The following is a 52,412-nucleotide window of genomic DNA, read 5'->3' on the forward strand; positions in this document are numbered from 1 at the left end:
CCACCGGAGGGGGCGACCCACGGCTCAGCTGGTGATGTCCTTCGTGCGGAATCGGCGCGACGCCAGGAAGAAGAACACCGCCGCGTACGTGATCGCGGAGAACGCGCCCTTCGTCATGTTCGACCAGTCGATGTCGGTGGCGATCAGGTCGGACCAGGCGAAGGACCAGTGGGTCGGCAGGTAGTCCCGCAGGTCCCCGAGCGCGGTGATCTGGTCGAGGATCTGCGACAGGATCGACACCAGCACCGTGCCGCCGACCGCGCCCAGAGGCGCGTCCGTGCTGACCGACAGGAACAGGGCCAGCGCCGCCACCCACAGCAGGTTGACCGAGATGTACGCGATCGAGAACACCAGCGCCAGCATCGAGTCCTCGAACGACACCGCGTCGCCGGTCGGGCTGACCGCCTCACCGGTGCCGTAGAAGACGATCCCCACCGCCAGCGCCACCGCGGGCAGCAGGACGAGGCACAGCAGCGACAGCAGACCCGACGAGATCGCCTTCTGCCGCAGCAGCCGCTGCCGGGGGACCGGCATCGACAGCAGGTACTTCAGACTCGACCACGAAGCCTCCGACGCGATGGTGTCGCCGAAGAACAGGGCCACGATCATCGGCAGCAGGAAGCTCCCCGTGGCGAACAGGATGAACACCACGAAGTTCGGCGCACTGGCCGTGGCCAGGTCGACGAACCCGCCGGAGCGCCGGGCGTTGTCCGACGAGCCGAACTCGAACGCCGCCCACAGCAGGAACGGCAGCAGCACCAGGAACGACAGCAGGAACTGGGTGCGCCGCCGCCGCAGCTGGCGGACCAGCTCCACCCGCAGCGGCAGTGTCCGACCCTGCCGGAACCCCTCGACGGACCCATCCGGGCTGAATCCGGTGGACTCCTTGCCCGCCGCCAGCTCCATCTCGGCGATCGCCGCCGGGTCGGTGTGCACGGTTGACACGTTCGTGTGAACCACCACGGGAACGTCCTTGTGGCCGTTTTCGTTCATGATCCCTCTCCGACCAGCTCGAGGAAGACGTCCTCAAGGCGCCTGCGCGGCCCCGCCTGCTCGACCGCCACCCCCGCCTTGACCAGCACACTGAGCGCCTTCGAGCGCGGCAGGCCGTCGAGGTCCGCGTGCACCAGGGACCCCTCGACCGTCACCGCGTTGATCCCGGTGACCCCGCGCAGCGCCTCGGCCGCCGACTCCGGGTCGTCGACCCGGAACGTCGCCTCGCCGCCGCCCGCCACGATCTCGTCGACCGAGCCCGCCGCGACGAGCTTGCCGCGGTGCATCACCACGACGTGGTCGCAGGTCTGCTCCACCTCGGCGAGCAGGTGGCTCGACACCAGCACCGTGCGGCCGGTCGCCGCGTAGCGCCGCAGCACGTCGCGCATCTGGTGGATCTGCGGTGGGTCGAGCCCGTTGGTCGGCTCGTCCAACACCATCAGGTCCGGGAACCCGAGCATCGCCTGGGCGATCGCCAGCCGCTGCCGCATGCCCTGGCTGTATGTGCGGACCTTGCGCTCGACCGCGCTGCCCAGCCCGGCGATCTCCAGCGCCTCGGCGAAGTGCGCCCGCTCGACCGGTCGCCCGGTCGCCGCCCAGTACAGCTCCAGGTTCGCCCGGCCCGACAGGTGCGGCAGGAATCCCGCCCCCTCGACGAACGACCCGATCCGCGACAGCACCGGCGCACCGGAGTGGATCTTGTGGCCGAACACCCGGATCTGCCCGTCGCTGGGCGAGATCAGGCCCATGAGCATCCGCAGCGTGGTCGTCTTGCCCGCGCCGTTGGGTCCCAGCAGGCCGAGGACCTGCCCCCGTTCGACCCGGAACGACAGTGAGTCGACCGCGCGCAGACCGCCCGGGTACGACTTCGACAGGTTCTCGATCACCAGCGGCACATCGGTCAGCTCCGGGTCGACATCGTCCTCGCGGCGCCTGCGGATCACTCCGACGATGGCGGCGATCAGCCCGAGGCCGAGCACCACCCCGATGCCGATCAGCGGACCGGCCGGGGGAGCCGAACTCGACCGAGCGCCCGCGACGACGGGCACCTGCAGCGAGGTGTCCGACGCGAGTTCGACCTTGTAGGCGGCGGGCTGCGAGGGCGTCGCGTACGCCTGGTCGGTGGTGGTCACGACGAGCTCGACCCGGTGGTCGGTCTCGATCGGCCGCACGATCCCCGGCAGCGCCACCGTCACCTCGACCGGCGTGCCGTCCGCGGGCAGCCCGGGCACCCGGAACGCGGACACGGCCGAGCCGGGCAGCGTCCGCACGCCGTCCGGGCCGACGTCGTAGAGCTTGGCGAACAGCACCGCCCCATCCGGCGCGGGCAGGTTCGGCACCGTCGAGACCCGCAGCTTCACCGTCGAAGCGCCGGCGATCAGCAGCTGCTGGTCGAGTGGTGGGCTGGCGAACCGCGCGGACTGGCCGGGCAGGTCGATCGCCACCCGGCCGGCGAGCCGGGCCGAGCCGCTGATGACCGAGCCGAGCCCGGGCATGCTGCTGATCGACGCCGGGTTGCCGCCCGGCGGGTTCACGATCGTCTGCGCCACCCCGTCGACCCGCACGGACCTGCGCTCGGTGGCCGCGCCCCCGGTCAGACCGGGGTAGCCGCTCGCGGTGACGGTGCGCACCGACGGCGCGCCCTGGGCCCGCAGCGCGCCCTGGACCGCGTACTCGAAGGGGGTGCCGGGGTCGTCGCCGAGGCCGCGCAGGTGGAATTCGAACCAGTCCGCGATCTCGCCGCGCAGGCCCGGGCCGGGCTTGCCGCCGTCGTGGCCGCCGGTGTACCAGACGACCTTGACCTTGCCGCCCGCCGCGCTGATCTGGCGCGCGGTGGCGTCGGCCTGGTCGAGGCCGAACAGCGTGTCCTGCTCGCCCTGCACCAGCATCGTCGGCTGGGTGATGTTCTTGGTGACCGAGCTGGGCGACACCGACCGCATCAGGTCGATCGTGGCCTGGTCGGCCCGCCCGGTGGTGGCGACCTGCGCATAGGCGCGGCAGACCGACTCCACGAACCGCCCGCACGGGTTGCCGTCGTCGGGCGTGGGCATCCGCTCCGGCCTGCCCGTCTCGATCGGCGCCGCGGCCCCGCCCGAGTCGCGCGGCTCCTCGTCGCCCGCCTCGGTGGCCTCCGACGAGGGGTTCGCCAGGCCCGCGGCGCTCATGCCGGAGGCGAAGAAGATGCCCGCCCACGACCTCTTGAACACCCCGTCGTCGGCGAACGCGTTGGCCGACGGCGACCCGGCGACCTCGCCGACGGTGGCCGAGTTCGGCACGAGCGCCTGGCTCAGGTCGTTGTAGGTGATCACCGGGGCGAGCGCGTCGACCCGCTTGTCGGTCCCCGCGAGCAAGAGCGACAGCGCGCCGCCGTACGACCCGCCGGTGACTCCTACTTTCGGGTCATTCTCGCCGTCGAGGACGACCTCGGGCCGCTTCGCCAGCCAGTCGACGAGCCCGCGGGCGTCGGCGACCTCGTGGTCGGGGGAGTTCAGCGCGATCCGGCCGCCGCTGCGGCCGAAGCCGCGGGCCGACCACGTCAGCGCGACGAAGCCGCGCTGGGCGAGTTCGCGCGCGTCGGCGTCGACGCTCAGCTTGCTCCCGCCGAACCCGTGGGCGACCAGCACCGCGGGCGCCGGGGTGCGTTCGGGCAGGTAGAGGGTGGTGTCGAGGGACACCGGGGCGGTCTCGCCAGGCCCGCCGGGCAAGGTCAGGAGGGCTTCGCTGGTCTGCACCGGGGGCGGCTCGTCACCCCGGTTCAGCCAGACGATGCCTGCGGCGGCGACGGCGGCCACGAGCAGGGCGGTGGCCACCTGTCTCGGGCGGATTCGGGGAAAACGGGGCACGCTGACGAAGGTATTCGAGACTTGCTGAGAGCGTTCCCAGCAGGGCCGCTGTGACAAATCCCAACGTGCGGAACAGGGACCCCGGCTGGTGTGCTGGCACCTGACAAGGAACAATCGACAGCAGAATGTGCTCGGAGGGGAGTATTCCTTCGCGCCGGTGTCGTCAACACGGACCCCTCGGGGACCCGGCGCCGGCGGTCGGACGAGTTGTCCGGCGGAAGAGACCTCCGGTGCTCGGCGCTTGCCCGTACACCGGAGGTTAAATCAATGGCAGTACCTGCCTGGGCCTGGTTCGCCACGATCGGCGGCCTGCTCGTCCTGTTCGCGATCGACCTGTTGATCGTCGACCGCAAACCCCACGAGGTCACCATCGGCGAGGCGGGCCGGTGGGTCGCCTTCTACATCGGCTGCGCGGTCGCGTTCGGCGGCGCCATCTGGGCGTTCTCCGGACCGGTGTACGCGGGGGAGTTCTTCGCCGGCTACATCACGGAGTACTCGCTCTCGGTCGACAACCTCTTCATCTTCTTGATCATCATGTCGGCGTTCGCCGTCCCGAAGATCCACCAGCACAAGGTGCTGCTCGTCGGCATCGTGATCGCCCTGGTGATGCGCGGAATCTTCATTGCCGTCGGCGCGGTGGCCATCGCCAAGTTCAGCTGGGTTTTCTACCTTTTCGGCCTGTTCCTCATCTACACAGCCTGGAAGCTGTCGCGACAGGGCCTGGGCGAGGACGAGGAATACGAAGAGAACGCGATGACGCGATTCGTCCGCAGGCTCTTCCCGGTGACCGACACCTATCACGGCGCCAAGTCGTTCGTGAAGCTCGACGGCAAACGGTTCGTGACCCCGATGTTCATCGTCATGATCGCCATCGGCACCGCCGACCTGCTTTTCGCGGTCGACTCGATCCCGGCCATCTTCGGCCTCACCAAGGAACCGTTCCTGGTCTTCACCGCCAACGCGTTCGCCCTGATGGGTCTGCGCCAGCTGTACTTCCTGCTGGGCGGCCTGCTGCGCAAGCTGGTCTACCTGTCGGTGGGCCTGGCGGTCATCCTCGGCTTCATCGGCGTCAAGCTGGTGCTCGAGGCGCTGCACACGAACACCCTGCCGTTCATCAACGGCGGCGAGCCGCTGCACGTGCCGACCATCGGCATCGAGGTGTCGCTGTCGGTCATCGTGGGTGTCCTGGTCGTCACGACCGTCGCCAGCCTCATCAAATCGCGCAAGACCGAGGCGAATGACGCGGAGGACGATTCGGACATCGGTGAACCGGCCGCGCACAAGCACTGAGGACAGGCTTACCGGCTGCTCCCATATTTCTTGGCGGGTATGGGAATAATCAAACGTCCGTCGGTCAGGTGACTGTCCGGTACGGTCGGCTGGTGCGTCCAGAAGACATCGAACTGCTGGCGGCGCCAGGTGCGCCCGCGATGCGTGGCGACTTGCTGCTGGTGGGAGTTTCGACCCCGGATCTCGAGGCGAACACCTACCGCGGCGGTCTGCGCCGAATTCCGATCGACGGCGGGGAATCCCGGGAATTCACCCGGGGCTTCCGCGACGTCGCCCCGGCGGTCTCGCCGGACGGGAGTCGGGTCGCGTTTCTGCGCAGCGCCGGGCCCGGCGCCAAGCCGCAGGTCTATGTGATCCCGGTCGACGGCGGCGAGGCGCGGCAGGTCACCGATCTGCCGCTGGGCGCGGGCACCCCGGTGTGGGCGCCCGATTCCCGCCGGATCGCCTTCACCGCGCGCATCCCCGACCCCAGCCGCTACGGGGCCGAAGGGCCGGACGGCACCCCGGACCCGTCGTCCGAGGCGCCGCGGTGGATCAGCCGCCTGGACTACCGGTTCGACGACAGCGGCTACCTGGCCGACCGTCCGATCCAGCTGTTCGTCGTGGACAGTGCCGACCCGGATGCCAAGCCGGTCGTGCTGACCGAGGGGGCCGCGGAGCCCGCCGAGCCCACGTGGACGCCCTCCGGTGAGCACATCGTCGTCGGCGCCAAGCGGGACTGGGGCGTCGAGGACACAGTCAACGTCGACCTGTGGGCGGTACTCGCCGAGGGCGGAGGACCGATCCTGGTCGCCCGCAGCGCCGGTTCGGCGAACCACCCGGTGGTCACCGACGACGGCATGGTGGTCTACCTCGGCGAGGCGTTCGCCGGGACGGCCGCGGTCGCCAACAACACCGGCCTGTGGGCGCTTCCACTGCGCCTCGACGGCGTGCCGGGGGAGCCGCGCAGGCTCACCGACCCGGAGACCGTCGACTGCGAGGTCGCCGCGGGCAAGCCACTGGTGACCGCCGACGGCGTCCTGGTCGGGGTCCGCAACCAGGGCGCGGTGGAACTGCGCCGGGTCGCCACGGGTGCGGCGGAGGCGACGCTCTCGGAGCTGACCCTGGTCGCCGGACACCAAGCGCTGGTCAAGGGATTCGCCGCCGACGGCGACCGGATCGTCGTCACCGTGTCCACTTGGGACTCGGCGGGCGAGGTCGTGCTCGTGACCGGCGACGAGACCTGCGCCCTCACCGACTTCTCCGGCCCCCTGCGCGCGGCCGGGGTGCGCCCGCTTATCGAGGTCAAGGCCTCAGCGTCCGACGGGTACGCCACCCACGGCTGGCTCGTCCTGCCCGAGGGCGAAGGCCCCCACCCGGTTCTCCTCGCGGTGCACGGCGGCCCCTTCATGTACCACGGCTGGGGCATGTACGACGAAGCCCAGGTGTACGCCGCCGCGGGATACGCCGTGGTGCTGCCCAACCCACGCGGTTCAGCCGGATACGGCCAGTCCCACGGCCGCGCCATCGTCGGCGCCATGGGAACGGTCGATGTCGACGACGTGCTGTCGGTCCTCGACGCGGTTCTCGAACGCCCCGACCTGGACCCCAACCGGGTCGGCGTGATGGGCGGCTCCTACGGCGGCTGGATGACCAACTGGCTGGCAGCTCACCACGGATCGCGCTTCAAGGCCGCGTGGAGCGAGCGCGCGTTGAACTCGTGGGAATCCTTCGAGGGCACCTCGGACATCGGCTGGTGGTTCGCCGAGGCGTACTGCGGCACCGACCCCGACGCCCTCAAGGCGATGAGCCCGCTGACGCACGCGGCCAAGATCGACCTGCCGATCGTGTTGGTCCACGCCGAACACGACTACCGGTGCCCACTGGAACAGGCCCAACGCCTGTTCGTGCGACTGCGCCGCAACGGCGTTCCGGCGGAAATGCTGATCTTCCCCGGCGAGGGCCACGAACTGACCCGCTCCGGTCAGCCTCGCCACCGCAAACAACGCTTCGACGCAGTACTGGAGTGGTTCGGCAAGCATCTGTAATGTGGCGCCGGCTGTGATGGCGCCGCCTTCGGCGGCGCCCGAGCGTAGGTTCCCGCCCGCTAAAGGTAAGGGGCAGAACCGAACGGTCTGTTTGGGTGGAGTGGTTTCGTTGGGGGAGAAGGAAGGCATCTGACCTTGCCCCTTCGTTAGCTCCGGCCGTAGCGCTCGTAGATCCGCTTCAGCTCGGCGCCGAGCGCCGGGTGCAACTGCTGCGCTGCCTTCGCCTCGCCGTCGATCCGCTGAGGCGGCTCGGTGTCACCAGGCTCGATCACGCGGTCGAGCTCGGCGTGCGGGTGTTTCCACTCGGGACCGCATCCCGCGGGGCATGGGTGCTCCATTTCGCGCAGGAGGGTGCCGCCTTGGCCGTCCGGGGCGGCCTGCTGCCGGCGCAGCACGCCCGCGCCGCCGCAATGTGGGCAATCACTTGGGGATTTCGCCGATACCTCCACACCTCTGACAGTAGGGGTGTCGACGAGATGCGTCGAGACCGCTGCCAAGGCATGCGGGGCAGGTGACCATCTCGACGTCGGGCAGGTTGATAAGAGTGACTTAACCTCGCCGGTTCACAGGTTGTGAACGCTGTGCGTCGTTCATCCGGTCGGGGCAACACCAAGCCGCCAAGCAAGCCCGCGCAAGTCCCGACCACCCGCGTCGCGACGTGTCGCCGCAAGCAATCCGGCCACGGTCTCTCGGGCCCAGACGTTGTTCCTGATCTGCTGGGGCGCCAGTTTCTCCGCCCGCATAATCGCCGCGATGCCGCGGGCGCGCGTCTTCCGCTCGGCCACCAAACCACGCCCGTAGTCGAGCCAGAACGCGGCCTGGCGGGACACCCCGATTGTCTCAGGGCGGATGTCGGCCGCCAGCTCATCGACCCGCGCGCCCCAGCCCAACTCAACCGCGATCGACAGCCGCCAGATGCCGACGTTGGTGCGGCCGAAGTTCATCAGACCGGTCGGCCACGAACTCACATCGGGTTCAATCAGCTCGGCCAGTGCCGCCGCCTCGCGCAGATGCGTCTGCGCCAGGTCATCGTCACCACGTGCGCTGGAAGCGAGCGCCGCAGTGAGGTTGGCCATGCCGCGGGTCTCGGGCTGTTCGGCCGGGGCTTCGTCGGCGACCCTGACCGCGAGCTCGTACTGGCGCAGCCGGTTGGCACCCGACAGGAAATGAGCACGAGACCAAGCGGCAACGCCGATCCACACCGGGTCTCCCAGTTCGTTCGCCACATCACGTAGCCGATCTGCGGCGAGCGTCGGCATGCCGGGAATCCCAAGCCGCGCGGCCAAACTTCCGGCAGCGTGATAGGCGTACACCAGGCCGATCAGAGACTCACGCCGGTGCGGACCATCGACCGCCGATATGGTCAGCAACTCGCGGATCAACACGGGGGCAACACCTCAGCCTGTGATGCGTAGTCACTCGCCGGGCGGAGGACGTTGTTCAGGCGAACAAGGTCGTCGCAAATCTCGGGCCACTCACGAACTTCAGCGTCGGGCGTTTCACCCAGCCACCAACCCGAGATGACGTCCGCCAGTCCCGTGACCGCCGCGTGCGTGGCTGCCGATGTGGCGTCGGTGGGGGCGTAAGGGTGCCCGGTCAGCTCCGCGGGCGACACACGCAAGGCGCCCGCGAGGGATTCCAGCACAGACCTCTTGGTGATCGGGCGTTGGCCACGCTCGATCATGCTCAGGTAGGACTTCGCGAACCCGGCGAGGCCCGCAGTGGCCTCAAGTGACATCCCTCGCCATGACCGGATCTCACGAACCCTGCGCCCGATGAGCGCATCATCGATCTCCACAGCAACCCCTTCGCCGAGGTGCCTCCGCCGAGAACCTCCGGCCCGTCGGCCGGGGGGTGTACAACTTCGGCGAGAGGTTTCACGATCAGCATATCCAAGGATGAGCTGCGGAATAGGTACTGGTGTTTAGTGACCACGCTGCCCGGGATCGCGCCGAGGCTGCCTCCGCCGCCGAGGACGAAACCGATCGGGCGCGGCAGGTCCATGACGATCCCAACCTTTCAGAGGAGCGTGTAGTTCAGCTCCTCGCAGATGCGGGCCAATGGCAGGTCCAGGCCTGGATAGTCCAGCGGCAGCAGCAGATCCGGCGACGTCGGCAGCGTGCCGCGCGCCGGTGGGTCCCACAGGCAGATCGCGGGTTCGCCACTGTCCATGGACGATCTGTACCAGACCCCGTCCAGTTCCGGGTGCGCCGAGCGGATCGCCCGCGCCCACGCCTGGGTGACGGTCTTCTTGCCGCTGCTGATCTCCTGGGACGCGCCGGCGCGGGTCGGCCACAGTCCACACAGGTCCAGTAGGCGCAGGGTCCGCTGCGGCCGGAAGACCACCAGGTGCGGGCGGCGGGTCGACCGGTCGACGACCGAGGTCTGCTGGAACACCTCCGCGACGCTGGTGCGCACGGTCAGTCCGAAGTAGAGCGCGCCGTGGCCGGATTCCGTGGTGGGGCCGCCGTCGCGGTTGACCGGGTGGGGGTCGAACCGGGCGTGCGGCAGGGGCCCGGTGTAGCGGAAGGAGTTCCAGCGCTGCCGGTGGGCGCCGCCGGCCGCGAAGACGCGGACCAGGTGCGTTCCACTGTGGACGGCGACTACGTCCTCATCGACCCGCAGCAACGTTTTGAGGGCAGCAGGAACCGGCGGCTGGGGGAGCCGTGACATCGTGCGTTGGTCCAGTCTTCGCAGGGTCAGGCCGGTGTGCCGAGCATCGAGGCCAGCGCCGCGACCCGGGTGGGGTCGCCGCCGGCGAGCAGCCACTGTCTGGGCGTCGCGGGCTCGTCGTTGATCCGCAGGTCCGGCTGCGGGGTGGTCATGAACGCGGCCACCACCAGCGGCGGCTGGTCGGACGGGACCGAGCGCAGCACCACGTCGAGGCCCGGCAGCACGCCGGACGCCGCGAACTGCCAGGCGGGCAGCCGCCAGCCGCCCCGGTCCTTCCAGCCCGCGAGCCTGCCCGCGGAGAGCCGGTGGCGGATGCGGCTGGTGTCGACGCCGACCGCTTGGGCGGCGTCGCCGACGGTCAGCGCGGAATCGCGCAGCACTGTCTGGGCGGCCACGGCGCGCGCCCGCGAGTCGACCTCGTCGGGGCGGCGCGGGGTCAGGTCGAGCCCGACCTCGGTGAGGGTGTCCCGTTGCTCGGCGGAGAAGTAGTCCGCCGGGTCCGGGGTGGCCGGGGACAGCCTGCGGGTGGCTTCCTCGATCATCTCGGCGAACTCCACCGGGCTGATCCGCAGGCCTGCCTTGGCGAGTACGGTCTCCAACGCGACAGTCATGCGCCTAGAGTATCCCGAATGTGCGGGTTCGTGCGCATTTGTGGGGGAGTTCACCGGATTCCGGGAAAAAGTAACGTAGATCGCCACTTTCCGCTCAGGGTCAAACACTGACAGTTGTCCGGCTTCCATGCAACCTTGTTGCCCCACGGCTTCGTCCTTGGCACATGAGCAGCGACTTACGAAGACTCCCCCGGATCGGCGTGGCCACGGTGGCCATCGCCGTGGCGGGAGCGGGCGTCATCGGCACCGCGTACTGGGTGGGCGGGCAGAAGACCGCCGACAAGGGTGACCGGCCGGGGGTCGTCGAAGCCTCTGCCGTGCGCCTGGTGGCGTTCGACTCGTGCGACAAGGCACTGACCGAACTGAAGGCCGCCGCCGTGCAGAAGGTCGGACCGTACGGCTTCGAGTCGCCGATGCTGATGGAGCGCGGCGCCGCGCCCGCGGAAGGCTCACAGCAGAAGGACTCGGCGGCGCCGGGGAACTACTCGGGCACCAACAACCACGAGTCCGCCGCCGACGAACCGGACCTCGTCAAGACCGACGGCAAGCGGATCGTCAGCATCGTCGACGGCACGCTGCGCGTGGTGGACGCGGCCACCAAAACCGTGACGGCGACGCTGAAGATCCCCGATGGCCAGCCGACGGCGATGCTCCTCGACGGCGACCGCGCGCTGATCACGGCCTACCCCAACGAAAACGTCGTCTACGACACCCCGCACCCGCACATGTACGCCGGGCGGATCACCCTGGTGCAGGTCGACCTCGCGGGCGGGGCCCGGGTCTCCGGCTCGCTGACCGTCGACGGCTCCTACATCGACGCGCGCCAGGTCGGTTCCGTCGCCCGGGTCGTCGTGCGGTCCAAGCCCCGGCTGCCGTTCGTCATGCCCATACAGGTAATCGACCAGCAGGAGGCGACCCGGCGCAACAAGGAGGTCATCGAGAAGTCCAAGATCGGTGACTGGATCCCGCGCCACAGCCCCGGAACCCCGGCCGAAGGCCCGCTCTACGACTGCACCGCGCTCAGCAGGCCGGCGAACTACACCGGCACCTCCACGCTGTCGGTGCTGAGCTTCGACATGCGCAACGCACTCGGCACCGGCGACGGTGTGGGTCTCGCCGCCGACGGCGACACCGTCTACGGCACAGCGAACAGCCTCTATGTCGCCGACGACCGCCAGTCGCACGCGGGCATCCTGCCCGCCGACGGCCGTGGCAAGCCCGTTCCCGGACTCCCGCAGGCGTCGACCACCACCGTGCACCAGTTCGACATCGCCAAGCCCGGCAAGCCGGTCTACCAGGCGTCCGGCATGGTTCGCGGGACCCTGCTGAACCAGTACTCGCTCTCCGAGCACCGCGGCAACCTGCGGATCGCCACGACCATGGACGACCCGGGATGCTGCGACCCCGGCAAGGAATCCTCCAGTTCCGTCGCCGTGCTGACCAGGCGCGGCGCCGAACTCGCCGAGATCGGCAGGCTCGACGGGCTGGGCAAGACCGAGCGCATCCACTCGGTGCGGTTCATCGGCGACACCGGCTATGTGGTCACGTTCCGCCGCACCGACCCGCTCTACACCGTCGACCTGTCCGACCCGGCCAAGCCGAAGGTCACCGGCGAGCTGAAGATCACCGGATACTCGGCGTACCTCCATCCGGTCGGCGACGGACGGCTGCTCGGTGTAGGCCAAGAGGCGACCGACCAGGGCCGGGCGACCGGAACCCAGGTGTCATTGTTCGACACGAAGTCCGTCCAGGCGCGCAAAGTCACTGGTTTCCACGTGGCCGGGGCGTCCTCGGAGGTCGAGTTCGAGCCGCACGCCTTCCTCTTCTGGGCGGCTAAAGGGCTCGTCGTGCTGCCGTTGAACGAGGCGGGACCGGACCACCGGCCGGCGGCCGTGGTGTTGCGCCTTCAGGGTGATTCGCTGACCGAGGCGGCCCGGCTGACCCATCCGCGCGGCAGCGAGTACGGCGAAGTGCAGATCCGCCGGTCGCTGGTGGTCGGCGACACGCTGTGGACCGTGTCGGGCAGCGGGATGCTCGCCACGGACACCGGTGCCCTGACTCAGATCGCCTGGGTGCCGTTCACCTGATGTTGGCGCGGGAGCGGGGTGTGCAGGTAGGACCACGGGATCGGCCCATCGGTCGACTCGGGGAACACCGGCGGCACCCCGCTCAGCGCCGTCCGCGTCGCCGACTCGTCGGCGACGAACTCCGGGCGTAGGGCCTCGGTGTCGTAGTACCGGTGGAAGACCGGGGTGATCCCGCCCGACATCGGCGGCACGATCCAGCTCCAGTCGGCCGGGCAGCTGCGCCCGGCCTTCTCCTCACGCTCGACGTGCGTGAGGAACCGCGCGGACTCCGTGTGGTGGTCGGTGATCGCCACCCCCGCCTCGGCGAACGAGTGCAGCACCGCGACGTTGACCTCGACGAGCGCGCGGTCGCGCCACAGCGACGTCTCCCGGCTGGTGTCGAGCCCCAGCCGCTCGGCGACCGCGGGCAGCACGTCGAAGCGGTCGTGGTCGGCGAAGTTGCGCGCGCCGATCTCGGTGCCCATGTACCAGCCGTTGAACGGCGCCGCGGGGTAGTCGACGCCGCCGATCGAGAGCCGCATGGAGCTGATCGCGGGCACGGCGTGCCAGCGCAGGCCCAGCTCGGCGAACCACGGGTGGTCGGGGTGTGTCAGCTCGACCTCCCGGACCGTGTCGCGCGGCAGCGGGTGCACGACGGTGCCCTCGTCGCGCCCGGAGACGACCAGCGGCAGCACGTCGAACGCGCCCGGCTCTGCTTCCGGCTTCCAGCCCAGGTCGCGCACGGCTTGGGTGAACTCGGTGTAGCGCGGGTCGCCCAGGACGGTTCCGTCCGGGCGGCGGTGACCGGCGTAGCGGATCAGCTGCTCGTTCCAGATCCTCGGCGCGGGCGCGTCCGGGGCGTCCGGGGCGAAGATCGTGATGAGCGGGCGGACCTTGCCGCCGTTGGTGGCCAGCCTCAGATGCTCGACGCAGTGCTCGGCGACCTCGGCGGGTGCGCGCACTGCTCTGAGATCGCGCACACGCATGCTTCGCCAGTAGAGCCTGCCGATGCAGCGGGCGCTGTTGCGCCAGGCGACCCGGGCGCCGAACTCCAGTTCCGCGCTCGTGTGCCGGTAGGTGCCGGTGAGTTCGGACTCCGCCCGCACCCAGCGGACCCGTTCGGACAGCGGACCGGCGGCGGGGTTCTCCGCGTGGAAGAGCTCGAGGAACTCCTCGGCTTGGTCGAGATCGGCGACGCCGCCACCTGCCTGCGGTGGTGCCGCCCTGTCGCCTCCGCGAGGTAACGCCCAGATCTCACCAGTCACTCGCGAGAAACTACCTTCTACGCGACGCCGTGACTCCATCTCTCACTCGTTTGGACGTCACCCGTAGGACGCACGGCCAATCGAGTGAAATCTCCGCCGTTTGTTCGGTTGAACAACGTTCGGTACTGGCGTGCATGCGGATATGTGCACGCGGATTCGCTGTTGACGTCGCTCAGACGCAAGTTGACCCGTCAACTAGCGGCTGAAATATCGACTTGGACGTGGCGTTGATCACGTCCCTTTTACGCCACAACCAGTAACGCAGATTCTCTGCATTCGTTCGATCTGGTGGTATCAATGCGGTGAATGGGTGACTGGGTGTCAACGGAGTAACGATGTCGCCTGCCCGAACGCAAACAGACCGGCGGGCGTGGCCCACCGGTCTGTCACCATCCGATCAGGCACGGCACGACCTGGTCGGAACGATCTCTGCGAGTCAGACCGCGAACACCGGTCCGGTCGCCACCGCGAACTGGCACGAGTTGCCGTAGCTGGTGGCGAAGTCGACCTTCTTGCCGTGCCAGTGCCCGGTCGCCGTGACGTAGACCGGGTCGTACTGCAGCGTGCAGGCCCGGTCCGGGCCGACGTCGAGCTTGTCGAAGTCCCCGTTGACCAGTGACAACTCGCGACAGGCCGCCGCGGGCTTGCGGTGCAGGCCACCGGCTGGGCGGCACTGGAGCGTGCCGGTCATGGTCGGCGATTCCGACCCCGTCACGGTGAGGACGAGGGAGGCGGACTCCGGGATCACGTGATGCGCGCTCGCCACGGGTGTGCAGACCACCGCGACGGAGATGCCGAATGCGCCGATGAGCGTCTTACGGAACATGAATGAACACTCCTTCTCCGACGGAGCGGTTTCCGCTCGAATGGATGCGCCGGAAACCGTGTCCGAGCCGTCTCGACGGCCGGACGAATCCGAGCTTAGGCCGATCCGAATTTGCTTTTCCAACCGGGGGGTATCGCGCCGACGGGTCGATCAGTGCTATTCATGGCGCCGCAATCTCCGACACATCAGGTCGGATAGGGTACTTCCTTACACGTACATCGGGTGAAAGGTCCTATAAGTGGGTGGGATAACACGCGCGTCCAAAGCCTCGCGCGACCGTTTGTCCGACCGCATCGCCATCGGGATGCTGATCAAGGCGTTTCCCCCGGACGAGGTCGACGCCGCGATCGATGCGGCCGGGGTACGCGAGCAGCGCTCCAGAGCCCTGCCCGCGCGCACCATGGTCTATTTCAGTCTCGCCATGTGGCTCTTCGGCGGCTCCGGGTACGACGCCGTCCTCACCCGGCTCACCACGGGCATGCGGTGGGCCGGGGTCACCACGGGCAAGCGTGCGGAGCCGAGCACCGGGTCGATCACCAAGGCGCGCAAGCGTTTGGGGTCGGAAGTGATGCGCAGGCTGTTCCTGCGCCGGGCGGTCGCCGACCTCGACTCACCGGCCGTGTGGCGCGGTCTGCGGGTCTGCACGCTCGACGGCGGCACCATCGACGTGCCGGACACGGCGGCCAACCTCGCCGCGTTCGACACCGCCGAGGTGCGCATGGCGGTGCTCGCCGCGCACGGCGACGGAGCGCTGCTCGACGTCGCCGTCGGCAGCTCGGACGCCGAACTCGACGCCCGGCTCATCAGCACGATCTCGCCGGACACGCTCGTCGTCGCGCACCGCGCGGAGCCCGCGTACGACGTGTGGCGGTCGGCGGGGGAGCAGGGCGCGCACCTGCTCTGGCGGACGGGTGAGTCGGTCGAGCTACCCCGGTTGCGGGTGCTGTCGGACCACTCGTACCTCTCGCGGCTGCTGCCCGAGCACGACCCCATGGCGCGCTCGATCGCGGTGCGGGTGGTCCAGTCGTGCGACACGGCGCTGGTCACCACCCTGCTCGACCCGGAACGGGCGCCCGCGGCGGAGTTGACAGCGCTGCACCGGGACCGCTGGCGGTTCGCGTCGGTGTTCGACGCCCTGGAGACCGAGTCGGTGGCGCTGCGGTCGCAGGACCCGCACGGCGTCGCGCAGGAGCTCTGGGCGATGTTATGCGTCTACCAGGCGGTTCAGTCGTGGCGGTGGGACGGTAAGGAAGCGATGGCTGAAAGAATGTGAGGGTGGACGACCTTCGAGTAGCGATCATCGGTTACGGCCTCGCCGGCCGCGCCTTCCATGCCCCGTTCGTCGAGGCGGCCGACGGCCTGCGGGTCGCCGCCGTGGTGACCGGTTCCGCGGAACGGGCCGCGGAAGTCGGCCCGCGGTATCCGGACGCGGCCGTGTTGTCCACTGTGGACGATCTGTGGCGGCGGTCGGACATCGACGTCGTCGTGGTGGCCTCGCCCAACCGGTTCCACGTCGAGCAGGCGAGCGCCGCGCTGGACGCGGGGATGGCCGTGGTGGTCGACAAGCCGGTGGCCGCGACCGGCGCAGAGATCCGCGACCTGGTTCAGCGGTCCGAGCGGGCGGGCCGGATGCTCACGGTGTTCCAGAACCGGCGCTGGGACGGCGATTTCCGCACCGTCCGGCGGCTGATCGCCGACGGCGACCTCGGCGAGATCGGGCGCTTCGAATCGCGGTTCGAGCGCGTCTCCCGCAAGACCCGCACGTCGTGGAAGGTCAGCGCCGACCCGGCCGACCTGGCCGACATCCTCTACGACCTGGGCAGCCACCTGGTCGACCAGGCGATCGTGCTGTTCGGCAAGCCGGTGTCGGTGTTCGCCGAGACCCGGTCGCCGAACCCGGCGGTCTCCGTCGCGCAGGACGCCACGGTCCTGCTCACCCACGCGAACGGCGTGCGTTCGTACCTGCGGATGAGCAGCGTGACCATGCCGGTCGCGCCGCGGTTCGTCGTCGTGGGCGCGGACGCCGGGTACCGGAGTTGGGGACTCGACCCGCAGGAGAAGGCGTCGGTCGAGGCCAGGCTGCCCACCGACGAGGGCTTCGGCGAGTACCCGGAGTCGCAGTGGGGCGAAGTCCTTACCGACGACGGGGTGCGGAAGGTGCCCACCGAGCGGGGCGACTACCTGGCGTTCTACCAGGCGGTCGCCGCGTGCGTCCGAGGTGAGGGCCGGCCGCCGGTGCCGCCCGCCGAGTCGGTGATGGTCGTGGACACCATCGAGGCGGCGCTGCGATCGGCGGCCACGGGAACACCGGTTGAGCTCTGAGGGCCTGGTCGACGACGCGACGCTCGCGCGGTCGTCCGTGGTGGCCAACAACGCGATGAACCGCGGGCGCGGCTTGGACTCCTACCGGCGCGAACTCGGGGTGGATCCGATCGCGTCGGTGGGCGTGGGCGGGTGGCTGGACCTGTGCTGCGGCAGCGGTCGCGCCCTGATCGAGGCCGCGGGTCTGGTGGGCGACGTGCCGCTGGTCGGGGTCGACCTGGTGGACTGCTTCGCGCCGTCCCCGGGCCGGGTCGACCTTCGGGTGGCGTCGCTGTCGGAGTGGACGACCGACGGCCGGTTCGACCTGATCACCTGCGTGCGCGGGTTGCACTACGTCGGCGATCGGCTCGGCCTGCTGGCCAGGGCGGCCTCCTGGCTGGCCGAGGACGGGCTGCTCGTCGCCGACTTCGACGCCGCGGCCGTGCGTGACCCCTTCGGGAAACCGTGGGGGAGGCGCCTCACCGGCGCGCTGCGCGCGGCAGGGTTCGACTACGATGGCAGGCGTCGGCGCGTCTCGATTCGCGGCGGCCGGGAGGTGCGGCTGCCGTTCGCCTACCTGGGCGCCGACGCGGCCGCTGGCCCGAACTACACCGGCCAGGAAGCGGTCCACGCCCACTACGCGTTCGTCGCGACCCCCTGACTTCTGGCGAACGGTCGGGAAACTTCCGGTCGTCCTGGCCGTGGATGGATTCCGCCCGGTTACGCTCGATCTTGCTAGCCGCGCCACCGGACGTTCCCCTGTCGTCCCACCGCGTCCGTTGGGGCACAAGCGTTCCCGCCGCTGCCGCACACCCTCCGACACCCGGAGCGCCCCGGGTTGAAGAGGGCTGCCCACCGAAAGGACACTCCATGCGCACCACCCCGATCAAGGCCGCGATCGTCGCCGCGGTCGCCATTCTCGGTTCCTTATTCGCCACCGGGCAGGCTTCGGCCGCCGTGGAGGAGCGGGACCGGGTGTTCGCCCCGTCGGCGGCCACGCCGATGAGCGCGCTGGTCACCAAGCTCTCCCACAGCGAGGCCGCCGCCCGGTTCCGCGCCGCCGGGATCACCTGGTCCTCCAGCGGCAACTGCAGCAACCGCTACAACTCGACCTGCACGTCCTTCGAGCAGATCAACCTGACCACGGTCCAAGGCGCGGAGACCCTCAAGCGGGCCTCCGGCTGCGCGCTCAACATCACCGGCGGCACCGAGACCGGCCACGCCAGCGGCACCTACAGCCACTGGAACGGCTACAAGCTCGACTACTCGCTCTACACCTGCGTGGGCAACTACATCCGCAACAACTTCAGCTACATCGGCGGCAACAAGTGGCGTTCCGGCTCGGGGAACATCTACTACCTGGAGAGCAACCACTGGGACGTCACATACTACAACTGCGGCGGCTGCTGACCTGACCGGCGTGGCCACGGCCGTCACCAGGCGGTCGTGGTCACCGGCAGGCTCTTGATCCCGTTCTGGAAGTTCGACCGCAGCCGCACCGGCTCGCCCGCGAAATCGAGTCTGCACGGCAGGTCGAGGACCGCCCGGAACATCGCGCGCAGCTGCACACGGGCGACGTGGGCGCCGAGGCAGAAGTGCGGGCCGTGGCCGAAGCTGAGGTGTTCGCCCGCGGGCCGGGTGATGTCGAACCGGTCGGGGTCGGGGAAGACCCGCTCGTCCCGGTTCGCCGAGGAGAACCACACGACCACCTTCGCGCCCGCGGCGATCGGCGTCCCGGCCAGTTCGGTGTCCACTGTGGCCGTCCGGCGGAAATGCATCACCGGGGTCCACCACCGCAGCATTTCCTCCACGGCGTTCGGCAGAAGATCGGGCTCGGCTCTCAGTCGGCGATAAGAGTCCACATGGGACAGCAAAGCGATCATCCCACCGGGAATACCGTTGCGGAGCGTTTCATTGCCCGCCACCGAGAATAGCCAGAACAGATTCTCGAATTCCTCGATCGAGACCCGGCCGCCGTCGTCGTCCACATGCGACATCAGGGTGCTCATGACGTCCTCGCCCGGATGCAAGCGTTTGATCTCGCCGAGCCCGGTGGCGTAGGCGTAGAGGTCGGGCATCCCGTCGCGGGTTCGCGGGTCGGGCATGCGCCCGTCGGCCTCCGGTTTCGGTCGCAGCCGCAGCGCCCGGCGGGCCAGGTCGGTGAAGCCCGCGCCCTCGGTGTCGCTGACGGCGTACTCGGGGTCCTGGAAGCCGATCACCCGGTTGCTCCAGTCGAACATCAGCCACCGGTCCTCGGCGGGCACACCGAAGACCTCCGCCAGCGTGAGCAGCGGCAGGTCGGCGGCGACGTCCTTGGCGAAGTCGAACTCGCCGCGCTCCACCGCCTTGGCGACGAGGTCACGCGCCCAGCCGTCGATCCGGTCGGCGAGGCGGGCCAGCGCGCGCGGGGTGAACGCCCTGGTCAGCAGGCCGCGCAGGCGCGAGTGGTTCGGCGGGTCCTGGTTGAGCATCATCCGGCGCACGTAGTCCAGCGCTTCCGGCGCCGGGTCGCGGATCTGCGTCGCCCCGAGCCACGACGAGTAGACCTCCGGTGTGCGCAGGACGTGGCGCACCTCGGCGTGCCGCAGGATCGCCCAGAACCCGGGACCGTCGGGCTCGTCGACCCAGCGGACGGCGGCCTCCCCGCGAAGACCTGTCAGCAGGGCGTGCGGCACGGCGGTCACGTAGGTGTCCGGGTCGAGAATCGGCGCGGCGTCCATGCCCGCATTCTGTACCGCCCGGCGGTGCGTGCGGCAAGATCAGCGCGTGGACAACTTGTACGTCACGCGGGGCGGCGCCGATGGGCCGACCTTGCTGCTGCTGCACGGCCTGGGTGCGACCGCCGAAGTGTGGGAGGGCGTCACCCCGCTGTGGCCTGGCCGCTGGGTGGCCCCCGACCTGCCCGGCCACGGCCACTCACCCGCCCTGACCCGCTACTCTTTCGGCGGCCTCGCCGCCGAGGTGGCCGGGTCGGTCGACGGGCCGGTCGTCGTGCTCGGCCACTCGCTCGGCGGCGTGGTCGGACTCGCGCTGGCTGGCGGCTGGTTCGGGGTTGCGGTGGCCGCGGTGTGCGGGATCGGCATCAAAGTCAGCTGGACCCCCGAGGACCTGGCGAAATCCGCGCAACTCGCGGCCAAGCCGTCCCGGCTGTTCGCCTCACCCGAGGAAGCCCTCGACCGCGCGGCGAAGGTGGCCGGGCTGCCGTCGGCGTCGATCGACAGCAGGCTCGTCGTGGAAGAGGAAGACGGCTGGCGGCTGAGCCTCGACCCCGGCGCCTTCGCCGTCGGCCGCCCGGACCTCCCGGGCCTGCTCGGCGCGGCGCGGGCTCGGGTGCGGCTGGCGGCGGGGGAGACCGACCCGATGAGCCCGGCGGACCACCTGCGGACGCTGGTGCCGGACCCGGTGATCCTGCCCGGCCTCGGCCACAGCGCCCACGTCGAGGACCCGAACGCCCTGCGACCGTTGCTGGAGGAACTCCTGAGCGCGGTCACGTGATCTTCCTGGCCCGGCACGGGGAAACCCGGTGAAACCGGGCGGGCCGCAAGCAGGGGCAACTCGACTCGCCACTGACCGAGACCGGGTTGGCGCAGGCCCGGCAGCTGGCCGCCGCGGTCGAACAGTTGCGGGTGGACGCCGTCTTCAGCAGTCCACTGGGCCGAGCGGCGAGCACCGCCGCGCGCTGCGGGGCAGCGCTGGGGCTGCCGGTGATCGTCGACGACGACCTCGCGGAGGTGGATCACGGCGAGATGGCGGGTCTGACCTTGGCGGAGATCGAGCAGCGATTCCCCGGTGAGCTCGCCCGCCGCGTCGCGGCCAAATTCGACTGGCGGTTCCCGGGCGGCGAAAGCTACGCGGACGCCAACCGGCGCGCGGCCGTCGCGCTTCGCCGGATCGCCGCGCATGGCGCTCGACGGCCGTTGATCGTCTCGCACGAGATGATCGGCAGGATGCTCCTGCGCACGTTGCTCGCGGCGGACCCGACGACCGTGTTGGCGACGAGCCAGCCCCACGACGTGGTTTACCAGGTCGATGCGCGGGTGCGGGAGTGGATCAGGATCGCTGTGCCTGGGCTCCCGGCGGACCGGGAGCCCAGGGATCGTGCGAACTAGTTCACGCCGACCAGGTCGACCACGAAGATCAGGGTCTCGCCCGGCTTGATGGCGCCACCGGCGCCCCGGTCGCCGTATCCCAGGTGCGGCGGGATGACCAGCTTGCGCCTGCCGCCGACCTTCATCCCCGCCACGCCGCGGTCCCAGCCCGCGATGACGCGGCCGCCGCCCAGCGGGAAGCTGAACGTGTCCTGGCGGTTCCAGGAGGCGTCGAATTCCTCGCCGGTCGAGTGGGCGACGCCGACGTAGTGCACCGTGACGAGCTGACCGGGCTTGGCCTCCTCGCCGTCGCCGACGGCGATGTCCTCCACCACCAGGTCCGCGGGCGGGGCGCCCTCGATCGGGTCGACCTCGGGCTTCTGCAAAGCCATGCTCACTCCTTGCGATTTTCGGATCAGTCGCCGCCATCTTGCCCCGACCGGGACAGTCCACGCTTGACGACCCGCCCAAGGCGTAACACCCCGTGCCCCGCCGGCGACTTCACCATCGCGGCCCTGTCACCCCCCGACGGCAGGGTCGCGCCTCTCTTTTCGGCCCCACCCGCGGTCCTCATCGGACGCGCGCGAGTCGCGCTGAACGCCCCATGTTGAAGGTCTCTGTGCGCCAGTTGATCAGCTTCCGGTGATCGAGGCGAATTCCGAGAGGCGTGTCGTTACGCCTTGACATTCCGGGGCATGCGTGAATGCTTAAGCATGTGCTTAACCAACGCGGCGATCTCGACAAGGTCTTCCACGCCCTGGCCGACCCGAGCAGGCGGACCATGGTCGAGCGGTTGGGCAGGGGACCGGCATCGGTGAGTGAACTGGCCAAACCGCTGGCGATGTCACTGCCCGCGGTGGTGCAGCACCTGGCGGTCCTCGAAGCGAGCGGGCTGGTGAAGTCCGAAAAGGTCGGACGGGTCCGCACCTGCCGCGTCCAGCCCAAGGTGCTCGACATGGCCGAACAGTGGATCACCCAGCGCAAGGCGACCTGGGAGAACAGGCTCGACCGGCTGGGCGACTTCCTCGCCGAGACCGCCCCGGAAGCAGAAACCGAATCCGAAGAGAACGGAACACAGTCATGAGCGTCACCCACGCGACCTTCGTTGTCGAGCGCGTGTACCCGGCGACACCGGAGCGCGTCTTCAACGCCTGGGCCGACCCGGAGTTCAAGGCGCGCTGGTTCGCAGGCCCGCAAGACTGGGAGAACACCCCGCTGAGCCTCGACTTCCGCGTCGGCGGCGAGGAGTCCAGCAGTGGCGGCCCCAAGGGTGGACCCGTCCACACCATGCGCGGCCGCTACCAGGACATCGTGCCCAACGAGCGAATCGTCTCCTCGTACGAGATGTACATGGACGACCAGCGCATCTCGGTGTCGCTCGCGACCGTCGAGATCACGCCCAAGGGCGACGGCACCCTGCTCACCTACACCGAGCAGGGCGCCTTCCTCGACGGCCTCGACCAGCCCAAGTACCGCGAAGAGGGCACCGCCGAACTCCTCGACGCCCTCGGCGCCGCCCTGGACCGCGAGAACGTCTGACGGGATGCTGGGCCGCCTCGGCGGCCCAGCCCTGGTCTGTCTCCTGGCTACGTCAGGGAGGTCAACCCCGGGCGGCGTTGCGCCAGGAGAGCCCCTCGGACGACGAGCTCTTTTACAGCGCCGCCATCCGTCCTGTTAGGAGCTTTTCGGTGGGGCTGTCGTCGGCGCGGACGAACTGGATCAGTCCGTCGCGGCGGCCGAGGCTCACGCATTGGTTGAAATAGCGAAACTTCAGCGGGCGGGCCTGCTTCCCGGCCATCCGGTCGCCGATCGCTCGCACGGCGTAAACCGCGCACGGAATGCCGGTGGCACAAGCCATCCGCAGCTCCTGGCCGTTCGACATGTGGGCCGCCGCGGCGTCGCCGACGCCGTAGACGTCCGGGTGCGACACCGAGCGCAGGGTGTCGTCCACGACCATCCGGCCGTGCTCGTCGACGTCGAACCCGGCGGCACGGGCCAGCGGTGACACCCGGAAACCGGTCGTCCACACGACAGTGTCCGCGCTGAGGTGCTCCCCGTCGGCCAGCACCACCCCGTCGGCGCGCACCTCGGCGACCCGCACCTCATCGCGCACGTCGATGTTCAACCGCTCGAACACCCGGCGGACGTGCTTGCGCCCGCGCTCCGAGAACGCGCCGCCGAGGACGCCGCCGGTGACGAGGCGGACCTTGAGGTCGGGGCAGGTCTCGGCCAGCTCGGTGGCGGCCTCGATCCCGGTGAGCCCGCCGCCGACCACGGCCACCGTGCCGTGCGCCCGTTCCCGCAGGGTCGCGGCCTGCTCCAGACCGGCCACGGCCACCGCGTGCTCGCGGACACCGGGGACGGTGTCGAGGTCGGCCTGGCTGCCCAGGGCGTAGACCAGCGTGTCGTAGGGGACAGGTTCGGGCCGGTTCGCGAGTCGGACCGTCTTGGCGTCGGCGTCGATCCCCGTGACCTCGTCGACGACCAGGCTGACGCCGGTGCCGTCGAGCAGGTCGGTCAGCCGCCGGTCGCCGAGTTCCTGCCCGGCGGCGAACTGGTGCAGCCGGACCCGCTCCACGAACCGGTCACGGGCGTTGACCAGGGTGACCGTCGCGCCGGCATGGCCGGCCGCCAGCTTGGCGGCGAGGAGGCCGGAGTAGCCGGCGCCAAGAACCACGATGTGCTTCGTCATGTCCATCTCCGTTCGTCACCATGTGGACACCGTGGCGCGCCGAGATGTGACAGCAGGGAAGGCGACGTGGGTCACATCAGCCCGGACAGCTTGTAGAGGGCCAGAGATCCCGCCACCGCCACGTTGAGGCTCGCCCCGACGCCGACCATCGGGATCTCCACGCAGGTGTCGAGCAGCTCCAACGCCGCGGGTGGGATCCCGCTCTGCTCGTGGCCCAGGACCACCACCGTCCTGGTCCGCGCCGCACCGACATCGGCGAGCCGCACGGCCTCGTCCGCGAGTTCGACCCCCACGATCCGCGCGCCGCGCTCGCGTTGGCGGCCGAGCCAACCCAGTGGATCGCCGGTCCAGTGCACGCAGATCGGTTTGCGCAGGGTGTTTCCACGAGCGAGCGCCTCGGGAACCCAGGGAAAACGAGGCAGGACAAGACAAGCGCCGACGGCGTCGCAGGTCCGGGCGAGCGTGCCCAGGTTGGCGCCGTGAAGGGGCCACAGCGGGGCGGCGTAGAGGTGGTCCCAGCAGGAATGCCTGCGGGAACGGCGGGAGGACCGGATCTCGGACGGGGTGCGGACCCGGATGGCCCGCTAATCGCCTGGCGGAGGAAGGCCTCCAGCTCAATGTTCTCACCATGTCACACGGCGATTCGCGGCTCGCCGGGGCCATCGTCGACCAACACCGCGATCAGCGGCGATGGAGATCGTACTCGGATTCCGCTCAGGGGGCGTGAAAGTCGGTGACCGGCTCGGGCCAAGAGGGGCGTTTCACTGATCGCCGGTGCGGCCGCGCAGGACGAGGTAGGTCGTGAGCGCGGTCAACGACGGACCGTCGCTGACCTGGCCGCCCGCGATGAGTTCCGGCAGGTCTGCGAGATGCACCCATTCGACGCGACTGGCTTCCGCGCTGTCATGCGCCGCTGCCTCATGGACATCCGTGGCGAGGAAGACCCGGTAGAGCTGGTCACTGATCCCCGTCAGCGGGCTGTAGACGACCAGCGGGGTGATCGTGTCGGCGCGGTAGCCGGTTTCCTCCAGCACCTCGCGGCGTGCGGCCTCGGCCGGATCCTCGCCGTCGTCGGCCCAGCCTGCCGGAATCTCCCAACCCCAGCGGTCGGTGGTGAACCGGTGGCGCCACAACAACAACGCCCGGTCGTCTCGCACAACCACCGCGCCGGTCGAGACGCGGGGAAATCTGACCACGTGGTGCTCGAATCGAGGGCCACCGGGGACCTCCACGTCGTCAAGATCGACGTTGACCCAGTCGGAGGCGAACACGCGGCGCGTGCCGTGCCTCGTCCACCGTGCGGCGTCGTCAGGCACGGACCACCTCCCGCAGACAGGCGTCGAGGTTCTGCAACCCAGCTGGGCCCGACAGACGCACCAGGTCCCGGCGCAACTCGCGGGCGCGCACGATGATCGGTTCCACCATCGCGTCGCGCGCCCAGTCAAGGGCAGTGATGGCGACACGGGACGCCTCCTCGGTTTCGCCGTCGTGCACATGGCAAGTGGCGAGGTCGAGGCCGAGAAGTGCGCGCCCCTTCGAATCGTGGGCCGCTCGTCTGGCAAGAGCCTCGCGCAGAACGGGTGCCGCGCGGGTGGTGTCGCGCATCGCCAAGTAGGTGGAACCCGCCAGCCCGTTCAGGCGGGCGGCGTCGAAGAAGTCGGTTCCGGTGCCGGGTTCACTGACGCGGTCGACATGCCGGTGGGCCGCGTCGAGGGCGCGGTGGGCACAGTCGAAATCGCCGAGCGCCGCCGCGGTCCGCGCTGACAGCGCGGCGATCCAGGCTTGGCGGCGTCGGCTGGGCTGGATCGCTGCCTGCTGCTCGGCGCGAACTAGGAAGGCGTGTGCCGCGCCGTAGTCGCCCGCATAGAAGGAGGTGATCGACCGGGTGGCGAGGACCCAGGAGGTCAGGTCGGGTGTGTCGGCTTCGCGCGCGGCCAGTTCGGCGACATCGAAATACCGGGCGGCGTCGACTGGCTTGTTGAAATCGGTCCACAGCGAACCGGCCAGACCGGTGAGCAGGCCCATCAGCGCGGATGCCCGCTGCCGCAACGACAACGGCATCGGCTGAGTCAACGCGCCGTTCACGTGGGTGATCAACGCGCTGACTGCCGGCCACAGCTCCGCTGGAGCGGTTTGCGGGTAGCGCTTGGCGTAGCCATAGGCCGCCTGCTCCAGGTGATCGAGCGCGGCGGCGTCCAGGCTTGACCTGGTGAGGGTGGCTGCGATCGCCCACGGCGGTGGGCTGGGCGTGGCTGGAGGGCCGGTCGGCGGGCTGGGTGTCATGACCGCCCTGCTCGCCGGCCGTAGACCGAGTTCGGTGTCTGTGGCCGCACCGAGCACGTGGCGCAAAGCTGACCGGTAGTGCGCGCCGGGCCAGCGCACAACGCCGCGTTCCCAGCGGGCCACGGCCCGCGCGTCCAGATCGAAGCGTTGACCCGCGGTGTCCCAGAGCCAGGCATTGACGGTCTCAGCCAATTCGGCGCGGCTCATCGGCCCACCCGGCACGCGCCGCGACGGAAGGCGTTCGCGGGCAGCGCGGAGTTGGCCATTGGGCTCGGACACCCGCCGAGTGTAACCGGGCAAGCCCGGAGCGTAGGGGATCTGATCTGTTCCGCGATGCCCCGGCATGCCCCGTGATCTGCGCTTCTGAGAAATGCCGCGCACGATGATGCTCGAGGCATGATCGTGCTCGTAATCCTCGGAACCGCGACCTTGCTCGCGATCGCCGCAGTCGTGGCCGAAGCTGCTCGCGCCACTTGTCCCGGTCGCGACCGTCCACGGAAGCCCGAGCGGTCCGCCATGCCTCTGCCGAGCGTGGGCCGGACGACCGAGCGGGTGGGTAGCCAAAGCCCTGGCCATGCTCGCCGCCAAAGCGCCACAGGTCTCGGCGGCGATCGTGCGCGAAGATCTAACAGCCGAACAACTCGACGCGCTGTTGGCGGTTCTCACTGCCACCACTCACCACGTGCGGGCGTTACGTTTCCGTTGGTTCGGTAGGGCGATCGACGGGTGACTACAGGGCTCAGTCGAAACGTCGCGGGGCCATCTCGCCTGCCGAGTTCGCGTTATTCGGCGAGTTTGGGGGCGTGTCAAAGTTACGCGCGTCAGCGGCGATTGGAGGTCGTACCGGCCGCCGTCACGTAACAGGCGACGTGTGGTCATCGAGACTCATGCGGTGTTGAAGGACGTGTGACCGGCACGATGGTCAGCAAGTCCTCAAGCCCGGTGAAGTCCGCCGGATTGGTGGTGAACAAAGGGATGCCCTCTGCGATCGCCGTGGCGCCGATCATGAGGTCGATCATCCTGCGTCGCGGTTTTCGTCCGGCGGTGATCACCGCAGCGGACACTCGGCCGTAGATCCTGGCCGCTTCGGCGTCGAACGGCACCGGATCGAACTCGTTCTCAGCACGTTGCAGAACGTCCAGTCTGCGGGCACGTTCGGCGTGCTCGTCGTACGTGTCCTGCTCGTCGTTGCGGCGGACTTCATGTGGTCCGGCTGAGAGTTCGGCGAGGGTGATCGCGCTGATCGCCATCTCGTCGGGCAGTTCCGTCGGGTCGATCCATCGGCGCAGGATCAAGATGTTGGTGTCGAGCAATCCTTGCGTGTGGCCGTTACCGCTCATAGGGGTCACTGGCCTTGAGGTCGACGGCCGCTTCCTGATCAGCCCGGAACGCGTCGATATCCATGGGTGCGGCGGTGCGTGACATGGCGGCGAACTCCGCTCGCGCGACAAAGCGTCGGCGCCGACGAAGGGGGATCAGTTCGCCGATCTGATGACCGTCGCGGGTCACGGTGAACGATCGCCCGTCCTCGACGGCGTCCATGATCTCTTTCGATCTGTTACGCAGGTCGCGCTGGGTGATCTCGGGTTGTGCGGCCATACCACGGGATTCTACGCGCGCATGGCACTCGGTGCTACACCGTGGCACATTGTGTTCAGCCGCCGGGCCGGCCGGCCCGGCGGCTCGAAAACCGCGGGCCTCACCAGCCGCGTTCGCGCCATTCGGCGAGCTTCGGACGTTCGGCGCCGAGGGTTGAGTCGTCGCCGTGGCCTGGGTAGAACCAGGTGTCGTCGGGGAGCACGTCGAAGATCCGCGACGACACGTCGTCGATCAGTGACGTGAAGTCCTTCGGGCCGTTTGTCTTGCCGACGCCGCCGGGGAACAGTAAATCACATAAACGGTGAACACGGGCTAGCCTGATCCCCATGGACGAGGTGGTTGGGGTCTACGCCCGCATCAGTGAGGACCCGTTAGGGCTCGAAAAGGGCGTCAAGCGTCAAGTCGCCGATGGTGTTGCCCTGTGCGAACAGCGTGGCTGGACGATCTACGACAAGTTCGTCGACAACGATCTATCGGCACTCAAGGGCGGCGCACGGCCGGAGTACGACAGGCTGATCGAAGCTGCGGTCGCAGGAAAGATCTCGCGGATCGTGGCGTTCCAGATGTCCCGGTTGTGGCGCAACCGTCGGGAGCGCGCCGACGCGATCGACAAGCTGTCCAAGGCGGGCGTGTCGGTGGTCTTGGTGAAGGGCTCAGATATCGACCTGACCTCCGCGTACGGCCGCGCGCTGGCTGGCCTTCTGGGTGAGTTCGACACGATGGAGTCCGAGGTCAAGGCCGAGCGAGTGGAGGCTGCGGCAAGGCAGCGCGCAGAAGAGGGCAAAGCCAACGGCGCGGTCGCCTACGGCTGGCGGAGGGAGAAGATCCAGAACGACAGCGGCGAGGTCGTGGATTGGTACGACGAGGTCGAGCCCCAGGAGGCCGCCATCGTCAGCGAGATTGTGGATCGGCTGTTGGCCAGGGAGTCTCTGAACGCGATCACGGCAGACTTGAACGAGAGGGGCATCCCGACGCCACAAGGCGGTGGCAAGGCCTGGCGCACCAGCTCGGTGCGCAAGCTGGCATTGCGTCTGGCGAACGTCGCCAGGCGAGTACGGGGACGGCAGGACTTCGGCCCCGCCGCTTGGCCCGCGATCATCGAACGCGACCGGCATGACCAGGTGGTCGCACTGCTCAACGACCCGTCGCGGGTCAAGACCCGCGGTGGCGCGCGACAGCATCTACTGACCTTCGGCATTGGCCGGTGTGGCAAAGCGGGATGCGGCGCACGATTGCGCGTAGCCCAGAAGTGGATCAATCCCCGTCGCAAAGAGCTAGGCAAGGTACCGCTCTACGTATGCGACGGCCCTTCCTCGTGTGTGGGTCGACGTCAAAGCTGGGTGGACGATCTTGTCGATCGCGTGATTGTCCGACGGATGCAGGAGCCCGACGCCCAAGACCTGTTGACCCGAGACGATGACAAAGCGCGGGCGGCTCGTGAACGTGTGGAGACGATCCGCGCGCGTCTCAACGGCGCGGCCGACGACTACGCGGATGGGATCATCGACCGCGAGCAGTTGCGAAGAATCACGGCGACTCTGCGCCCGGAATTGGTGAAGGCCGAACAGGACTCGATGCGCGCAGTCCAAGGAATTCCGCCGGACATGCTGGGCAAGTTGGTTGGCGCCAAGGCGGGGGAACGCTGGCACGAGTTGAAGGTGACTCAGAAGCGCGCCTTGCTGGATGCGATGGGCGTCGTGGTGACCATCCTTCCGGCCCGAGGCGGCGCGGGGTTCAAGCCGGAGTCGGTCGACGTACAGTTCGTAACGCATGAGGAACACAGCGCAACGGGCGAAGTGGATTCCGTTCCGACAGAATCGATGAATCGTCGCTGACCCACGCGAGTCGTTAGACCGATCGTCCTGTGTGGTCTAACGTGGTCCTATGGGGGCTGGTGAAGGCGCCAGAATCGTGGGGGCGCGATCTCCGCAGCGGTTGGCAGTGCCGTTGTCCGTCACGCCGGATTGCTATTCGGTTGGCGAGATTCGACGGGCGGTCAGCGGTTTGCGCACGTTTCGTCGTGTGCAGGCGGAGATTCCCGACGCCGAGTGGCCGCAAGGTCTGGCAGCAGGGTTCGAGGCGTTCGTCGATCGCGACGACCGTGCACGGGCGCGAATCACGGCTGGACATGCGAAACGCCGGAGTCTGCTGAGACGAGCGGATGCGTTGCCGTTCACGGTGCATGATGACCTGTTCGCGTTGTCCGACAAGGAACTGGCCGTTGCCACGCCGCGCAACCTCGGCGTCACCGTGTCCTACCGTCCAAGCGCCTCACGAGCCCAGCAGGAGAAGGTGGTCGGCGATGTCGAAGCCGTCATCCGGCTGATCAGGCTCCTGCTGGTGCTCGCCGCGTTGGGTGCCCGAACGTATCCGGCCGCGCTCCTACCGCTGCTGCTCTGGATCTTCGGGCTGAAAACCGTTGTGTCCCTGCCGACGTGGCCGGTGTCGAACGCGCCGCCCCTGCGAGTGAAGCGTCCGCCAGGTCGCCTGGTGCTCGCCGGGCCGTGCGTCCCTCGCGCGCCTGGTCGCAGCCGGTCCCTCGCCGCTCAATGCAGCGAGGGCCGCGTCGGGCCGTGCGCGCTTGGGGGAGCGCTTTGACCACATAGCCTGTCGTGGCCTTCCCGCATCGGAAGGGCCACACAGTGGCAGACAAGAACATCGAACCCGCCTACCTGTCCGTGGGGAATGCGGCCGCACGCCTCTCGGTGTCCGAGGCGACGATCCGCCGTGCCATCAGATCTGGCGGGCTTGCGCACGTCCGTATCGGCCGGACTGTGCGTGTCGCCGTGACCGACCTCGACGCGTTCGCCGCCGAGCGGCGCGTGTCCGTCAAGGGCGGTGAGACCCGGTGACGGGCCGCCGGAGACTGTCCAACTCGGACGGACGGTCATGTCGAACACGACGCGCACTGACTGAGACCCAGGCGGCTGTTGAGCCTGGCCTGGAAGCGTACGTCGAGCGGATCGTGCGCTCGGCACCGCCGTTCACCGCCAGTCAACGCGCGCGCATCGCCGCGATACTCAACGGCGCTGTGCCCGCCAAATGCACCAACCGCATCGCGGCCGACCATGGAGGCGACCGCGCATGACGCCCAGCGAGGAGGCCAACGAACCTACGAACAAAACGAATGAACTGCCGCTCGCTCCACCAGCGATGGACCCAGTCGTCTACCGCGGGGTGCTGGGTGAGCTCGTGAGAGTCGCTGACCCGACGACCGAGGCGGACCCGGTCGGAGTGCTGGTGTCGCTGATGGCCAACGCCAGCGCCATCATCGGCAGCGGGCCGTACGTGCAGATCGGCAACACCCGCCATCCACTGACCATCTGGCCGCTGCTGTTCGGTCGCACCGGCGCCGGTCGCAAAGGCGAGGCCACGGAAACCGCGGACTTGCTCACCCTGGCGGCGATCCCCGAGGCCTCAGTCCTGTTCGTCGGTGGTCTCTCCTCTGGAGAAGGTCTTATCGAACGCATCCGCGACCCACGGGACGAGAAGGATCCAGGCGGAACCGAGGACAAGCGGTTGAGGATTCTCGAAGCCGAGTTCGGGTCCGTCCTGGCCCGCGCCAAGCGGGAGGGCAACACGGTCGGAGCGGTGCTGCGCGAAGGTTGGTCAGGCAAGCCACTGGCGCTGATGAACCGCAACGCCGTGCGAGCCTCGTCCTCGCACATCGTCATCATCGGCCATGTCACGCCCAGGGAGTTTCGACTCAGATTGGCCGAGACCGAGATGGCAGGCGGCACGTTCAACCGCTTCCTGCCTGTCTTTGTCGAGCGCTCGAAACGCCTGCCCATCCCGGAAGGGATCGCGCCCGACATTCTGTCGACGTTGGCCGCGCGCCTGGGCGAAGCCATCGCGCGGGCTGCCCGCCACAAAGCCGTTGGCTTGGACCAAGGGGCAGCCGATCTGTGGACTGAGGAACTGTACGACGACCTGTCCTGCGCCGATGACGAGGAAGGGGCTTGGACGGAGTTCGCCCGTCGTGCGGTGCCGTACTGCCGTCGCATCGCAGCCTTGTACGCGGTCTTGGACGACCGTCCGCTTGTCGGCGCGGGCGACCTCAAGGCCGCCGCGGCCCTGGTGCGCTACTCGATGGGTACGGCCAAATTCGTACTCGACCGGACGTTACGAAACCCCAGGGTGGACACCCTGCGCCGGGCTCTGGACGGGGCTGGCGAAGCCGGGATGAGTCGTGGGGCGGTCTCGGCATTGTTCGGACGCAATCTCTCCAGACAGGTGCTCGACGGGCTGCTTCGCGAGGTTATGGCCTCCGGCCAATACGAGGAGTTCAGGCATTCGGGGGAGCGCGGGCGACCGTCGGTCCGGTACCGCCCTGTCACGTCGTCGCCAACCGTAGTGCGGCGACTTGCTTCGTTTCCTTCGTCCGTTCGTAGTGCAGATCGGACGAACGCGAGCCTTGGGCCTCCACCTGTACCGCGGTCAGCAAGTTAGGCATCCGGTAACCGGATGTCAGGCCACGGCCAACGGCTGCGGCCATAGCGACGGCGTGCGGGGGCACGCCTCAACACGATGGGGGATTGATGACGCAACGGAAGACGCGGCGGCAGCGTCGCGTGAAGGGCGGCTCGCCCGTCAGCATCCACGTCCGCACGACCGAGTCGACCTACACGGCTCTTGTCGTCCGGGCGGCGTTCGCGGGCTTGTCCGTGCCGCGCTACCTGATCGAGTCGGCTCTGCGCTCGTCGACGACCGGTTGGAGTCTGCGTGAGCAACGGTGGTGGGCAGAACGACTCGACACCGTCGAGACCCGGCTGATTCGGATCGGCGTCAACCTCAACCAGATGGCGGCGGCAACGAACAGCACCGGACAACCGCCGCAGGGACTGCATGCCGCCCTGGCGTACCTCGCCGAGACCGTGAACCAGCTCCAGGGCGTGCTCACCGCGATCGACCCGGCAGACTCCTCGCGCGAGCCGTCACCGTGATCGCCAAAGCACCGGCGAAGGGCAGGTACGGGAAGGACACCTACGGGTTGTTGCGTTACCTGTTCGGTCCGGGCAAGAGCAACGAACACACCAACCAACACTTGGTGGCGGCGTGGGATCCGGACAGGCTGGAAGGTGGGGTGTTCGCCGAGCGACAGCGAGGCTGGCTGGCCCGATTGGCCCGTGAGATCGACGCACCGATGACAGGTCATGCCGTGCAACTGGACGGCGGACACGTCTACCACCTCGTGCTGTCCATCCCGAGACAGGACGGTAACTTCGGCGATGCCCAGTGGCGCGAGCTTGTGGAGGAGGCCATGGACCGCATGGGCTTCGGCCCTACCGAGGACGGCCGGGGTGGGTGTCGATGGGTAGCGGTGCACCATGGCCCGAGCAAGGAGGGCAACGACCACGTCCACGTCGCGATCAACCTTGTCCGGGGCGATGGGACGGTCGCCGACACCTATCGGGACTGGCCGCGCTGGCGGCTTTGGTGCCGGGAGGTCGAACAGCGCCTCGGCCTCACTCCGACATCGCCGGCGAACAAGACGGCGGCGGTCCGTCCAACACGCGCCGAGGTGGAAAAGGCCGCTGGCGGTCCGCTGCCCGAACCAAGTCGCATCCTCCTGCGCAAAGCGGTCCGTGTTGCTGCGGCCAAGGCGTCCTCGGCGGCGGAGTTCATCGAGCTGCTGGGACAAGACCTGATGGTGTCAGTGCATGCCCGATGGGACGACGAAGGCCGCCTGACCGGCTACCGCGTCGCCTTGTTCGGGGACTGGAGCACTACCTCGCCGGACGGCCGGGTCTGGTTCAGCGGCAGCAGCCTCGCCCACGACTTGTCAGCGCCTAAGTTGGTGAACCGGTGGGCGAGTACCCGTCTCCCAGCCGACGCGAATGACATATCAATGGAGAGGCGCCGTGGGGCGAGTGATCCGCTGACGAGGGCGGCGAGGTCGACCGATAGCGCCCGACAGCACCTCTCGGCGCTCATCGCAGCGGGCGACGTCTCGGTAAACGGCGGTGGCGACGATGTCGCTCATGCCGCGGCGGACATGCTCCTCGCCGTGTCGAACGTGTTCGGTGGCTCAACGTCGAGCGCTTTGGCCAAGGCGGTCGCTGCTTATGAGTGGGTCGCTGTGGCTCCCCATCGGGTCCAACCTGTCAGGTGGGCGGAGGTCGCCGTGGAGCTCAGGTCCGCGGCCCGAGACCTGCACAGGGTGGGCAGGCTGTCCAAGCGCGCAAGCACCGGAGCTTCCGCCATCGCGCTCATCCTCACTCTCGCTGCACTGCTGGCCGAGATCGCGGCATGGCGACAACTGACCGGACAGTCACACCAAGCCGCCGCCGCACATCACGCAGCGAATCTCGTGAATGCGGACATTGCCGTTCGAGCGCCTCACGACTCGGCGCCGCATCATGTTCCGTCGGGTTCACCATCGCGCCGAGCGGCAACGACATCTGGCCAGCCGGATCAACGGCGCACGGCCCTAGAGCGACCTCACATCGGAGGACATGGGCCGCCACGAGACTTTCGTCCCGGTCGGACACGCTGACAGCGCTCCCTTGTGACGGACCGTCGTCGATCACATGGCTTCTGTAACTGAGCCAAGTGGCTCGCCGTAAGCTAGACGGCGTGACGGAACAGTTGACGGTGGCAGTGGGCCGACGCGCGGCGAGGGCGATCTTGATCGATGATCGGGGTCGGCTGGTGTTGATCAAGCGGACGAAGCCGGGGCAAGCGCCGTACTGGACAGCGCCTGGTGGCGGCGTCGAGGACGCGGATGCTTCAGTGGAGGCGGCGTTGTACCGCGAGTTGGTTGAGGAGTTGGGGGCGGAGGCCACGAACGCTTCGCAGGTGTTCCTGTTCAGCTCGCCGTCGGACCGGGGCGTCGCGGTGCAGCACTTCTTTGTGGCGCGGCTTGCAAGCCTGGACGAGTCGGCCCGCAGCGGCCCGGAGTTCAGCGATTCGTCGCGGGGCGGGTACGAGTTGGACCGGGTTGCCCTGCGCGGAGACGACCTGGCGGCGATCGACTTGAAGCCGACCGCGTTGAAGGAGTTCATACTCGCCAACCGGGAAGCTCTGCAGGTCGAGGCGGGCGTAGTCTCCTGATCCGCGGCTACGTGCCCCACCGCAGGTAGGCGGGGTTGCTGCGGCCGGGCAGTGCGCGCAGGGTGCCATGGTCGGTGCCGAGAGTGTCGCGTAGTGCTGCTGTTTCCCCTGGCCACTTGGCGTGGGCGAGTTCGTCGAAGGCGAGCACGCTGCCCTTGGTGAGGTACGGCCGGATCGCTTCGATCGTGTCGCGGGTCGGCTCGTAGAGGTCGAGGTCGAAGTAGGCCAGCGCGACGACGGTGTGCGGGTTGTCCGTCAGGTAGCGCGGGAGCGTTTCACGCACGTCGCCTTGGACGATGAAGGTGCGTCGGATGTGGCTGAGGTGCTCACCCTGCTCGTGCGCGTCCAGTACGTCGCGAAGATGGCGTGGGTAGACGTCGGTGAGCGCGAACCTGCCCGCAACGGCGCTGGGGCTGGTCGTGTCGATGTCGGTGACGTCGGGGAATCCGGTGAAGGTGTCGAAGCCGACGATCCGACGGTGCGGGTTGTACGGCTCGTAGACACCGCGCAGCGCGGTGAGTGCGGCCAGGTGGCGTCCGCGGTGCACGCCGAACTCCATGATCACGCCGGGCACGCCGAGGATCATCCGGTAGAGCGCGTCCAACGAGAGCAGGTCAGTCAGTGGCTGCCTGCGCAGGTACAGGGCCAGGTTGTCTACCAGTTCATCGGGCGGGATCGGCGTACTGGCCACCAGGTGGGCGAGCCGATGGCGGACCGTCCGCTCGTGCTCCGACTCGTGCGGCAAGGTTCCCTCATCGGGCTGCTGATCATTGATCACGTGGGCTCCCCGGGAGGTGCCGCCCACAGGTGGGCGGGGGCAAGACGGAAATCGCTGGCGTAGCCGAAGACGTCGACGGAGTGGCTGTAACCGTGGTGCAGGGCGGCGACAGCACCGATGAGCAACCGGTGGGACACGATCAGCACTTGGCCATGCTCGGCGGCGAGACTATGGGCGATGTTCTCCGCTTCCTGAGCGCGATCGGCGAACGCCCGGAGGCTTTCCCCGCCTGGCAGGGCGCTGTCAGGATTGTGGGCGCGTTGTTTCCGCCAGGTGATGTAGTCGGGTGGGTACTGGTTGGGCGCGAGACCAAGCACAGAGTGCGGGGCTTGCCATTCGGCGAGCGCGCCAATCGGCTCCGCGAGGCGGGTGTCAAGTGTGCTGGCGACGATGGCGGCGGTCTGGCGGGCGCGGCGCAGTGGACTGGACGCGATGAGCACCGGTCGCCAGCGGTGTGTGTACAGCTCGTTGGCCGTCAGTTCGGCTTCGACCGTGCCTGCGATGGTGAGCGGGCTTCCTGGGCGGGCGTGGGCGAGGGGACGGCAGAGCCCGTCGTCGCATGTGCCGTGGCGCATCCAGAGTGCGGCGGGGGTCATGTCATGCACCAGCCCCCGTCGATGGTGAGGCACTGGCCGGTGATGAACCCGGCATCGGGGGAGATGAGAAAGTCGACGGCGGCGGCGATGTCCTCGGGCTGGCCACGGCGTTTGACACATTGTCGGTCGAGCTGCCGCGCGACCATCGCGGCGTGGTCCGGGACGACGGCGTGTTCGGCGGGCACCTCGATCGAGCCCGCGCGGACGCAGTTGACGGTGACGCCGGACGACCCGAGTTCTCGGGCCATGGCGCGGACGAGTCCTTCGAGGCCGCTCTTGGCCGCGATGTACGCGGCGAGGTCCACGCGGCCGAGTTGGGTGAGCACTGAGGACACGGTGACGATGCGGCCCGCGCCGCGTGCGGCGAGGGCCGGGGTGACAAGCTGGGCGCAGGCGGCGTGGGCGATCAGGTTGATCTCGATCTGCTTGCGGAAGGTATCGAGGTCGAGGGTGTTCCAGGGGGTACGCGGGTAGGCGCCGGCGTTGGACACGAGGATGCTCAGCCGGTCGGTGGCGCGCTCGACTTCGCGTGCGAGTGCGTCGATCGTCAGCGGGTCGGTGAGATCGCCCGTCACCGCTACAGTGGTCGCGCCACGTTGTTCGACTGCGGCGAGCACGGTGCGCAGGTCCAGATCGTCATGGAGGTGGGTGACGATCAGGTCGTAGCGGTCGGCAAGGCGTGTGGCGATCGCCGCGCCGATGCCGGAACCGGCTCCGGTGACAATGGCGATGGGGCGGGCCACGTCAGTTGGCCTCCGTTCGAGATGGTGTGAGCGCGAGGAAATCCGGCAGTGCCGTGGCCGGGTCCAGTACTTGGGCCAGCAGAGCGATCGAGAGCGCTGTGTCGCGAGGTTCGAGATCGGCGAGGTGATAGACGGCAATCAGTCGCATCACCAAGTATGGGCGCAGCCAGGCCATGAGGTCGTCGATGCCGAGGTAGCGGGCGATGGGGTAGACGATGTCGTCGAGGTAGCGGCGCAGGACATGTCGGCGGGCAGAGCTCGGAGTGTGCCGATAGTCGATCGCCAACGATGATCCGTTGTGCTCGACGGTGACGGCAGGCTCCGCAAGGCTGGCCGTGGCAAGCGCTGAGGGATGATCGCGGAACGCGGCGCGGTTGTAGCGGGGGGTGAGCCATGCGCCGTGAAGTTGTTGGTAGAGAAGGAAACAAGCGAACTCGCCGGGTAGCGCGTTAAGTCCTCCGGTGTCGTAGTCGAACCACACCGGTCCACCCGCTGGCGACCAGCCGATGTTGATGTCAGTCGGGTCGCCTTGGGTAATGGCTGCCCAGACCGGACTCTTGCGGGCGAAGTGAACCCGCAATTGGATCATCACGTCGGCGAAGTCAACGGCGTGTTCTCGACCGTTGACGACCAGTCGAAGGTCCGAGAGATCCTGCGGGCGGACTCTTCGGGCGCCTGTGGTGGTCAGCCACGGTGCGTTGGGGCTGTAGTAGCGGTCGAGGCGACCGTCGGGCGCAACGCGGTCGCCGTAGAGCTTGCTGACTGTCTCCTTGTTCGTAGTGCGCCGCAGGGTGCGGCTGATGACGTCCTGGTAGTGGCTGAACACGGCGGTCAGGCAGGCGTCGAGGCGGTTCGTGCCGCCGACGTGGTCCGCATGGGTGATCTCGTCGAGCAGGAGGCCGCTATCGTGGCCTAGATGCGGCCACCGCTCGTAGGCGAGCAGGGTCCAGCGGCCGAGTCGCCGCGCGCCATGCAGTCTCGGCATCGGGTAGACGCCGCGGAGCCGAGCATGCCCGCCGTATTCGGCGTCCGCCTCGTCGTGGTGCGGGTTGGCCTTGACGAACAGCGCGTGTCTGGCCCAGTCGACGTGCCAGGTGTGGTTGGCGGTGAAGCGTCGGTGGTTGGTGATCCTCAGCATGACGATTCACCACCATCCGACGAGTTCACTCGCGAAGTCAGCGATGCACTCGGCCGGGATGCTGGTGAGGCTCGAAGGCCACAGCGCGTCGTCCAGGTGGTCGTGGACAGGGCAGCGATCAGCGAGAGACAGCATCTGGGAAAAGGGAGTTGCGATCGCGTGGTGGCGAGCGGTCCCGGTGGTCCACTTGGTGTGCGCGTGGCGCCCGTAGAGCCCGATGACGTGGGGGCTGGTCCCGTCCGGGCGCTCGGTTAGGGCGGCAAGATGGGTCAGTCCGGTGTCGTTGCCGATCACGACCTCGGCGGATGCAAATACGTCCAGGCAGTCCACCGCGTCCACAGCCGTCAGAATCTCGATGTTGGCGATTGGTGTGGGATCGGCGTCAATGCTCGTGATCAGCGTGAAGGTCCACGGTACGGGGAATCGGTGGGCGAGGACTGCCGCGATGTTGGAGAAACCGCTTGCGCCGTAGTCCTTCCGGCTTGGCCAGCTGGTAGCCGTGACGAACACAACGTGGAACGGTCGTGCTCGCTCACATGACTCGAATGTGGGGACCGGTGCATGGTCGGCAATGAGTCGGACGCCAAGGATTTGTTCTGCGGCGAGGTAGTACCGCATGGGCAACGAGGCATGGACCTCGACCAGGTCGTCATCCAGAACGTCGAGCCATGCGCGTGGTCGTTCAGGGATCGCGAGGAAATTGAGTCCTGCGGAGTGTCTCGTGTGGACTATGTGTGGCCCGTTGGTGAAGCTCGTCTTCAGGGGCAGCCGACACCGCTGCATCAGGCGTGCGCGCGGCCCCTGGTAGTGCAACTCGCTGTTGCGCTCGGTCCCCTCGGCCAGCGCCTGAACGAGCCCGAGCGCGAGCAGGATGTCACCGAGACCGCGCTCACCGAGGACTACCGACCAACCGAGGTGGCTGATCGCCCTCGCGCCGTTGGTGTGGGCGGGAAGTTCCCCGGCCGCGCGCCGGTAGGACAGCGCGCGGGCCAGGGGCGCGCTCTGACGGGGGACGATGACCCGCCCGCCGCGTTGCCGCTTCACGGTGTCGATCGTCCACGGGCTCACAGTTGCGTGACGGTGCACAGTGGAACTCCCAGCGATTCCAACAGCGGACGTGCGTTGCCGGCGGTGTCCTCGATCAAGCACGCGATGCCGGTTACCTCGACGGCCGAGTCCCGGAGCACCGTCACCAGGTTGGCCAGCGTGTTCCCAGTTGTGACCTCGTCGTCGATGATGAGGACGCGGGCTCCCGCGAGGTCGCCGTAGGTAAAGACCTCAGTGCGGCGGGCGTGGGGTTCGGTGAACCGCCGCTTGTGGGGCAGGTCGAGGTCGAGTTTCCATGCCAGGCGGTATGGCAGGTCGCTCGCTAGGGCGACGGCAACGGTGGGCAGGATGCCGCCCGCGTCCAACCCGAGGAGTAGGTCAGGGGTCGTGAACGCCGGATGGCGCGACCACACGTCCCACAGGACATTGCCGGTTCGAAGCAGCGTTGACGGGTGTACTTGGTCGAGAATGCCGTCCAGTTCGTGGACGATCCGGATGTCCCGTGTCTGTGGGGGCACGCCGAGGCGGCGGACGCGCCGGGCCCGGTAGCCGAGGTCTTCCGGGACAGCGTTCATGCTCGGCTCTGCAAGTAGGTCTTCGGTGGTCATTCGCTGGTCCTCACGGTGTGGTCGAGTCGGTCGAAGTAGGTCAACAGTCGGTCAGTCGCGTTGACGAGTTGTTGGCAGAGGACCGGATCGTTGGGGCGACGAATGAGGTCGGCCAGATCAGGCGGTGCACATCCGGCGGCTGGGTGAAGCTCTCGGAACGCCGCGAGCACATCGTCGGCATCGTGGATGTCGTGTCCGTCGGCGCGTAGCAGGATCTTTGCCAGGAGTACCAGGTGTTTGTGCACCGCGCGTGAGTCCGACGGGCTAGCGACCAGTAGCCGCCGGGTGGTCATCAGAACCAGCCCCAGCTCGCCGCGACTCGTGCGATCTCCGTGGGCACCGACCGGTGCTGGCAGGAGATAACCCGCTCGTTGGTAGAGAACGCCGACACCCTCTGCGGCGCGGCGCAGCGATTGCACGACGCGCGGTGGTACCCGAAGGGCATCGATGTCGGCGGTGGTGAAGACGCTGATGCCGATCTTGATGCCGTCGGGCGCGGACAGGGTGCCGACGGTTCCGCGCAGCCACACCATTGGAGCGGTGTCGCGGACGACGAGCAGGTCGAGGTCGCTCCACCCGTCCCGCCAACTCGCGGTCCCCGTGCTGCCGGTCGCGAGCACGAGCGCGGTCTGTTCATCGAGGACATGGTCGGTGGCTTGTCCCAACCACCCGCTCTGCGTCACCGGCACACTTGCATGCAGCTCCATCCTCGATGTGTCCACTGTGGATACAATCCGGCTGACGGAGAGCTTGAGGACGCTCGGCGGACCGGAGTTGTCGATGACGTGATCAGCTATCTCGGCAATGCGGTGCGCGCCGCGTTCGTGCTTGGTCGCGTCGCGGCCGTGTAACCGTGTCGCTGCTTCCGTCGCCCGGCTGGCGCGTACAGTCGCGTCCGCATCTAGGTAGACCACCTGGCAGCGGTCACCCCAGATCCGCTTGATGTGTGTGGTTGCCTCGAAGCGGTGGGCGCTTTCCAGGCTGATCGTGCGTGCCTTGGTGGTCTCGGAGAACCGCAGAATCTCCTCCGTGAGCAATTCCGCCTGCTCCCGTTCCGGCCAATGCTCGTAGGGGTCATCGATTCCGACGCGCAGCGCGGCGACCTCCAGCAGGTATCCGATCTTCAGCCGGGTCACGCCGTGTTCGTCGCGCAGTAGTTCGCCGACGGTGCTCTTGCCGCTCTCGGACATGCCGCCCAGCACCCACAGCCGGTCCAGTACGTCGTTCGGCAGGGGTTGCACCTCGACGCCCAAGTCAGCCAGACGGCCCCGGACCCTTCTCTGGATGTCGAGGACCGGGGAGTCGCCGACGTCGAGTACGGCGTGGTACTCCCCGCGTTCGACCTGGAGCGAAAGGATTTCCGCCAGCGCGCGCTGGTAGGTGGCATACCGCTTGTTGGTTGGTTTCGGTTCGCGCCGCAATGCCTCGGCCGCTTCCCGTGCAGGGTCAGCGAACCGGCGTAACAGCAAATGCACTTCCCGCCGAGGGACGGCGGCCGGGAGGTCGGCCGCGAGATGGTCCACAACCCGCAACGCCCTCGTCGATGACAGGCCGTCCTTGAGCGCGGCCGTGGCGGCGCACGTGGCCCGGAGCATGGGCAAGCCCCGGTCCTCCAGTGCCAGCGGCCCGCTCGCACCACGGCGAGCGACGTGACTGCCCAGCATCAAGCCGACGTGCTCGGCGGTAGTGGAGCCGACGAACCACCAGTGGGCGAAGTCGCCCGCGGCGACGTCGCGCCACCGGGAGTCCCAGGCATCGACAGTGCCCAGGAGGTGGGCGTTTGGCACGCCACGGTGCAACCAGGCGAGTTGCGTGGTCTTTCCCACGTTGTCCACCCCGTTGAGCGACACCGACAGGTGGTGATCGGCGTCTGGGGTCACGATGCGCTCCGGTAGGTTTTCAGGGGGCGCCACGCCGGCAGCCGCCGGTGGCCGGTGGCGACATCACGGATCAGGTCGTCGTAGGCGTCGGCTAGCTCGGCGAGCTGCCGCAACGCCGAGCGGGCTCGATCACGGGCGTCGCCCGAGTTGATCAGGCTGTTCGCGCGCACCCATGCGATCGCAAGGCGGTCGATCACCGAGCCCAGGGTTTCGGTGTGCAGGGAGGCATCTGCGCGGCTGCGAATCTGCCTCGCCGCCCACTCGTCGACCTGTTCCACGAGGGCAACACGTCGGGTGTTGAGTTCGTCGATGAGCCGCTTGCTGGCGGCAATGTCTTCGGCGGACGCGCCGGCAGCACGGCTGGCGTCCTCGGCCTGCCACTGTCGCTTGTGGTGTGCTGCAAAGGCGTTCGCCGCGTCCAAGACATGATGGCCCGGATGGTCTCTGCCGCAGGTCTCGCGGAACGCTGCGATGATCGACGCGGACCGAGGCAGGATCTCTCGCGCGTACGCCACCTGCGGTTGCGCGGTCTGTTCACTCTCAACCATGATCGGCACCTCCTTGAGGTCGACTTTGGGCATGGGTGCGCCTGCGCCGAGGGAGTCGGGGCATCCTCGGCGCAGGCGTGGCTTACTCAGACGAGCCGCGGTCGCGTGACGCTGGCTATACGGCTCAGTGAACTGATCAGAACCCGTTGAACGTCCGCCGAAGCGGGAAGCACCCACCCGACCGCAGCTGGCGACACCTTCCAGCGGTATGCCACGCCCTCGCGTCCTGTTGGAGGGAGGGGCAACCACGCTCCTCGCGAATGCAACTTCGCGTGAGCGTTCGCGGCCAGTTCGGCATGCAACGGATCACCGTCACTGCGGACGAAGAACAACCACGACCCAAACGGAGTTGCGGCGACCGGACCCTGCTCGGGCTGCGAGACCTGCATCAAGGCGCGTCGGCCGTGCGTGGCAGGCACCTCCACCGCGTCGACGCCAGCCCCACACGCAAGCAGGACTGAGTACGGCCTCCGGGTCCACCAATCCAACGCCGTCTCTGGACTGGTCGTCGTCGCCAGCTGCCAGAGGTCGGCGACTGGTTCCAGTCCAACCGCACGAGGTTTGCCCAGCCAAGACCCGTGCTCGCCGACCTCGTAGGTACCAGGCAGAATCGGCCACCCATGACTCGCGAATTCGATGGCTGCGGCGCGGATCTCGGTCCACGCCAGGCCCGGAATGACCGGTACCAGCGGCGCGAACGTAGGCCGCTGGTTCGCCTGGTCTTGATCGCCCATCGGTGTAACCCCCATCTGACCTGGTGCAACGACGCTCATCAGTTCACCAGCCAGCCGGGAGCAGAACGACCACCATCAGTGCCCAGTGTTGGACCAGATCGGGGACATTGAGGGGACATTCCCGATCTACTCGTGCGGCAGGGCTTAACGTGGACTTTGTGCCGTCCACCGAGTCGCGTGTACCGAACACTGTGTTGGTCGCCCTTCGTGAGCGGGCCGGGCTTTCCCAGCAAGACCTGGCCGATGAGCTGACCAATCTCGCGGCCAGCCGCCACGGCAAGTACCCGCAGATCACCCGAAAGACGGTCGGTCGGTGGGAGCGCGGTGAGGTCGTGTGGCCGCAGCCCTTCTACCGCCGGATGCTCGCCGAGTTCTTCGCCTGTGCGGGCGACGAACTCGGCTTCCGCAGACCGGGACCGAGCCGACTCGGGCAGGACGAGGCCGAACGAGTCTCGACACCACTTAGTTTCGCCGCCAAACCCGCCACTGCTGTACCGCATGTAGACCGCGATCAGGGCGAGTGGCGGCAGGTTCGTTCGGCGTTGGGTCGGAACCGCCGTGATCTTGCTGCACTCGCTGAGTCGCTGTACCGGGACTTTCGCGTTCCAGGATTGAAGAACACCGGGGTCATCAGTTCGCCCTCCTGGATACCGGCCGAGCCAGTCCCACTGGAGGAGATCACGCTGACTCTGGACTCCGTGGTCGCCGATCCCACGATCACCGGGGAGGAACCCGAAAGCGCCCTGGTCCGGCCGCTCGCCACCAGCGACGCGCGTTATCGGCGCTACCACGACGCGATCCGCGACCTCGCCGCACCACGCCTATTCGAGAATCGCCTGTGTTTCCGGCTGCTCGGATTCGACTGGACCCGCCCTCAGATCCGAATGAGCTTCGGACAAATGGGCTTCTTCGACGCTATGGACATCAACGAAACGTTGGCGCACGAATTCGCAGCTCACCATCTCGCGACTGACGGCGAGCGCGAGACTGTCATGCCACGCGCGTCCATGCGACGGCTGACATTTCGTAAGCTGATGGCCGACCCGTTCGATCTCGTCCGCCGACCGCTCATGGGCGCCATCGGAACCCTGACCATCCGAGGAGGCGACAGCCCCAGCGTCGTCCTTCACGAGCGCGACTCCACCCGCGTCGCCGGCGGCGGAGGAATGGTCCACCTCTTGCCCGCGGGCATCTTCCAACCCTCCTCTGTCATCCCGGCCGCCGTCGCGGCCGACTTCTCGATCTGGCGCAACATCCAGCGCGAGTACGCCGAGGAGCTTCTGGGCCATGACGAGTACGACGGCTCAGGTAGACCGATCAGGTATGACAAGTTGGAGCCGTTCACCACGATGGACAAGGCGCTGCGCGACGGTCACATCCGCGTGTTCTGCCTTGGTGTCACCCTAGACGCGCTCACCCTCGCCGGGGACATCCTCACCGTGGCGATCATCGCCCCAGACACCTACGACGAACTGTTCGCCAACGCGGTCGCGACCAACGCGGAGGGCTCGGTGCCCGCACGGGCCTTCCCGTTCGAGGAGAACACGCTGACCTGGCTCAGCGAGTCCAAGCGTCTGTCGCCCGGCGCAGCGGCGGCGTTGTACCTCGCTTGGTCTAACAGGAAGTTGCTGGGTGTAGTCCGTTAACCTTCGACTGTGATCACAGGTGAGCTTAAGAGCAAGATCGACCGCGTCTGGGACGCCTTCTGGTCGGGTGGGATTTCGAACCCGCTGGAGGTGATCGAGCAGATCACCTACCTGATGTTCATCCGCCGCTTGGATGACCTTCAGACGGCCAAGGAGAACAAGTCGAACCGCACCGGTCGGCCGGTCGAAGATCCAATCTTCACCCCTGAAACGGATCTGCTGCGTTGGTCTCGTTTCACCAACGAGGCTCCAGAGAACATGCTCACCATGGTTCGGGACGGTGTGTTTCCCTGGCTGCGCAACCTCGGCGGCAATGACTCGACCTACTCCCACCACATGCGGGATGCCCGCTTCACGATCACTACGTCGAACCTCCTGGCAAAGGTCGTCGACATGCTCGACGAAATTCCCCTCGGCGACAAGGACGTTAAGGGCGACCTTTACGAATACATGCTCGGCAAGATCGCGACGGCAGGGCACAACGGACAGTTCCGCACGCCCAGGCACATCATCCGCCTTATGGTGGAAATGATGGCTCCAGGGCCACGAGACGAAATCTGCGATCCCGCTTGCGGCACGTCGGGTTTTCTTGTCGTCTCAGCGGAGTACGTCAGCCGGACCCATCGCGATGCCCTGCTGGAGCCGACCCAGCGTCGGCACTTCAATGAGAGCATGTTCCACGGGTTCGACTTCGATAACACCATGTTGCGCATCGGTTCGATGAATATGCTGCTGCATGGCGTGGAGAACCCGGACATCCGCTACCGCGATTCGCTGGCGGAAAGCGCGGCGGACGAGGCTGAGCGGTACTCGCTGATTTTGGCCAATCCGCCATTCGCTGGCAGCCTGGACCATGATGCGACGGCCAAGGACCTCCAAGCGGTCGTCAAGACGAAGAAGACCGAGCTGCTGTTCCTGGCTCTATTTCTTCGATTGCTGAAGCCTGGTGGCCGTGGCGCGGTTATCGTACCGGAGGGAGTGCTTTTCGGGGCGACGAAGGCGCACAAGGAACTACGGAGGATCCTTGTCGAGGACCACAAGCTCGACGCGGTCGTGAAACTACCGAGCGGCGTGTTCAAGCCATATGCAGGCGTATCGACGGCGATCCTATTCTTCACCAAGACTAACAGTGGCGGCACGGACAGCGTTTGGTTCTATGACGTTACTGCGGACGGTTGGAGCCTGGACGACAAACGCAACCCGTTGCTAGAAGCCGAGAAGCTCGGGCCGGTGCCTGAATCTGGTGAGTTGACCGAGCGTGAGCTTCAGAAGAATAACCTGCCGGATGTGTTGCGCCGCTGGAACCTCCGCAACGGCAGTGAACAGGACCGTGCCTTTGCGGAACAGAGCTTCTGTGTTCCGAAGGAGGCTATCGTGATGCAGGGCTATGACCTGAGCATGAACCGCTACAAGAAAGTTCTCCACGAGGACATTGAGCATCGCGCTCCAGCGGAACTTATGGATAAGCTTGAGCGCATTGAGGCCGAGATTCAGCAAGGCGTGAGCGAACTAAAGAGGATGCTCAAATGACTTCCCCGAAACGGCTCGGCGAGGTTTGCTCAATCATCATGGGCCAGGCGCCCAATGGGGATTTCTATAATACCGGGGGGCATGGCTGGCCGCTAATTGCAGGGCCCGGGGACTTTGATGGGCTCACTCTGGCGCCCAAGAAGTATACAACTGTGGCGCCAAAGGTCACGCGCCCTGGTGATGTTGTTATTGGGGTCCGTGCATCTATCGGCGATAAGGTTCTTGCGGACGGAGAATACTGCCTGGGACGAGGTGTTGCAGCGCTACGTCCCGGCGACCTGCTTGACGTGCGGTTCCTGTGGCATTGGCTGACCTATTACGCTCCTTCGCTGGCGGCAAAAGGGAAGGGTGCGACATTTAAGCAGGTAAGCCGTAAGGATATCGCCGATCTATCAATTGACGTCCCTTCTAAGCCGGAACAACGACGCATTGCCGGGTTTTTCGACGAGGTGGATCTGTTGCGCGCCAAGCGTCGCCAGGTAATGACCCTTCTTGACGACCTTGCTGTGTCCGCATTCATGGATAGATTTGGTGATGGGAATGGCGCCTCGGCTGAAAGTTTGGGGGACCATCTTACGTTCTTGACGAGTGGTGGGCGAGGTTGGGGTAAGTATTACGCGGAAAACGGGGCGAGATTCATTCGCTCCCTTGACGTGAGAATGAACTACATTGGCGATGTTGATGCTGCGTTTGTTCGGGCTCCAAGTAATGCCGAAGCTCGCAGAACTCGCGTCCAAAAAGGTGACGTACTCCTGACGATCACTGGTTCGTTGATTGGTCGAGCCGCACCTGTGGTTAAGGATTTCGGGGAAGCGTACGTAAGTCAGCACGTCGCAATTCTTCGAGTTTCCAGCAAGTCGCTGCGTCCAGAGTTCCTTTCCTTCTATTTGACGCTCCCGTTTGGTGGGCAAAGGCAGATTGGCGAGTTGCAGTACGGGCAGACCAAGCCGGGTTTGAATTTTGCGCAGATTCGTAACCTTGTGATCCCTGTTCCTTCGCTAGGCGATCAGGATGAGTTCCTTTCGATGCTGGCCGAGATTGGTAGGAACAGACGCCTTTGTGAGAATCAGCTCGCCGCGTTGGATGCGCTTTCGGAGTCACTGCGGTATCGCGCCTTTCATGCTGGGCTGTGGGCTGAACTTTGCCGAGCTGACTGAGATATTAATCCGCTGGCCTATGTCTTTCGTATGTTCGCCTAAGCGCTGGGAAAGGGCATGACGTGAGTAATTTCGGGTTTCTCAGGGCGGAGTGGCCCGATCTCGTTGGTGAGGCGACACGTGCGGAGTTGCTGATGGTGGCTGATCCGCGCGCGGCGGTGTTCTACGCCCGGCGAGCAGTGGAACTCGGGGTGACGTGGATGTTCGAAGTGGATGACGCGCTGGAGCGGCCGTATCGGGATGACTTGGCGGCGATGCTGGCGGAACCGACGTTCGTGCGGGTCGTGGGGCCAGCGATCCGCACGAAGATGGATGTGATCCGTCGTCAGGGGAACGCGGCCGTCCACCGGAAAACGCCGGTATCCGTGAACGACGCGATGCGCGTCGTGGGTGAGTTGTTCCACGTCATGTACTGGCTGGCGCGCACCTACACCGTGGATCGCGCGAACCTGCCAGAGCCCGGCCTGACCTTCGATTCGACGCTTGTGCCGCGACCGGAGCCCGCGAGCGTCCGGCTGGCCAAGCAAGCCGAGCTCCAGAAGCTCGCTGAGCAGTTTGCCGAGCAGCAGGAGGCGCTGGCGAAGGAGCGGCGCAAGAGTCAGGACCTCGATGCCGAGTTGCAGGTCCTTCGCGCGGAGATCAAGACCGCCAAGGCGGCGAACGAGGCTCGCGTCGACACGCACGACTACAACGAAGCCGAGACCCGGACACTGATCATCGATCTCCTGCTTAAGGAGGCGGGCTGGGCGTTGGATCGGCCTAGTGACCGGGAGTTCCCGCTTTCAGGGCTACCAGAGTCGGCGGCCAAGACAGGTAAGGGCAGGGCCGACTACGTGTTGTGGGACAATGATGGCAAGCCGCTTGCTGTTGTGGAGGCAAAGCGTACGACTAGTGATGCGAAGGTGGGCCAGCATAAGGCCAAGGTTTACGCCGACGCACTTGAAAAGCAGTTTGGTCAGCGCCCAGTTATCTTCTATACAGACGGCTACCACACTCACCTGTGGGATGATCTGCGCTACCCACCGCGCGAGGTCCAAGGCTTCTACACCAAGGAGGAGCTGCGGCTTCTCGTGCAGCGCCGGGTCGGTCGGCAGAATCTAGCGACGCTGCCGATTAACGACCAGATCGCAGGCCGCACATACCAGTCCCACGCAATCAGGCGGGTTGCGGAGACGTTCGAGGCCGACGCCGCGCGGCACGCGTTGCTGGTGATGGCCACGGGCTCGGGTAAGACTCGCACGGTTATCGCTTTGACCGATCTGATGATGCGGGCGAATTGGGTCAAGCGGGTGCTGTTCCTCGCGGACCGCAAGGTGCTGGTTAAGCAGGCGACAAACGCGTTCAAGCATCAGTTGCCTGGGGCGCCTGTGGTGAACCTGCTTGAGGAGAAGAACTCCAACGCGCGGGTGTACGTGTCGACGTACCCCACGATGATGAATTTGATCAACGAGGTGGATGAGTCGGGGACGCGGCGGTTCGGCCCTGGGTACTTCGACTTGATCGTGGTCGACGAGGCGCACCGGTCGATCTACCAGAAGTACGGGGCGATCTTCGACTACTTCGATGCCCTGCTCGTAGGTCTGACCGCGACACCAAAGGACGAGATCGACCGGAACACCTATCGGCGCTTCCAGTTGGAGGACGGTGTCCCGACCGACGTCTACAGCCTGGACGAGGCGGTTGCTGACGGGTACCTGGTGCCGGCGCGGGCGGTGGAGGTGCCGCTGAAGTTCCAGCGTGGCGGAATCAAGTACGCGGACCTGTCGGACGAGGACAAGGAGCGCTGGGACGAGTTGGACTGGGCCGAGGACGGCAGTGTCCCGGACGAGGTTAGCTCGGAGGAATTGAACAAGTACCTGTTCAACGCGGACACGGTCGACAAGGCGCTCGCCACCCTGATGGAGCGGGGCATCCGGGTCGCGGGCGGTGACCGTCTCGGCAAGACCATCATCTTCGCCGCGAACAACGCGCACGCGGAGTTCATCGCCAAGCGGTTCGATGTCAATTACAAGCACTTGCGTGGAAAGTTCGCGCAGGTCATCACTTACCGCAAGGACTACGCGCAGAGCCTTATCGACCAATTCTCGGACCCCGCCAAGGCCCCGCACATTGCGATCTCGGTCGACATGCTGGATACCGGTGTAGACATCCCGGAGGTCGTCAACCTGGTCTTCTTCAAGCTGGTTCGGTCCAAGACCAAATTCTGGCAGATGATCGGCCGCGGCAGCCGACTGTGCCGCGATCTGTTCGGGCCGAACCGGGACAAGGACGGGTTCATCGTCTTCGACCTGTGCCAGAACATCGAGTTCTTCAATCAGAACATGATGCAGGTGGAGGGCAAGGTCGGAGCTTCGCTGGCGGAGAGGATCTTCACGGGCCGAGCCGATCTGTTGCTCGCCCTGGACACAGACGAAGCCGCTTACCCCGCACAGGGTGTGGCTGACGGTCAAGGCGAGGACACAGAGCCGCCGTCCGGTGACGGCGACGGCACAGTGAGCACGCACAGGCTGCGCATGGACATCGCGCAGCGGCTTCACCAGGAGGTCACGGGCATGAATCCGGACAACTTCCTGGTGCGCCCGAAGCGTGAGTACCTGGACGCCTTCTCCGGCCTGGATGCCTGGCTCACACTGACCCAGGAGACCCACGCTCGGGTTGTCGACCACCTCGCCGGTCTCCCGACTGCGTTCCGCGACGATGACAGCTCCGAGGAGGCCAAGCGCTTTGACTTGCTGGCCTTGCGGCTACAGCTCGGTGTGTTACACGCGGATTCCAGCTACGACCGGCTCCGTGCACAAGTGCAGGAGATAGCCTCGGCGCTCCAGGACCAGTACACAATCCCTGCGGTACACGCGCAGCAGCAGCTCATCGAGGACTTGGTCGGCGATGAGTGGTGGCAGGACGTGACGCTGCCGATGTTGGAGTCAATGCGGCGTCGGCTGCGTAGTCTTGTCAAGCTGATCGAGAAGGCACGTCGCAACATTGTCTACACGGACTTCGAGGATGAGCTAGGGGAGTTAACGGTCGCCCAGTTGCAGGGTACGGCGATGGGTGCCGACCTGACCCGGTTCGAGCAGAAGCTGAAGATCTACCTGCGTGCCCACGAGGATCACCTGGCGATTCAGAAGATTCGCCGAAACCGGCAGATCACCGCGACTGATCTTGCGGGCCTGGAGCAGATCTTCTTGGACGCCCGCATCGGCAGCGAGGTCGACATCGAACGCACGCGCAGCGTCGAGGGTGGACTCGGCATCATGCTTCGTTCCTTCACAGGTTTGGACCGACAGGCCGCTAGCGACGCTTTCGAGGACTTCCAGCGCGGGCGGTCCTTCTCCAGCGCTCAACTTCGCTTCGTTGACTTGCTGATCGACTACCTCGCACGCAATGGTGTCGCTGATATCGCCGCACTCTATGACCCGCCGTTCAACTCGCTTGCGCCACGCGGCCCGGAGGATCTGTTCAGCGACATCGATATTTCCCACATCGAGGTCGTCATCAAATCTGTTCGCGCTACCGCCGTTGCTGAGGGCGCAGCGTGAGTCGACTGCCTGAGTTCATCGGGTCCTTCCCATTGCTGCGCCTGTGAAGCGCTCACAATCGCGGCTGGTTCAGGCCGTGACGGGCAGGCAGGACGTCTGAGGGGTGAGGGGTGACGAGGCCCGTGTGGTGCAGTCCTTCTGCGAGTGGTTGGCCACCAATGGATGGGCCGTCCAGACCGAGGTTGAACAGGTGGACGTGGTGGCGGAGCGTCAGGGCGTGCGGCTTTACGCGGAGGCAAAGGGCAGCACGGCGGCCCCTGGCTTGGACGTGAATACCGCGTACGGGCAGTTGCTTGCCCGGATGCCCGCGCAAGACGATCCAACAGCGCGGTACGCGCTCGTGGTGCGAGACGAGCCGCGATCGGTCAGGGCAGCCGTGCGAGTCCCTGCGCGCGTGCTGACACTCCTGCGCGCCTCGATCTACGCAGTCGCCGAGGATGGTTCGGTTCGAGAGGTGCAGGGGCGGAGCTAGCGAGATCTGCATGTCGACGGAGCGTCCGTTCCGTCGGGCTGGACACGGCGGCGGACTCCAGCTGTGCGGGTCCAGGCCAGGTGGAGCATCACCTTCTGTCCCGCCCCGGGTTTGATGGAGACATCGAACACCCGGAGGATTCACAGCATGGCGGCACCACGGAAGTACCCGGAGGAGTTGCGGGAGCGGGCGACGCGTCTGGCGGTTGAGGCCAGGCGGGATCCGGTGTCGGCGGGTGGGGCGATCAAGCGGATCGCCGATCAGCTGGGTGTGCATCCGGAGGCGTTGCGGACGTGGGTGAAGCAGGCCGAGACCGACGACGGGGTGCGGCCGGGCACGACGTCGACGGACGCGGGCAGGATCGCCGCGTTGGAGCGGGAGAACCGTGAGCTGCGGCGGGCGAACCAGATCCTGAAGTCAGCGGCGTCTTTCTTCGCAGCGGAGCTGGACCGTCCGTCGCGATGAAGGTCGAGTTCGTCGACTCCCAGCGGGAGACCCACGGTGTCCAGCCGGTCGTGGAGGCGCTCAAGCAGACGCCTGTCGAGATCGCACCGTCGACCTACTACGCCGCCAAGACCCGTCCCGAGTCCGCCCGCGCGGCATCCGACCGGGTGCTGGGCGAGAAGATCGAGCGGGTGCACGAGGACAACTACGGCGTCTACGGGGCCAGGAAGGTGTGGGCCGAGCTGAACCGACAGGGCGTGGAGGTGGCCCGGTGCACGGTCGAGCGGCTCATGCGCGAGATCGGGCTGCGCGGCCTGCTGCGCGACAAATCCCCGCGCACGACCCGGCCCGCGGCGGAGACCGGCAGGCCAAGTGACCTGGTGGACCGTGATTTCACGGCCACACGGCCGAACGAGCTGTGGGTAGCCGACATCACCTACGTGCGCACCGCCGGCGGCTGGGTCTACGCGGCGTTCGTGCTGGACGTGTTCTCCCGCCTGATCGTCGGCTGGCAGGTCGCCACCAGCCTCTACACCGATCTGGCGCTGGACGCGCTGCAGATGGCGATCTGGCGCCGTCAGACCCGGGCCGGCGACGCGGGCCTGGCCGGGCTGGTCCATCACAGCGACCGCGGTGTCCAGTACCGGGCGATCCGCTACACCCAGCGGATCGCCGAGACCGGCGCGGTCGCATCCGTTGGCAGCAAAGGAGATTCCTACGACAACGCCATGGCCGAGGCGTTCAACTCGCTGTACAAAGCCGAACTCGTCCGCAACAAGGGCCCGTGGCGCGGCATCGACGACCTGGAAATCGCGACCGTCGAGTACATCGACTGGTACAACAACCGGCGCCTGCACGGCGAACTCGGGCACATGCCACCCGCCGAGTACGAAGCACTACACGCGATGACCCACCCGGTCACCGCAACCCTGGAAACCAGCT

Annotated in this window: 48 protein-coding genes and 3 pseudogenes; 24 read left to right on the plus strand and 27 right to left on the minus strand. The window is 67.2% G+C overall.

The genetic code is table 11. From position 1 onward, the window contains the following. Window positions 1-24: 24 nt before the first annotated feature. Both ACRDSQ_RS31585 and ACRDSQ_RS31590 read right to left on the minus strand, forming a co-directional pair. Window positions 25-993: an ABC transporter permease gene (locus tag ACRDSQ_RS31585; protein WP_431426183.1), complete on the minus strand. Its 969-nt coding sequence runs from the start codon at window positions 991-993 to the stop codon at window positions 25-27. Then, entirely contained in the window at window positions 990-3,836 is a 2,847-nt protein-coding gene (locus ACRDSQ_RS31590) for an alpha/beta fold hydrolase (protein WP_431426185.1), read from the minus strand. The genes ACRDSQ_RS31585 and ACRDSQ_RS31590 overlap by 4 nt, the downstream gene beginning before the upstream one ends. Window positions 3,837-4,103: 267 nt before the next feature. Between ACRDSQ_RS31590 and ACRDSQ_RS31595 the strand changes: the two genes are divergently transcribed. Beyond that, a complete protein-coding gene (locus ACRDSQ_RS31595; RefSeq protein WP_431426186.1) occupies window positions 4,104-5,126 on the plus strand; it encodes a TerC family protein in 1,023 nt (340 codons plus the stop codon). Window positions 5,127-5,218: 92 nt separating this feature from the next. Beyond that, on the plus strand, window positions 5,219-7,153 hold the full coding sequence (locus ACRDSQ_RS31600) for a S9 family peptidase (protein WP_431426187.1): 1,935 nt from the start codon (window positions 5,219-5,221) through the stop codon (window positions 7,151-7,153). Between the two features lie 146 nt (window positions 7,154-7,299). On the opposite strand, the gene ACRDSQ_RS31605 is transcribed toward ACRDSQ_RS31600, so the two are convergent. The 5 genes from ACRDSQ_RS31605 to ACRDSQ_RS31625 form a co-directional block, all read right to left on the minus strand. After that, the gene (locus ACRDSQ_RS31605) at window positions 7,300-7,548 is read right to left on the minus strand and encodes a hypothetical protein (protein WP_431426188.1); all 249 of its coding nucleotides are present in this window, start codon (window positions 7,546-7,548) and stop codon (window positions 7,300-7,302) included. Window positions 7,549-7,743: 195 nt separating this feature from the next. Next, window positions 7,744-8,538 (minus strand): XRE family transcriptional regulator, encoded by a 795-nt coding sequence (locus tag ACRDSQ_RS31610; RefSeq protein ID WP_431426189.1) that lies wholly within the window; start codon window positions 8,536-8,538, stop codon window positions 7,744-7,746. Then, a complete protein-coding gene (locus ACRDSQ_RS31615) occupies window positions 8,532-8,951 on the minus strand; it encodes a helix-turn-helix domain-containing protein (protein ID WP_431426191.1) in 420 nt (139 codons plus the stop codon). The genes ACRDSQ_RS31610 and ACRDSQ_RS31615 overlap by 7 nt, the downstream gene beginning before the upstream one ends. 221 nt (window positions 8,952-9,172) lie before the next feature. Next, window positions 9,173-9,826: an RES family NAD+ phosphorylase gene (locus ACRDSQ_RS31620; protein ID WP_431426193.1), complete on the minus strand. Its 654-nt coding sequence runs from the start codon at window positions 9,824-9,826 to the stop codon at window positions 9,173-9,175. A 26-nt stretch (window positions 9,827-9,852) separates the two neighbouring features. Next, window positions 9,853-10,437 carry a DNA-binding protein gene (locus tag ACRDSQ_RS31625; protein ID WP_431426195.1) on the minus strand — a complete coding sequence of 195 codons (585 nt, stop codon included), beginning with the start codon at window positions 10,435-10,437 and terminating at the stop codon, window positions 9,853-9,855. A 164-nt stretch (window positions 10,438-10,601) separates the two neighbouring features. On the opposite strand from ACRDSQ_RS31625, the gene ACRDSQ_RS31630 reads away from it, so the two are divergent. Continuing rightward, a complete protein-coding gene (locus ACRDSQ_RS31630; protein ID WP_431426197.1) occupies window positions 10,602-12,524 on the plus strand; it encodes a beta-propeller domain-containing protein in 1,923 nt (640 codons plus the stop codon). On the opposite strand, the gene ACRDSQ_RS31635 is transcribed toward ACRDSQ_RS31630, so the two are convergent. Next, entirely contained in the window at window positions 12,497-13,768 is a 1,272-nt protein-coding gene (locus ACRDSQ_RS31635; protein ID WP_431426198.1) for a nitric oxide synthase oxygenase, read from the minus strand. The genes ACRDSQ_RS31630 and ACRDSQ_RS31635 overlap by 28 nt on opposite strands. Before the next feature lie 436 nt (window positions 13,769-14,204). After that, window positions 14,205-14,594 (minus strand): SSI family serine proteinase inhibitor, encoded by a 390-nt coding sequence (locus ACRDSQ_RS31640; RefSeq protein ID WP_431426200.1) that lies wholly within the window; start codon window positions 14,592-14,594, stop codon window positions 14,205-14,207. Between the two features lie 280 nt (window positions 14,595-14,874). Here ACRDSQ_RS31640 and ACRDSQ_RS31645 point away from each other — a divergent pair, with 280 nt between their 5' ends. The 4 genes from ACRDSQ_RS31645 (at window position 14,875) to ACRDSQ_RS31660 (ending at window position 18,305) form a co-directional block, all read left to right on the plus strand. Beyond that, on the plus strand, window positions 14,875-15,867 hold the full coding sequence (locus tag ACRDSQ_RS31645) for a transposase domain-containing protein (RefSeq protein WP_431426202.1): 993 nt from the start codon (window positions 14,875-14,877) through the stop codon (window positions 15,865-15,867). A 2-nt stretch (window positions 15,868-15,869) separates the two neighbouring features. Then, window positions 15,870-16,916 carry a Gfo/Idh/MocA family oxidoreductase gene (locus ACRDSQ_RS31650; RefSeq protein ID WP_431426203.1) on the plus strand — a complete coding sequence of 349 codons (1,047 nt, stop codon included), beginning with the start codon at window positions 15,870-15,872 and terminating at the stop codon, window positions 16,914-16,916. Continuing rightward, window positions 16,906-17,556 carry a class I SAM-dependent methyltransferase gene (locus tag ACRDSQ_RS31655; protein ID WP_431426205.1) on the plus strand — a complete coding sequence of 217 codons (651 nt, stop codon included), beginning with the start codon at window positions 16,906-16,908 and terminating at the stop codon, window positions 17,554-17,556. Before ACRDSQ_RS31650 ends, ACRDSQ_RS31655 begins: the two co-directional genes overlap by 11 nt. Window positions 17,557-17,765: 209 nt before the next feature. Beyond that, on the plus strand, window positions 17,766-18,305 hold the full coding sequence (locus tag ACRDSQ_RS31660; RefSeq protein WP_431426207.1) for a hypothetical protein: 540 nt from the start codon (window positions 17,766-17,768) through the stop codon (window positions 18,303-18,305). A gap of 23 nt (window positions 18,306-18,328) precedes the next feature. Here ACRDSQ_RS31660 and ACRDSQ_RS31665 read toward each other — a convergent pair whose 3' ends face one another. Continuing rightward, window positions 18,329-19,615: a cytochrome P450 gene (locus ACRDSQ_RS31665; RefSeq protein WP_431426209.1), complete on the minus strand. Its 1,287-nt coding sequence runs from the start codon at window positions 19,613-19,615 to the stop codon at window positions 18,329-18,331. Window positions 19,616-19,661: 46 nt separating this feature from the next. Between ACRDSQ_RS31665 and ACRDSQ_RS31670 the strand changes: the two genes are divergently transcribed. Both ACRDSQ_RS31670 and ACRDSQ_RS31675 read left to right on the plus strand, forming a co-directional pair. After that, complete coding sequence (locus ACRDSQ_RS31670; RefSeq protein ID WP_431426210.1) at window positions 19,662-20,390, plus strand: alpha/beta fold hydrolase; 729 nt, start codon at window positions 19,662-19,664, stop codon at window positions 20,388-20,390. 44 nt (window positions 20,391-20,434) lie between these two features. Next, window positions 20,435-21,004, plus strand: a pseudogene (locus ACRDSQ_RS31675) (histidine phosphatase family protein); the annotation flags it as partial. Here the strand turns inward: ACRDSQ_RS31675 and ACRDSQ_RS31680 are convergent. Next, the gene (locus ACRDSQ_RS31680) at window positions 21,001-21,375 is read right to left on the minus strand and encodes an FKBP-type peptidyl-prolyl cis-trans isomerase (protein WP_431426211.1); all 375 of its coding nucleotides are present in this window, start codon (window positions 21,373-21,375) and stop codon (window positions 21,001-21,003) included. The pseudogene ACRDSQ_RS31675 and the gene ACRDSQ_RS31680 sit on opposite strands and share 4 nt — an antisense overlap. A 323-nt stretch (window positions 21,376-21,698) precedes the next feature. Here ACRDSQ_RS31680 and ACRDSQ_RS31685 point away from each other — a divergent pair, with 323 nt between their 5' ends. Both ACRDSQ_RS31685 and ACRDSQ_RS31690 read left to right on the plus strand, forming a co-directional pair. After that, window positions 21,699-22,067: an ArsR/SmtB family transcription factor gene (locus ACRDSQ_RS31685; RefSeq protein ID WP_431426213.1), complete on the plus strand. Its 369-nt coding sequence runs from the start codon at window positions 21,699-21,701 to the stop codon at window positions 22,065-22,067. Then, window positions 22,064-22,522, plus strand: a complete 459-nt coding sequence (locus tag ACRDSQ_RS31690; RefSeq protein ID WP_431426214.1) for an SRPBCC family protein — start codon at window positions 22,064-22,066, stop codon at window positions 22,520-22,522. The genes ACRDSQ_RS31685 and ACRDSQ_RS31690 overlap by 4 nt, the downstream gene beginning before the upstream one ends. 112 nt (window positions 22,523-22,634) lie before the next feature. On the opposite strand, the gene ACRDSQ_RS31695 is transcribed toward ACRDSQ_RS31690, so the two are convergent. From ACRDSQ_RS31695 to ACRDSQ_RS31725, 7 genes and pseudogenes are all read right to left on the minus strand, one after another. Then, window positions 22,635-23,675: an NAD(P)/FAD-dependent oxidoreductase gene (locus tag ACRDSQ_RS31695; RefSeq protein ID WP_431426215.1), complete on the minus strand. Its 1,041-nt coding sequence runs from the start codon at window positions 23,673-23,675 to the stop codon at window positions 22,635-22,637. A 71-nt stretch (window positions 23,676-23,746) separates the two neighbouring features. Next, the gene (locus tag ACRDSQ_RS31700; protein ID WP_431426258.1) at window positions 23,747-24,253 is read right to left on the minus strand and encodes a TrmH family RNA methyltransferase; all 507 of its coding nucleotides are present in this window, start codon (window positions 24,251-24,253) and stop codon (window positions 23,747-23,749) included. Between the two features lie 183 nt (window positions 24,254-24,436). Then, a complete protein-coding gene (locus ACRDSQ_RS31705; protein WP_431426217.1) occupies window positions 24,437-24,991 on the minus strand; it encodes an NUDIX hydrolase in 555 nt (184 codons plus the stop codon). After that, window positions 24,984-26,624 carry a hypothetical protein gene (locus ACRDSQ_RS31710; protein ID WP_431426219.1) on the minus strand — a complete coding sequence of 547 codons (1,641 nt, stop codon included), beginning with the start codon at window positions 26,622-26,624 and terminating at the stop codon, window positions 24,984-24,986. The genes ACRDSQ_RS31705 and ACRDSQ_RS31710 overlap by 8 nt, the downstream gene beginning before the upstream one ends. A 209-nt stretch (window positions 26,625-26,833) precedes the next feature. Then, window positions 26,834-27,298: a type II toxin-antitoxin system VapC family toxin gene (locus ACRDSQ_RS31715; protein ID WP_431426220.1), complete on the minus strand. Its 465-nt coding sequence runs from the start codon at window positions 27,296-27,298 to the stop codon at window positions 26,834-26,836. After that, window positions 27,288-27,557, minus strand: a complete 270-nt coding sequence (locus ACRDSQ_RS31720) for a type II toxin-antitoxin system Phd/YefM family antitoxin (RefSeq protein WP_431426222.1) — start codon at window positions 27,555-27,557, stop codon at window positions 27,288-27,290. Before ACRDSQ_RS31720 ends, ACRDSQ_RS31715 begins: the two co-directional genes overlap by 11 nt. A 100-nt stretch (window positions 27,558-27,657) precedes the next feature. Then, a pseudogene (locus tag ACRDSQ_RS31725) lies at window positions 27,658-27,849 on the minus strand (MBL fold metallo-hydrolase); the annotation flags it as partial. Between the two features lie 34 nt (window positions 27,850-27,883). Between ACRDSQ_RS31725 and ACRDSQ_RS31730 the strand changes: the two are divergent. The 7 genes from ACRDSQ_RS31730 to ACRDSQ_RS31760 all read left to right on the plus strand — a co-directional run bounded on the left by ACRDSQ_RS31730 (window position 27,884) and on the right by ACRDSQ_RS31760 (window position 34,610). After that, window positions 27,884-29,392, plus strand: coding sequence for a recombinase family protein (locus ACRDSQ_RS31730; RefSeq protein ID WP_431426223.1), 1,509 nt, complete (start codon window positions 27,884-27,886; stop codon window positions 29,390-29,392). Window positions 29,393-29,504: 112 nt separating this feature from the next. Further along, the gene (locus ACRDSQ_RS31735; protein WP_431426225.1) at window positions 29,505-30,155 is read left to right on the plus strand and encodes a hypothetical protein; all 651 of its coding nucleotides are present in this window, start codon (window positions 29,505-29,507) and stop codon (window positions 30,153-30,155) included. Window positions 30,156-30,199: 44 nt separating this feature from the next. Then, the gene (locus tag ACRDSQ_RS31740; RefSeq protein WP_431426226.1) at window positions 30,200-30,409 is read left to right on the plus strand and encodes a helix-turn-helix domain-containing protein; all 210 of its coding nucleotides are present in this window, start codon (window positions 30,200-30,202) and stop codon (window positions 30,407-30,409) included. A gap of 232 nt (window positions 30,410-30,641) precedes the next feature. Next, complete coding sequence (locus tag ACRDSQ_RS31745; RefSeq protein ID WP_431426228.1) at window positions 30,642-32,006, plus strand: DUF3987 domain-containing protein; 1,365 nt, start codon at window positions 30,642-30,644, stop codon at window positions 32,004-32,006. Window positions 32,007-32,095: 89 nt separating this feature from the next. Then, window positions 32,096-32,500 (plus strand): plasmid mobilization protein, encoded by a 405-nt coding sequence (locus ACRDSQ_RS31750; protein WP_431426229.1) that lies wholly within the window; start codon window positions 32,096-32,098, stop codon window positions 32,498-32,500. Beyond that, entirely contained in the window at window positions 32,497-34,053 is a 1,557-nt protein-coding gene (locus ACRDSQ_RS31755; RefSeq protein ID WP_431426231.1) for a relaxase/mobilization nuclease domain-containing protein, read from the plus strand. Before ACRDSQ_RS31750 ends, ACRDSQ_RS31755 begins: the two co-directional genes overlap by 4 nt. Window positions 34,054-34,133: 80 nt before the next feature. Beyond that, the gene (locus ACRDSQ_RS31760; RefSeq protein WP_431426232.1) at window positions 34,134-34,610 is read left to right on the plus strand and encodes an NUDIX domain-containing protein; all 477 of its coding nucleotides are present in this window, start codon (window positions 34,134-34,136) and stop codon (window positions 34,608-34,610) included. 7 nt (window positions 34,611-34,617) lie between these two features. Here ACRDSQ_RS31760 and ACRDSQ_RS31765 read toward each other — a convergent pair whose 3' ends face one another. From ACRDSQ_RS31765 to ACRDSQ_RS31805, 9 genes are all read right to left on the minus strand, one after another. Next, a complete protein-coding gene (locus tag ACRDSQ_RS31765; RefSeq protein WP_431426234.1) occupies window positions 34,618-35,388 on the minus strand; it encodes a TylF/MycF/NovP-related O-methyltransferase in 771 nt (256 codons plus the stop codon). Then, window positions 35,385-35,984, minus strand: a complete 600-nt coding sequence (locus ACRDSQ_RS31770) for a histidine phosphatase family protein (RefSeq protein ID WP_431426235.1) — start codon at window positions 35,982-35,984, stop codon at window positions 35,385-35,387. Before ACRDSQ_RS31770 ends, ACRDSQ_RS31765 begins: the two co-directional genes overlap by 4 nt. Continuing rightward, window positions 35,981-36,727 carry an SDR family NAD(P)-dependent oxidoreductase gene (locus ACRDSQ_RS31775; protein WP_431426237.1) on the minus strand — a complete coding sequence of 249 codons (747 nt, stop codon included), beginning with the start codon at window positions 36,725-36,727 and terminating at the stop codon, window positions 35,981-35,983. Before ACRDSQ_RS31775 ends, ACRDSQ_RS31770 begins: the two co-directional genes overlap by 4 nt. Window position 36,728: 1 nt before the next feature. Beyond that, on the minus strand, window positions 36,729-37,865 hold the full coding sequence (locus tag ACRDSQ_RS31780) for a hypothetical protein (RefSeq protein ID WP_431426239.1): 1,137 nt from the start codon (window positions 37,863-37,865) through the stop codon (window positions 36,729-36,731). 6 nt (window positions 37,866-37,871) lie between these two features. Next, window positions 37,872-38,909, minus strand: a complete 1,038-nt coding sequence (locus ACRDSQ_RS31785; RefSeq protein ID WP_431426240.1) for a glycosyltransferase family 9 protein — start codon at window positions 38,907-38,909, stop codon at window positions 37,872-37,874. A 20-nt stretch (window positions 38,910-38,929) separates the two neighbouring features. After that, window positions 38,930-39,520, minus strand: a complete 591-nt coding sequence (locus ACRDSQ_RS31790) for a phosphoribosyltransferase (protein ID WP_431426242.1) — start codon at window positions 39,518-39,520, stop codon at window positions 38,930-38,932. After that, on the minus strand, window positions 39,517-40,941 hold the full coding sequence (locus tag ACRDSQ_RS31795) for a hypothetical protein (RefSeq protein WP_431426244.1): 1,425 nt from the start codon (window positions 40,939-40,941) through the stop codon (window positions 39,517-39,519). Before ACRDSQ_RS31795 ends, ACRDSQ_RS31790 begins: the two co-directional genes overlap by 4 nt. 455 nt (window positions 40,942-41,396) lie before the next feature. After that, on the minus strand, window positions 41,397-41,981 hold the full coding sequence (locus ACRDSQ_RS31800; protein WP_431426246.1) for a DUF4254 domain-containing protein: 585 nt from the start codon (window positions 41,979-41,981) through the stop codon (window positions 41,397-41,399). Window positions 41,982-42,034: 53 nt separating this feature from the next. Beyond that, window positions 42,035-42,721 carry a bifunctional DNA primase/polymerase gene (locus ACRDSQ_RS31805; protein WP_431426247.1) on the minus strand — a complete coding sequence of 229 codons (687 nt, stop codon included), beginning with the start codon at window positions 42,719-42,721 and terminating at the stop codon, window positions 42,035-42,037. A gap of 320 nt (window positions 42,722-43,041) precedes the next feature. Here ACRDSQ_RS31805 and ACRDSQ_RS31810 point away from each other — a divergent pair, with 320 nt between their 5' ends. From ACRDSQ_RS31810 to ACRDSQ_RS31835, 6 genes and pseudogenes are all read left to right on the plus strand, one after another. After that, window positions 43,042-44,328 carry a transcriptional regulator gene (locus tag ACRDSQ_RS31810; protein WP_431426249.1) on the plus strand — a complete coding sequence of 429 codons (1,287 nt, stop codon included), beginning with the start codon at window positions 43,042-43,044 and terminating at the stop codon, window positions 44,326-44,328. Window positions 44,329-44,337: 9 nt separating this feature from the next. Continuing rightward, the gene (locus tag ACRDSQ_RS31815; RefSeq protein ID WP_431426251.1) at window positions 44,338-45,858 is read left to right on the plus strand and encodes a type I restriction-modification system subunit M; all 1,521 of its coding nucleotides are present in this window, start codon (window positions 44,338-44,340) and stop codon (window positions 45,856-45,858) included. Further along, window positions 45,855-47,015, plus strand: coding sequence for a restriction endonuclease subunit S (locus ACRDSQ_RS31820; RefSeq protein ID WP_431426253.1), 1,161 nt, complete (start codon window positions 45,855-45,857; stop codon window positions 47,013-47,015). The genes ACRDSQ_RS31815 and ACRDSQ_RS31820 overlap by 4 nt, the downstream gene beginning before the upstream one ends. 62 nt (window positions 47,016-47,077) lie before the next feature. Further along, window positions 47,078-50,554, plus strand: a complete 3,477-nt coding sequence (locus ACRDSQ_RS31825) for a DEAD/DEAH box helicase family protein (RefSeq protein ID WP_431426255.1) — start codon at window positions 47,078-47,080, stop codon at window positions 50,552-50,554. A 124-nt stretch (window positions 50,555-50,678) separates the two neighbouring features. Further along, entirely contained in the window at window positions 50,679-51,026 is a 348-nt protein-coding gene (locus tag ACRDSQ_RS31830; protein ID WP_431426256.1) for a hypothetical protein, read from the plus strand. Between the two features lie 147 nt (window positions 51,027-51,173). Continuing rightward, a pseudogene (locus ACRDSQ_RS31835) lies at window positions 51,174-52,412 on the plus strand (IS3 family transposase); the annotation flags it as partial.

This window comes from Actinokineospora sp., assembly GCF_050699995.1.
Taxonomy (GTDB): Bacteria; Actinomycetota; Actinomycetes; order Mycobacteriales; family Pseudonocardiaceae; genus Actinokineospora.

Coding starts and splice junctions, on each gene's coding strand:
- ACRDSQ_RS31585 (WP_431426183.1), bottom strand. CDS start 993: ATGAACGAAAACGGCCACAAGGACGTTCCCGTGGTGGTTCACACGAAC.
- ACRDSQ_RS31595 (WP_431426186.1), top strand. CDS start 4,104: ATGGCAGTACCTGCCTGGGCCTGGTTCGCCACGATCGGCGGCCTGCTC.
- ACRDSQ_RS31620 (WP_431426193.1), bottom strand. CDS start 9,826: ATGTCACGGCTCCCCCAGCCGCCGGTTCCTGCTGCCCTCAAAACGTTG.
- ACRDSQ_RS31625 (WP_431426195.1), bottom strand. CDS start 10,437: ATGACTGTCGCGTTGGAGACCGTACTCGCCAAGGCAGGCCTGCGGATC.
- ACRDSQ_RS31630 (WP_431426197.1), top strand. CDS start 10,602: ATGAGCAGCGACTTACGAAGACTCCCCCGGATCGGCGTGGCCACGGTG.
- ACRDSQ_RS31640 (WP_431426200.1), bottom strand. CDS start 14,594: ATGTTCCGTAAGACGCTCATCGGCGCATTCGGCATCTCCGTCGCGGTG.
- ACRDSQ_RS31660 (WP_431426207.1), top strand. CDS start 17,766: ATGCGCACCACCCCGATCAAGGCCGCGATCGTCGCCGCGGTCGCCATT.
- ACRDSQ_RS31665 (WP_431426209.1), bottom strand. CDS start 19,615: ATGGACGCCGCGCCGATTCTCGACCCGGACACCTACGTGACCGCCGTG.
- ACRDSQ_RS31680 (WP_431426211.1), bottom strand. CDS start 21,375: ATGGCTTTGCAGAAGCCCGAGGTCGACCCGATCGAGGGCGCCCCGCCC.
- ACRDSQ_RS31690 (WP_431426214.1), top strand. CDS start 22,064: ATGAGCGTCACCCACGCGACCTTCGTTGTCGAGCGCGTGTACCCGGCG.
- ACRDSQ_RS31695 (WP_431426215.1), bottom strand. CDS start 23,675: ATGACGAAGCACATCGTGGTTCTTGGCGCCGGCTACTCCGGCCTCCTC.
- ACRDSQ_RS31715 (WP_431426220.1), bottom strand. CDS start 27,298: ATGAGCGGTAACGGCCACACGCAAGGATTGCTCGACACCAACATCTTG.
- ACRDSQ_RS31720 (WP_431426222.1), bottom strand. CDS start 27,557: ATGGCCGCACAACCCGAGATCACCCAGCGCGACCTGCGTAACAGATCG.
- ACRDSQ_RS31730 (WP_431426223.1), top strand. CDS start 27,884: ATGGACGAGGTGGTTGGGGTCTACGCCCGCATCAGTGAGGACCCGTTA.
- ACRDSQ_RS31745 (WP_431426228.1), top strand. CDS start 30,642: ATGACGCCCAGCGAGGAGGCCAACGAACCTACGAACAAAACGAATGAA.
- ACRDSQ_RS31750 (WP_431426229.1), top strand. CDS start 32,096: ATGACGCAACGGAAGACGCGGCGGCAGCGTCGCGTGAAGGGCGGCTCG.
- ACRDSQ_RS31770 (WP_431426235.1), bottom strand. CDS start 35,984: ATGACCCCCGCCGCACTCTGGATGCGCCACGGCACATGCGACGACGGG.
- ACRDSQ_RS31780 (WP_431426239.1), bottom strand. CDS start 37,865: ATGCTGAGGATCACCAACCACCGACGCTTCACCGCCAACCACACCTGG.
- ACRDSQ_RS31790 (WP_431426242.1), bottom strand. CDS start 39,520: ATGACCACCGAAGACCTACTTGCAGAGCCGAGCATGAACGCTGTCCCG.
- ACRDSQ_RS31800 (WP_431426246.1), bottom strand. CDS start 41,981: ATGCCCAAAGTCGACCTCAAGGAGGTGCCGATCATGGTTGAGAGTGAA.
- ACRDSQ_RS31805 (WP_431426247.1), bottom strand. CDS start 42,721: ATGAGCGTCGTTGCACCAGGTCAGATGGGGGTTACACCGATGGGCGAT.
- ACRDSQ_RS31810 (WP_431426249.1), top strand. CDS start 43,042: ATGCTCGCCGAGTTCTTCGCCTGTGCGGGCGACGAACTCGGCTTCCGC.
- ACRDSQ_RS31820 (WP_431426253.1), top strand. CDS start 45,855: ATGACTTCCCCGAAACGGCTCGGCGAGGTTTGCTCAATCATCATGGGC.